The organism is Paenibacillus melissococcoides (assembly GCA_944800085.1).
Lineage (GTDB): Bacteria > Bacillota > Bacilli > Paenibacillales > Paenibacillaceae > Paenibacillus_B > Paenibacillus_B melissococcoides.
Map to the genome: position 1 here is coordinate 278,015 of CALYLO010000009.1, position 57,671 is coordinate 335,685.

Annotated in this window: 50 protein-coding genes and 4 pseudogenes (2 of these 54 running past the window's edge); 37 read left to right on the forward strand and 17 right to left on the reverse strand. The window is 54.8% G+C overall.

Going from position 1 to position 57,671, the window contains the following annotated elements; genetic code table 11:
* The 7 genes from OCY70_RS27605 to OCY70_RS27635 form a co-directional block, all read left to right on the forward strand.
* A protein-coding gene (locus tag OCY70_RS27605; RefSeq protein WP_213429242.1) for a contractile injection system protein, VgrG/Pvc8 family crosses the window boundary here: on the forward strand, positions 1 to 400 show its final stretch. 1,097 nt of this gene lie to the left of the window's left edge; 400 of the gene's 1,497 nt are visible here — the last part of the coding sequence; its start codon lies off the left edge, out of view; its stop codon occupies positions 398 to 400.
* Between the two features lie 40 nt (positions 401 to 440).
* Positions 441 to 1,586 carry a pentapeptide repeat-containing protein gene (locus OCY70_RS27610; protein ID WP_213429241.1) on the forward strand — a complete coding sequence of 382 codons (1,146 nt, stop codon included), beginning with the start codon at positions 441 to 443 and terminating at the stop codon, positions 1,584 to 1,586.
* 66 nt (positions 1,587 to 1,652) lie between these two features.
* Entirely contained in the window at positions 1,653 to 2,231 is a 579-nt protein-coding gene (locus OCY70_RS27615) for an imm11 family protein (RefSeq protein WP_213429240.1), read from the forward strand.
* A gap of 170 nt (positions 2,232 to 2,401) precedes the next feature.
* The gene (locus OCY70_RS27620; protein WP_261945234.1) at positions 2,402 to 2,911 is read left to right on the forward strand and encodes a DUF4280 domain-containing protein; all 510 of its coding nucleotides are present in this window, start codon (positions 2,402 to 2,404) and stop codon (positions 2,909 to 2,911) included.
* Between the two features lie 27 nt (positions 2,912 to 2,938).
* Positions 2,939 to 10,468 carry an RHS repeat-associated core domain-containing protein gene (locus tag OCY70_RS27625; protein WP_261945235.1) on the forward strand — a complete coding sequence of 2,510 codons (7,530 nt, stop codon included), beginning with the start codon at positions 2,939 to 2,941 and terminating at the stop codon, positions 10,466 to 10,468.
* Positions 10,465 to 10,962 carry a YxiF family protein gene (locus OCY70_RS27630; protein ID WP_249725699.1) on the forward strand — a complete coding sequence of 166 codons (498 nt, stop codon included), beginning with the start codon at positions 10,465 to 10,467 and terminating at the stop codon, positions 10,960 to 10,962. The genes OCY70_RS27625 and OCY70_RS27630 overlap by 4 nt, the downstream gene beginning before the upstream one ends.
* 489 nt (positions 10,963 to 11,451) lie before the next feature.
* Positions 11,452 to 12,933, forward strand: coding sequence for an IS5 family transposase (locus OCY70_RS27635; RefSeq protein ID WP_261945236.1), 1,482 nt, complete (start codon positions 11,452 to 11,454; stop codon positions 12,931 to 12,933).
* Positions 12,934 to 13,130: 197 nt separating this feature from the next.
* On the opposite strand, the gene fba is transcribed toward OCY70_RS27635, so the two are convergent.
* Genes fba through iolA form a run of 3 tightly spaced genes read right to left on the reverse strand, consistent with a single transcriptional unit; the run spans position 13,131 to position 16,515 of the window.
* Positions 13,131 to 13,985 carry a class II fructose-1,6-bisphosphate aldolase gene (gene fba / locus OCY70_RS27640; protein WP_213426404.1) on the reverse strand — a complete coding sequence of 285 codons (855 nt, stop codon included), beginning with the start codon at positions 13,983 to 13,985 and terminating at the stop codon, positions 13,131 to 13,133.
* A 49-nt stretch (positions 13,986 to 14,034) separates the two neighbouring features.
* A complete protein-coding gene (iolC, locus tag OCY70_RS27645) occupies positions 14,035 to 15,009 on the reverse strand; it encodes a 5-dehydro-2-deoxygluconokinase (protein ID WP_213426405.1) in 975 nt (324 codons plus the stop codon).
* Positions 15,010 to 15,051: 42 nt separating this feature from the next.
* Complete coding sequence (iolA, locus tag OCY70_RS27650; RefSeq protein WP_213426406.1) at positions 15,052 to 16,515, reverse strand: methylmalonate-semialdehyde dehydrogenase; 1,464 nt, start codon at positions 16,513 to 16,515, stop codon at positions 15,052 to 15,054.
* Positions 16,516 to 16,865: 350 nt separating this feature from the next.
* Between iolA and OCY70_RS27655 the strand changes: the two genes are divergently transcribed.
* Positions 16,866 to 17,645 carry a DeoR/GlpR family DNA-binding transcription regulator gene (locus OCY70_RS27655; protein ID WP_213426407.1) on the forward strand — a complete coding sequence of 260 codons (780 nt, stop codon included), beginning with the start codon at positions 16,866 to 16,868 and terminating at the stop codon, positions 17,643 to 17,645.
* A 3-nt stretch (positions 17,646 to 17,648) separates the two neighbouring features.
* Positions 17,649 to 18,038 carry a tautomerase family protein gene (locus OCY70_RS27660; RefSeq protein WP_213426408.1) on the forward strand — a complete coding sequence of 130 codons (390 nt, stop codon included), beginning with the start codon at positions 17,649 to 17,651 and terminating at the stop codon, positions 18,036 to 18,038.
* A gap of 91 nt (positions 18,039 to 18,129) precedes the next feature.
* Here the strand turns inward: OCY70_RS27660 and OCY70_RS27665 are convergent, their stop codons facing one another.
* Positions 18,130 to 18,354, reverse strand: a complete 225-nt coding sequence (locus tag OCY70_RS27665; protein WP_213426409.1) for a hypothetical protein — start codon at positions 18,352 to 18,354, stop codon at positions 18,130 to 18,132.
* A 160-nt stretch (positions 18,355 to 18,514) separates the two neighbouring features.
* Positions 18,515 to 18,619 carry a DUF6254 family protein gene (locus tag OCY70_RS27670; protein WP_249724493.1) on the reverse strand — a complete coding sequence of 35 codons (105 nt, stop codon included), beginning with the start codon at positions 18,617 to 18,619 and terminating at the stop codon, positions 18,515 to 18,517.
* 221 nt (positions 18,620 to 18,840) lie between these two features.
* Between OCY70_RS27670 and OCY70_RS27675 the strand changes: the two are divergent.
* The 3 genes and pseudogenes from OCY70_RS27675 to OCY70_RS27685 all read left to right on the forward strand — a co-directional run bounded on the left by OCY70_RS27675 (position 18,841) and on the right by OCY70_RS27685 (position 23,009).
* A pseudogene (locus OCY70_RS27675) lies at positions 18,841 to 19,786 on the forward strand (aldo/keto reductase).
* Between the two features lie 157 nt (positions 19,787 to 19,943).
* Entirely contained in the window at positions 19,944 to 21,626 is a 1,683-nt protein-coding gene (locus OCY70_RS27680; protein WP_213426410.1) for an alpha/beta hydrolase family protein, read from the forward strand.
* Positions 21,627 to 22,214: 588 nt separating this feature from the next.
* Entirely contained in the window at positions 22,215 to 23,009 is a 795-nt protein-coding gene (locus tag OCY70_RS27685) for an ABC transporter ATP-binding protein (protein ID WP_249724496.1), read from the forward strand.
* A 376-nt stretch (positions 23,010 to 23,385) separates the two neighbouring features.
* On the opposite strand, the gene OCY70_RS27690 is transcribed toward OCY70_RS27685, so the two are convergent.
* The 7 genes from OCY70_RS27690 to OCY70_RS27720 form a co-directional block, all read right to left on the reverse strand.
* Entirely contained in the window at positions 23,386 to 23,649 is a 264-nt protein-coding gene (locus OCY70_RS27690; RefSeq protein ID WP_213426411.1) for a hypothetical protein, read from the reverse strand.
* Between the two features lie 60 nt (positions 23,650 to 23,709).
* Positions 23,710 to 26,370, reverse strand: coding sequence for an S-layer homology domain-containing protein (locus OCY70_RS27695; RefSeq protein WP_261945237.1), 2,661 nt, complete (start codon positions 26,368 to 26,370; stop codon positions 23,710 to 23,712).
* A gap of 234 nt (positions 26,371 to 26,604) precedes the next feature.
* Positions 26,605 to 26,847 (reverse strand): hypothetical protein, encoded by a 243-nt coding sequence (locus OCY70_RS27700; RefSeq protein ID WP_213426414.1) that lies wholly within the window; start codon positions 26,845 to 26,847, stop codon positions 26,605 to 26,607.
* Positions 26,848 to 27,152: 305 nt separating this feature from the next.
* Positions 27,153 to 27,338 (reverse strand): hypothetical protein, encoded by a 186-nt coding sequence (locus OCY70_RS27705; RefSeq protein WP_213426415.1) that lies wholly within the window; start codon positions 27,336 to 27,338, stop codon positions 27,153 to 27,155.
* 767 nt (positions 27,339 to 28,105) lie between these two features.
* Positions 28,106 to 28,666, reverse strand: a complete 561-nt coding sequence (locus OCY70_RS27710) for a DnaB-like helicase C-terminal domain-containing protein (protein ID WP_213426416.1) — start codon at positions 28,664 to 28,666, stop codon at positions 28,106 to 28,108.
* 572 nt (positions 28,667 to 29,238) lie between these two features.
* Positions 29,239 to 29,394 carry a hypothetical protein gene (locus OCY70_RS27715; RefSeq protein WP_213426417.1) on the reverse strand — a complete coding sequence of 52 codons (156 nt, stop codon included), beginning with the start codon at positions 29,392 to 29,394 and terminating at the stop codon, positions 29,239 to 29,241.
* A 236-nt stretch (positions 29,395 to 29,630) separates the two neighbouring features.
* Entirely contained in the window at positions 29,631 to 29,870 is a 240-nt protein-coding gene (locus tag OCY70_RS27720) for a hypothetical protein (RefSeq protein ID WP_213426418.1), read from the reverse strand.
* 287 nt (positions 29,871 to 30,157) lie between these two features.
* Between OCY70_RS27720 and OCY70_RS27725 the strand changes: the two genes are divergently transcribed.
* Complete coding sequence (locus OCY70_RS27725; protein WP_373871410.1) at positions 30,158 to 31,738, forward strand: FAD-dependent oxidoreductase; 1,581 nt, start codon at positions 30,158 to 30,160, stop codon at positions 31,736 to 31,738.
* Positions 31,739 to 31,864: 126 nt separating this feature from the next.
* On the opposite strand, the gene OCY70_RS27730 is transcribed toward OCY70_RS27725, so the two are convergent.
* A complete protein-coding gene (locus tag OCY70_RS27730) occupies positions 31,865 to 32,248 on the reverse strand; it encodes a hypothetical protein (protein WP_213426420.1) in 384 nt (127 codons plus the stop codon).
* A 382-nt stretch (positions 32,249 to 32,630) separates the two neighbouring features.
* On the opposite strand from OCY70_RS27730, the pseudogene OCY70_RS27735 reads away from it, so the two are divergent.
* From OCY70_RS27735 to OCY70_RS27755, 5 genes and pseudogenes are all read left to right on the forward strand, one after another.
* Positions 32,631 to 33,150: pseudogene (locus tag OCY70_RS27735) on the forward strand (STM4015 family protein); the annotation flags it as partial.
* Positions 33,151 to 33,569: 419 nt separating this feature from the next.
* Positions 33,570 to 34,025, forward strand: a complete 456-nt coding sequence (locus tag OCY70_RS27740) for a hypothetical protein (protein WP_249724499.1) — start codon at positions 33,570 to 33,572, stop codon at positions 34,023 to 34,025.
* Positions 34,022 to 34,703, forward strand: a pseudogene (locus OCY70_RS27745) (hypothetical protein). Before OCY70_RS27740 ends, OCY70_RS27745 begins: the two are co-directional and overlap by 4 nt.
* A complete protein-coding gene (locus OCY70_RS27750; protein WP_261945239.1) occupies positions 34,696 to 34,947 on the forward strand; it encodes an adenylyl-sulfate kinase in 252 nt (83 codons plus the stop codon). The pseudogene OCY70_RS27745 and the gene OCY70_RS27750 overlap by 8 nt, the downstream one beginning before the upstream one ends.
* Positions 34,872 to 35,225 carry an adenylyl-sulfate kinase gene (locus OCY70_RS27755; RefSeq protein ID WP_261945240.1) on the forward strand — a complete coding sequence of 118 codons (354 nt, stop codon included), beginning with the start codon at positions 34,872 to 34,874 and terminating at the stop codon, positions 35,223 to 35,225. Before OCY70_RS27750 ends, OCY70_RS27755 begins: the two co-directional genes overlap by 76 nt.
* Before the next feature lie 105 nt (positions 35,226 to 35,330).
* On the opposite strand, the gene OCY70_RS27760 is transcribed toward OCY70_RS27755, so the two are convergent.
* On the reverse strand, positions 35,331 to 36,401 hold the full coding sequence (locus OCY70_RS27760; RefSeq protein WP_213426421.1) for a S1 family peptidase: 1,071 nt from the start codon (positions 36,399 to 36,401) through the stop codon (positions 35,331 to 35,333).
* Between the two features lie 348 nt (positions 36,402 to 36,749).
* Here OCY70_RS27760 and OCY70_RS27765 point away from each other — a divergent pair, with 348 nt between their 5' ends.
* Positions 36,750 to 36,995 (forward strand): hypothetical protein, encoded by a 246-nt coding sequence (locus OCY70_RS27765; RefSeq protein ID WP_213426422.1) that lies wholly within the window; start codon positions 36,750 to 36,752, stop codon positions 36,993 to 36,995.
* Positions 36,996 to 37,084: 89 nt separating this feature from the next.
* On the opposite strand, the gene OCY70_RS27770 is transcribed toward OCY70_RS27765, so the two are convergent.
* Complete coding sequence (locus OCY70_RS27770) at positions 37,085 to 38,236, reverse strand: serine hydrolase domain-containing protein (RefSeq protein ID WP_213426423.1); 1,152 nt, start codon at positions 38,234 to 38,236, stop codon at positions 37,085 to 37,087.
* A 254-nt stretch (positions 38,237 to 38,490) separates the two neighbouring features.
* Here OCY70_RS27770 and OCY70_RS27775 point away from each other — a divergent pair, with 254 nt between their 5' ends.
* From OCY70_RS27775 to OCY70_RS27815, 9 genes and pseudogenes are all read left to right on the forward strand, one after another.
* Positions 38,491 to 38,820, forward strand: coding sequence for a hypothetical protein (locus OCY70_RS27775; RefSeq protein ID WP_213426424.1), 330 nt, complete (start codon positions 38,491 to 38,493; stop codon positions 38,818 to 38,820).
* A gap of 5 nt (positions 38,821 to 38,825) precedes the next feature.
* Positions 38,826 to 39,161 carry a DNA glycosylase AlkZ-like family protein gene (locus OCY70_RS27780; RefSeq protein WP_213426425.1) on the forward strand — a complete coding sequence of 112 codons (336 nt, stop codon included), beginning with the start codon at positions 38,826 to 38,828 and terminating at the stop codon, positions 39,159 to 39,161.
* A 109-nt stretch (positions 39,162 to 39,270) separates the two neighbouring features.
* Positions 39,271 to 39,447 (forward strand): annotated as a pseudogene (locus OCY70_RS27785) (glycoside hydrolase N-terminal domain-containing protein); the annotation flags it as partial.
* Positions 39,448 to 40,086: 639 nt separating this feature from the next.
* Positions 40,087 to 41,883: a flavocytochrome c gene (locus tag OCY70_RS27790; protein WP_213426426.1), complete on the forward strand. Its 1,797-nt coding sequence runs from the start codon at positions 40,087 to 40,089 to the stop codon at positions 41,881 to 41,883.
* A gap of 487 nt (positions 41,884 to 42,370) precedes the next feature.
* Positions 42,371 to 43,654 (forward strand): isocitrate lyase, encoded by a 1,284-nt coding sequence (gene aceA / locus OCY70_RS27795; RefSeq protein ID WP_213426427.1) that lies wholly within the window; start codon positions 42,371 to 42,373, stop codon positions 43,652 to 43,654.
* 48 nt (positions 43,655 to 43,702) lie between these two features.
* The gene (gene aceB, locus OCY70_RS27800; protein ID WP_213426428.1) at positions 43,703 to 45,301 is read left to right on the forward strand and encodes a malate synthase A; all 1,599 of its coding nucleotides are present in this window, start codon (positions 43,703 to 43,705) and stop codon (positions 45,299 to 45,301) included.
* Positions 45,302 to 45,325: 24 nt separating this feature from the next.
* Positions 45,326 to 45,505, forward strand: coding sequence for a hypothetical protein (locus OCY70_RS27805; RefSeq protein ID WP_213426429.1), 180 nt, complete (start codon positions 45,326 to 45,328; stop codon positions 45,503 to 45,505).
* A gap of 145 nt (positions 45,506 to 45,650) precedes the next feature.
* A complete protein-coding gene (locus tag OCY70_RS27810) occupies positions 45,651 to 46,976 on the forward strand; it encodes a DRTGG domain-containing protein (RefSeq protein WP_213426430.1) in 1,326 nt (441 codons plus the stop codon).
* Between the two features lie 19 nt (positions 46,977 to 46,995).
* Complete coding sequence (locus OCY70_RS27815) at positions 46,996 to 47,238, forward strand: hypothetical protein (protein ID WP_213426431.1); 243 nt, start codon at positions 46,996 to 46,998, stop codon at positions 47,236 to 47,238.
* Between the two features lie 413 nt (positions 47,239 to 47,651).
* Here OCY70_RS27815 and OCY70_RS36350 read toward each other — a convergent pair whose 3' ends face one another.
* Positions 47,652 to 47,762 (reverse strand): hypothetical protein, encoded by a 111-nt coding sequence (locus OCY70_RS36350; protein ID WP_373871409.1) that lies wholly within the window; start codon positions 47,760 to 47,762, stop codon positions 47,652 to 47,654.
* A 211-nt stretch (positions 47,763 to 47,973) separates the two neighbouring features.
* Here OCY70_RS36350 and OCY70_RS27825 point away from each other — a divergent pair, with 211 nt between their 5' ends.
* From OCY70_RS27825 to OCY70_RS27860, 8 genes are all read left to right on the forward strand, one after another.
* Entirely contained in the window at positions 47,974 to 49,002 is a 1,029-nt protein-coding gene (locus OCY70_RS27825; protein WP_213426432.1) for a TIR domain-containing protein, read from the forward strand.
* On the forward strand, positions 48,999 to 49,229 hold the full coding sequence (locus OCY70_RS27830; protein ID WP_006677681.1) for a cupredoxin domain-containing protein: 231 nt from the start codon (positions 48,999 to 49,001) through the stop codon (positions 49,227 to 49,229). The genes OCY70_RS27825 and OCY70_RS27830 overlap by 4 nt, the downstream gene beginning before the upstream one ends.
* Positions 49,230 to 49,402: 173 nt before the next feature.
* Positions 49,403 to 50,404: a substrate-binding domain-containing protein gene (locus OCY70_RS27835; protein WP_213426433.1), complete on the forward strand. Its 1,002-nt coding sequence runs from the start codon at positions 49,403 to 49,405 to the stop codon at positions 50,402 to 50,404.
* Positions 50,401 to 51,870 carry a sensor histidine kinase gene (locus OCY70_RS27840; protein ID WP_261945241.1) on the forward strand — a complete coding sequence of 490 codons (1,470 nt, stop codon included), beginning with the start codon at positions 50,401 to 50,403 and terminating at the stop codon, positions 51,868 to 51,870. Before OCY70_RS27835 ends, OCY70_RS27840 begins: the two co-directional genes overlap by 4 nt.
* On the forward strand, positions 51,845 to 53,218 hold the full coding sequence (locus tag OCY70_RS27845) for a response regulator transcription factor (protein WP_213426435.1): 1,374 nt from the start codon (positions 51,845 to 51,847) through the stop codon (positions 53,216 to 53,218). Before OCY70_RS27840 ends, OCY70_RS27845 begins: the two co-directional genes overlap by 26 nt.
* Before the next feature lie 317 nt (positions 53,219 to 53,535).
* Positions 53,536 to 54,888: an ABC transporter substrate-binding protein gene (locus tag OCY70_RS27850; protein ID WP_213426436.1), complete on the forward strand. Its 1,353-nt coding sequence runs from the start codon at positions 53,536 to 53,538 to the stop codon at positions 54,886 to 54,888.
* 99 nt (positions 54,889 to 54,987) lie between these two features.
* Entirely contained in the window at positions 54,988 to 55,968 is a 981-nt protein-coding gene (locus tag OCY70_RS27855) for a carbohydrate ABC transporter permease (protein WP_213426437.1), read from the forward strand.
* A complete protein-coding gene (locus OCY70_RS27860) occupies positions 55,969 to 56,790 on the forward strand; it encodes a carbohydrate ABC transporter permease (RefSeq protein ID WP_213426438.1) in 822 nt (273 codons plus the stop codon). It abuts the gene before it with no gap.
* 24 nt (positions 56,791 to 56,814) lie between these two features.
* Here the strand turns inward: OCY70_RS27860 and OCY70_RS27865 are convergent, their stop codons facing one another.
* Positions 56,815 to 57,096 carry a hypothetical protein gene (locus tag OCY70_RS27865; protein ID WP_213426439.1) on the reverse strand — a complete coding sequence of 94 codons (282 nt, stop codon included), beginning with the start codon at positions 57,094 to 57,096 and terminating at the stop codon, positions 56,815 to 56,817.
* Positions 57,097 to 57,336: 240 nt separating this feature from the next.
* Between OCY70_RS27865 and OCY70_RS27870 the strand changes: the two genes are divergently transcribed.
* A protein-coding gene (locus OCY70_RS27870; RefSeq protein WP_213426440.1) for a DUF4367 domain-containing protein crosses the window boundary here: on the forward strand, positions 57,337 to 57,671 show its 5' portion. Its footprint extends 784 nt past the window's final position; only the first 335 of its 1,119 coding nucleotides appear in the window; the start codon lies at positions 57,337 to 57,339; the stop codon falls past the right edge of the window.

Genomic DNA, 57,671 nt, shown 5'->3' on the forward strand with positions numbered 1-57,671 from the left:
TGCGGGCGAACCGGGAGGAGCCGGATTGCAGACCGGTCAGGGCGGCATGTCCGGCGGCGGAGGTGCGGGCGGGGGGACGCAGGATCGGATGTCCGATCCGAATGTCCGGTATTTCCGCAACTCTTCGGGCATGGAGGTTACGCTGGCCCCCGGACATGTGCTGATTTCCGCAAATAACGGTCAGGCTACGATTCGGCTCGCCCAGGACGGCTCGATTACGATTGCCGGGCAGAACGAGGTCTCGCTGACCTCGAAGGAGAACGTGACCATCCGGGCGGACAAGACCCTGATGATGACCGCAAGCGAGGAGATCGCGATCGAGAGCCAGAAAGGCGGCAAGATCGTGCTCAATAGCGGGGGAGACGCGGAGCTAAAAGGGAACAAAGTACTTACAAACTAATCGGGCATTAAGGCGCTCCGCGCAGAAAGGGAGATTCGCCGTGACAAGAGATGAGGCGCTTCGGCATTGGATGGATACAGCCGTTGCCGCGAAGCGGTGGGAGCACATGCATGCGCTGCACCACATCGTGATGAGGGACAGAGAGAAGCTGGCGGCGGAATTCATCGCGTCGTTCAAGCACATATGCCGTCGCATTCGGCGCATGCAGGATGAGAAGCGCAAAGGAAAAATCAAATATATACATTACTCGGCGCTGCGGAGCCGCCTCTTGAGCGGCGATTACCGCTGCCGGATCGATGCGTACGACAAGCAATGGTATACGGATCCGCAGGAATGCTCTGCCGAATATGATGCGGGATGGGCGTTCTGCAGCCTGGGCGATTTCACGCTCGCTATTGCGGAACAGGGGAAAAGGTACGTCGGCAAAGTGCTGCCGGCCGATGTGGAGGCAGTCATGCGAAGCGAGACCGTCTGGTATGCGGCCTACCTCGTCAAGCTGGCCCGCGATGCGTTAAGGGAGGCGGTTCGCAGCGACGAATTCGCCGCCATCGACAAGGAAGACGAGCTGTACATTATGGTCGGCGAATACAAGGACCGGAGCGAACTGGTCTATCGCCATGATGCCCGGGCGAAGGATGGCCGCGAGCTGCGGGCGATGCTCTCCGCCGGCGAGCGGACCGAATATGTCTATGAAGTATTCGGCGGAGCGGACCTGAGCGGCATGTATTTTTCCTTGCTTAACTTCAGCTACGCGAATCTGTCCCATTGCACGCTGGCCGGCAATGCCATCTGGGGCTGCGCGTTCATCGGCGCGGACTTCCGCGGGGCCAATCTGGAAGGAGTAGATATGAACCGCAGCATCGTGCATGGGGCGAGCTTCAAGGAGGCGAACCTGCGGAACGCGAGTCTGGAGCATATTCAGGGAGGACTGTCCTTCCCGGTGCCGGAGGAGCTTCATATTCCGCCCTTCATGGAGACGAGTTTCCAGGATGCGAATCTGGAGCAAGCGAGCTTCCGCGGGGCCGATCTGCGGGGGGCGGATTTCCGGGGCGCGGCTTTAAGGGAGGCATGCTTCACCGATGCGGAACTGGAAGGCGCGATATTTGATGACGAGGATGTGAAGCATCTCGGCTTGAGCGAGCGGCAGCTCGCGGATATCGTGATTGCCGAAGGGTGCCGGGCCTGATGCGCCGGGATGCAGCGGGGCATTGCGAGGATCGTGAGTGATCAATGGATAGGGAGCGGAGGCCATATGGACTATTTCATCATTGCGCAGGATGAGCGCGCGGATCAGCAGTTCCGCTTCGCCGGCTTGAAATCGACGAATAAGATCATCGAGGTGACGCCGGATCAGGCGGACGACATCCAGGACATTACCATCGTGTTCGTCGAGGGGCAGGCCGACAGCGTCTACCCCGACTATATCGGCAAGCCGGTCGTGCTGGTGGCGGATGAGGTGAAAAAAGTGCTGGAGTTGCATGATCCGGAGCTGGTATTCAAGTGCGCCATCTTGTCGGACCCGAAGCACAGCATGCAGAAGGTATATTGGCTCCTGCTGCTTCCAAGGGTCGATTGCCTGTCGGAGCGGACGGAGTTCCATAAGACGGGCGCGGTGAAGCGCATCGTCATCGATCAGGAGAAGGCGGCCGGGCATGCTATTTTCCGGGTTCGAGGCTTGCTGGAGAAGCATGTCTTCATCCCTCTGGACGTGGCCGAGAGTCTGCTGCGAAGGGAGCTGCTGGGCATTCGGCTGGAGAAGGTGGATCATGATCGGGGGGATTCGGACGGACTCCGCTTGGACTCGCGCCAAGAAGAAATCATGCGCAAATGATTGCTCGGCGGAGCGTGCACATCGTAGAGCATTCATATGGTGGGCACTCACATATTGGGATGTTCGCATTGGTAGGTATGTTCACACATTGGGTTGTCCATATGGCGAGGTTTTTCGCATAGTGGAAAGTTCACAGTGTCACATAGAAGGACTTGTAGGGAGGAATAGACATGCATGAAATGATGGCGGACGGCGGAGGCGGAGAGGAACAAGCCGAACCGAAATATGTCGTGCACGGCGCCTACTGCGCCTGCACCCAGGGGTCGCGTCCCGCTCGGCTCATTATCCCGGCGAGCCACGGGGATTACATCCATGATCAGCCGCAATTGAATGTGGAGGACCAGGTGCCGATGGTCAATATTCGGCCGTTCGGGGTATGTCAGAGCACGCAGAATCCGGCGGTGCAGGCCGTTATCGACGCGCTTCCGCCGATGCCGAAGCAGGAGGAGGCCGGCTGGTTCGCGAGCTTGTTCATCAAAAAGGAAGCTCCGCCGCCGGAAGAGGTTCCGGCGCCCGTATGCGTAGCGATGTGCGTGCCGAATGTGACGGCGGGGATGCTCTGGCAATCGGGCAAGGAGAATGTATTGGTCGGGGGGGCGCCCGCGCTGCTGAGCAACGGATGGGTGACTTGCGCATACGGGGGCCTCATCACGATCGTGCATGACGGGCAACGGGAATAGCAACCTCGGGAGAAGGGATGGAAGAGGATGAGGATACGATACGGGGGAGTAATCCTCGAGCTCCCGGTTGAGCTTCAACGCCTGACCGGGCTTGTCTTAACGCGAGAGGTCAATGAGCATATCCAGCTTCAGTTCAGCGCCATTATCCCGGAAGAGAAGAAGGACAGTTATATTCATGAGCTGGGGCAAGGATCGCCGATTATCGTCTATCGGGAGCTGGAGGAAGTGGAGGATAGCGGCGAACCGAACAGCAGTGAACCGGGCATCAGCGAACCGGCCGGCGGGAGCCGGCAAGGAGACGTGTTGTTCCAAGGCCTGATTCGCCGATTGGATATCCAGTGCGTGCGCGGTGTGTACACGCTGCAGGTTGAAGCCTGTTCCTATACGTGGGCGATGGACATCGAGCGCAAACGGCGCTCGTTCCAGCGGGTCGATATGACCTATGCCGATGTAATTGAGCAGGTGCTGCAGGACTATCCGCATGCCAATATGCAGGATCATGCGACGAACCATGCCCGGATTGACGGGCTTATCATGCAGTATGACGAGACCGATTGGCAGTTCGTCAAGCGGCTGGCTTCGCATTTCGGGGCCGTCGTGGTGCCGGATGCGGCTTCGGGGAGCGCCCGCTTCTCGCTTGGCGTAACCGAGGATCGGGAACCGGTCGCTGTTAGCGATGCCCAATATGTCATCCGGAACGACTTCCGACGCGGTCTGCTGGCGCGGACGAACGAGAATCCGGAGCTGCAGGAGACCGACTTCATCAGCTTCGAGATCGACACGCCGCTCTGGCTTCCGCTCGGGGGACGCGTCAGCTTCGCCCGGAGGCCGTTCGTCATTCGTGCCGCCAATACAGCCGTGCGGGACGGCCTTCTGTGCCATACGTATACATTTTGCACCGCCGATGGCGTCCGACAAGGCTATCAGTCCAATCCGCGGATTCAAGGCTTGTCGCTGGACGGGACCATCACCGCCATCTCGCGCAACCGCATCCGGGTGCACCTTGCCATCGATTCCGCCAAGGCGGAGGGCAATACTTGCTGGTTCCCTTATTCGACGGGGATCGACAACCAGATCTCGTACCTGATGCCGAAGCCGGGATCGGGCGTCAAGCTGCATTTCCCGACGATCAATGAGAGAGAAGCCATTGCGATCGGCTCGGTGAGACAAGGAGGCGAGGAGGGCAAGTACGGGCATAAACAGTCCGACCCGAAGGTGCGGTCCTTAACAAATGATACGGGCAAGGAAATGAAGCTGACCGGACAGGATGTCGTCTTCAGCGCCAATGACGAGGGCAGTATCAAGGTGCGGTTGTCCGGGGACGGCGCCGTCGAGATCGCTGCGGACACCGATCTGTACCTTCGCGCCGCATCCGCTGTGGCGATCGGGGCAAGCGAGAGCGCTGCGGCGGAAGCGGCTGCGGCCGTGCCGAAGCGAATCTCGATCTCGGCGGGGGAAGATGTGTTCATCAGCCGGAGTCCGGGGGAACACGTCGATCCGGCCCATGCGATCGCGATACAGGATTCGACCTATGTTCAAGGAGCGAAGATTATCTATCTGGGCGAGCCTGGCGAACCGCCTGCCGAGACGTTTGATGACAGCGCGCAGCTGGCCGAGGACGCCAAGCTGATGAAGGAGGTCAACGATCAGGCGCTGGCCTATCGCGAGGCGTGCATCGCCAAGGCGGAGGCGGCGAAGAGCAAGTTCGGGTTCGGCGCCATCGCCTTGGTGGTCGGCGTTGTCGCGGTCGCGGCGGCGACGGTGGCGACCGGAGGGGCCGCCCTGCCGCTTATCGTCGGCGCCGCAGGCGCCGTCTCGGCCGTCGTGGGCGCGAGCGAGATCGCCGAGGGCCGGGAGGACTTCGCCAAGGCGCAGGTGGGCGATCTGAGCAAATCCTACAATTTCATGCGGGACACGGTGCTCGGCGGCGACGAGGAGCTGTACAATATTGTCAAATACGGCTCGGTCTCCATCTCCGTGCTGGGCGGGGGCTTTATACTCGGAGGCACGACCGTCCTGACAGGCGGAGTGACCGGCGGGGCGATGAGTGCGGGGGTGACGGCGTTATTTGATCCGTACCAGCCATTGGACGGCACCTTCAGTTGGAAAGCGATGGCCGGGCATTATATGAAGAGCTTCTATGACGGGGCTTTGGCCGGAACGCTCTCGGCCGGGGTGTTGAAGGGCATTCCGTGCGGGGCCGGTCCGCTTACCCAGTTCACCGGCCGCTACGGGGCCAGCTTCGTGGCTTCAAGCGCGCTCGATATCAGCAATTCCGGCGATGTGAATGTCCTGAACAATGCGGTAAGCAGCGTATTCGGCGCGTCGTTCTCCTTTCTGGGAAGAAGGAGCCGGCTCGGCCGCTACGGCGCGTCCGTCGCCGGGGATGTGGCCGGGGGTTCGGCGATTCAGCTTCTGCAGACCGGGACCATCGATAAGGAGACCTTTTTGGATCAGTTGAAAAGATCCATTGTGAGCAATGTCGGAAATCTGGTGACGAAGGGAGACCCGATTGATGTCGCCAAAGGCCGCTTCTATCTGCAGGCGACCGATCTGGTGGTGCACGATATCGGCGATACGTTGGAGCTGACGCGCAGCTTCAACTCGCATAACCCGTTCGTGGGCATGCTGGGCAAAGGCTGGATCAGTTCCCTGGAGAGCTCGCTGACCCGGGTGGAGGATCGGGCTTTCCTTATCTGCATGGACGGCCACTATGAGAGCTTCGTCCTCCAGGATGGCGAATGGCGCAATGAACGGTCGGGCGCCCTTGATTACCGGTTAGTCGAGGAGCCGAACAGAGGCAGATATGTCGTCAAGCATCAACGATACACGTATGTGTATGACGGGGCGACCGGACGGCTGCTCTCGTTCAGCGACGGCAACGGCAACCGCACGGCGCTGGAATATGACGATCAAGGCCTGCGCTCGTTGACGACGCCAGGCGGCAAGGAGCTTGCTTTTACCTTCAGGAACGGCAAGCTCGCGGCAATCACGGACAACATCGGGCGCACGGTCCAATACCGGTATGCGGGAGATCTGCTGGCCGGGGTAACCTACCCGAACAAGGGCGAGGTCACGTATGCCTATGACAGCGAAGGGCGTCTCACTTCGATTACCGATCAGAATGGCCATACCTATGTGCGCAATGAGTATGACCGCGCCGATCGGGTCATTCGCCAGTATGACGGCGAGGGCCATGTAACCGACATCGTCTACGATGAGCGGGCCCGGATGACGACCTTTACGTTTCATGCCACCGGAGTCGTGGAGACGTACAAATACAACCGCGATTATTTGGTTACGGAAGTGCACTACGATGACGGCACGCAGGAAGCTTACACCTACGATGTCTGGCAGAACAAGGACAGCCACACGGCCTCCAACGGCGCCGTCACGCGCTGGGTGTACGATGCCTATGGCCATATGCTGGAGGAGATTCGGCCTGACGGCACGAAGGTAGAGCACCAGTACGACGAAGACGGGAACCGGATTCGCACGGCGACGACCGGCGGCAGCGAGACCCGTTACGTCTACGATGCCCGGGGCAATCTGCTGGAGGAACGAGTCCGGATCGACGAGACGAACGAGGCCGTCACCGCTTATGAGTATGATGAGCGCGGCCGGCTGATCCGCCGCTTCGATCCGATGGGCCAAGCGACAACGTTCCGGCATGAGGTCAAGCATACGGATGCGCCGACCCTCGTACAGGATGCGGAAGGCCAGCAGTTCCGGTACGGCTATGACGCCGCGGCCCGGATGACGAGCATTACGACCTCGTACGGCACGGTGGAGATCGCCTACAATGTGCTGAACCAGCGGACGCGCATCACCGACGCGGCCGGGAACACGACGGCGCTGTTCTATGATCCGATGGGCAATTTGATCAAAAAAGTGCTGCCGAACGAATATGTGGAACGATTGGGCAACGGCATCGGGACGGAATATCGTTATGACTTTATGGACCGGCTCATTCGGACGACGGATCCGATGCAGAACGAGCAGCGGGTCATGTACGATATCCATGACAATCTGGTGAAGGCCGTCCATCCGAACGAATATAGCCGGGCGGCAGATGACGGGGCCGGGGTCGAATATGAGTACGATCACCGGAACCGATGCATCCGGACCTTGTTCCCGGACGGAGGCATCGCCCGCACGAAGTACGATGCCGTCGGCAATATCATCAAGACGATCGATCCGGAACGGTATGATCCCGGGACCGATGACGGTCCGGGCACCGAATATGCCTACGATGCGATGAACCGTCTCGTTCAGATTACCGATCCGGAGGGCCATGTCATCAAGCGCTTCCTCTATGACAGCGAAGGAAGAGTAGTGAAGATAATCGATGCCCGCGGATGGCTTAGCGCGGAGACCGATGAAGAGCGCTTCGGCACGCTCTATGCCTACAACCGGGCCGGCTGGTTGATCGAGAAGCGGGAGCCTGTTGAAGCCGAAGGCGGGGAGATTCGGTACAGGCTCACCTTGTACCGGTATGACCTGGCGGGCCGCCTCGTGGAGGAGCGGCGGACGGCGGAGCATGTCAGGGCGACCGGATATGCGAGCCGGTACCATCGCATCCGTTACCGGCATGACAAGCTGGGCCGGGTCATTCTAATCGAGGATGATACAGGAGCCGAGATTCGCTACACCTACGACTGCCTGAATCAGGTTACGTCCGAGCGTCGGAAGCTGAGCGAGCGGAAGGAACAGATCACCCGCTATGAGTACAACGAGGTCGGGCTGCTTGAACGCAAGATCGATCTGATCGATGCGGAGGATCTCGCTGATGGCCATACGTTCAACGGAAGCGAGGACAAAATCGCCGCCGCGACCTCCTATCGCTATGACCGGAACGGCAATATGATCAAGCTGGTCACGCCCGAAGGCTATGAGACCGAGATCAGCTACGATCGGGCCGATCGCATCAGTCAGATTAGCCGGCGGGAACGCAAGGACAGCAAGGCGCGGAGCGTCTACTTCAAGTATGACCGGGCGGGCAACGTGCTGGAAGAGACGGATACGAACGGCAACCGCACGGCCTACGGCTATGATCTGATGAACCGCCTCATCCGCACGACAGGCAAACGGGGCGAGACGACGCGCCTGTTCTATGACAAGACGGGACAGCTCATCAAGCGGGTATCGCCGAACCAGTATAATCCGCTTACGGATGACGGCGATGGCACGACCTATCGGTATGATGCGCAGAACCGGCTGATCGAGGTTCGCGATGCCTGCGGTCAGATCGTGGAGCAGAACCGTTATAATCAGGCGGGCGAGTTGATTCGAAAGCTGAGCGAAGGCATTGGCGTGGACTATACGTATACGATCGGCGGCCGGGTGAAGCAGATCCGCACCGCGGAGGCTGCGGCCCGGGGCAAGGTCAGCCAGGAGTACACGTACGACGCGCTCGGCAATATTACCGGCATCGTGGACGGCGAAGGGAACAGGACGCACCACAGCCTGGACGCATGGGGCAACATCCGGGTACTCACCCGTGCGGATGGAACCGAAGAGCGGTACAGCTACGACCGTGCAGGAAATATCATCAGCTCCACGGACGCCAACGGCCATACGACCTTGTACCGCTACAACAGTCTGGGCAAGCTGGCGGAGGTGGAGGATCCGTCCCAACAGCGCATGGTGTACCAGTACGACCGCCAGGGCCGGCTGACGCGGCAGATCGATCGCAACGAGCGCGTTATCGAGTATGCGTACAACTTCGACGACCAACTGGTAAAGCGCAGAGAAGCCGCGGGAGGCGCGGAAGAAATCTATGTGTACAACGAGGACGGCACGCTGCGAACCGCCGTGAATGATCGGATGCGGTATGACTATACGTATACGCCGGACGGCAGGCTGGCGGCGAAGTATACAAGCGAACCGCCGCTTGGAATCCGCCGCAAGGGCGAGTGGGCCGGGGCGCCTCCGTTCGCGGACCCGCTGACCAGTCCCGGAGCGAATGGAGCGGCAGCACCTCAATCTTGGCATCCGATGGATGCGCTTGAGCCGGAGGCCGCGGTTCCGGGTGCGCGCAAAGTGCTCGAATTCCGCTATGACCCGGACGGACAGGTTACCGGATTGACCGATGCCGCAGGCAGACATACGGAATATCGCTATGATAAAATAGGTCGTATCCAGGAAGTGCTGCAGGGCCGGGAACGTCTCGCACAGTACCGCTATGGCGAAGGCAACCGCATCGGTTCCATTCTGTACGGAAGCGGGATCAGCGTCGAATACGGCTATGACCGGGATGGCCAGATGACGAGTCTGCGGGCGGCCGGCCAAGACGGCCGGGAACTGATGCGCCATACGTACAGCTATGACAATAACGGCAACCAGATTGCCAAGATGGAGCATCATCAGCTTACCCTATACAGCTATGATCCCTTGAACCGCTTGCGGGAAGTGGATTATGGCAGCGGCGCCCAGGAGTCGTACAGCTACGACCCGGCCGGGAACCGCATCCGCCGCGTGCTGGACGGACATGCCACAAGCTATGCCTACGACAGCCGCAACCGTCTGCTGTCGCTGGTCGAGGACGACGGCAGCCGTACCGAGTTCGAGTACGACCACCAGGGCAATTTGCTCTCCGAGCACTCTGGCAGCGGCACCACGACCTATGCCTATGACGCGTTCAACCGGACCGCGCAGGTCGAGAAGCCGGACGGCAGCTATGTCCGTCATGAATATGACCCGGAAGGGCTGCGCAGCGTCATATGCGAGAACGGCGTCACCAGCCGCTTCGTGTTCGACGGCTGGAATATGGTGAACGAGCTGGACGAGGAATGGAACGCCAAGGCCTCCTATGTGCGCGGCCATGAATTGCTCGCGCAGGTGGATGGTCGTGGAGATGCCTACTACTACCTGAACAACCAGCACGGCGACGTCGTGCACATCACGAACCGTCTGGGCGGCATCGTCAACAGCTACGAGTACGACGCCTTCGGCCATACCTTGTCCGCCACCGAAGGCATCCCGAACCGCTTCCGCTACGCGGGCGAGCAGTTCGACCCTGTCACGCAGCAATATTACCTGCGCGCGCGGTTCTACAACCCGGTCATTGCCCGGTTCACCCAGGAGGACGAGTACCGCGGCGACGGCCTGAACCTGTACGCGTACGTGGGCAACAACCCCATAAGGTATGTGGACCCGAGCGGGTATAGCAGCCAGAATGTTGGTTGCGGTGGTGGCGGTAAGAAGGAAGGGCCTTATGAGGGGACGGGAGATGTTGATAAGATATTAACCCGAAATGGGGCATTTCGAGATGCAAAAAGAAGAGCGGGCATTCCTAATTCAGCTCAACATAAAAAACCTGTATATGTTCATGATGGAACAAGTGAAAATAGGTGGGTATACGAATTTGAAGTTGATGGCAAGAAAAAATACATTATTGAACATAGGGATGATAAATTTGGTCGAGGCCCTCACTTCCATGGTGCAGATGATTTAAAAGGAAGCCCGTTAGAAAGAGGAAGATACAATCAATATCCTGGACACTCACCAGAGGATTTCGAGGGGTATAAAAAGAAAGGTAAGCCTAAGAAAAGGTGATTATTTTGAAAGACGACAGAATGAAAAAAATGGAGTTCTTAAAAAGGAAGAACCGAAGAAACAACGTAATAAAAGAATTGGATTTTATGAAACTTCCAACAGACCCGCTTCTGGAAATTGAGGAAAATGACTTGTTTTGTAAACAAGTGTTTTTAAAATTGAGCAGTATTAGGAACAAGATAATATTACAAGGGATGAATTATGAGGAAAATATCAATAAATCCGTGCAAACGTTAAGAAATATTCAGTTAACAACTGACACATTAAGCAAGGAGGGTAGGGTTTTCTTTTTCGGTGAACAAGAAATCGAGGCAGTCAAACTTAATGTTAATGAAGTATTTAGAAACTTGGAAGAGATACTTAAATTAACAAAATTTGCTACAGGATATGCAGATTTCATATTGGTTGCTGATGATTTACATTTTGGAATATGTATCGAAAGGACAGAATATCATTATGAACTTAGCATATGGGGGCTACCCAGTGCCGAATAAAACACCTTTTCTCATCACTACCAACATAACCTTTGTTCTATCAGTATAATATTTTCACGAATCAAGATGTACGTACAGAATGTCTGGAAAAAGTATCCCTATTTAACGTAATAGCGTTACACGAAACAGGTCAATTATGGTCAGATACCACCATAAAAGACCTGTTTTTTGTTATCTTCGTTTTCTTGCAGTTTTTTCAAATATGATTGCAACAATGTACGTACATAGAACGATGGATATGGTGAAAGAGATATGACCTCAACTTTTGTGTGGGATAAGACGACCATAAAGAGTGTCGGGAGTCGATTAAGAGTTTTCTAACAACGGGAAGGACATGTGTGAAAGGCTAGCCACCTGCCCTCTAATATAGGGTTTGCTGAACAATCATTTTTCTAAGGTTTTACAAGGATTTCTGGACTCTAACTCGAAATAAAATGCAAGGAAAATGCGAATTTCTTGAAAAAAATCGTGCACGTGGAGTGAGCCGACATGTATCGTAGAACCGAAAGCCAGCTTCAGTTGTTCGAAGATTTCTACTTGCCGTTTGGCGGTAAATTGAATAAGGAGAACCGTTGGGTTCAACTGGCCGCTATCATCCCGTGGTGGCGGGCAGAAGAATTCTACGCGAAGTCGTTCAAGAAATCAATGCGCGGTCAGATCCCTTTGTCTGTTCGTATGGCTTTGGGAGCGCTGTACATTCAGGAACGTATGCAGCTCGATGATCGAGAGACGGTCCAGCAGATCACCGAAAATCCGTACTACCAGTACTTTCTTGGGTTGCCGGCGTTCCAAGACAAGCCTCCGTTCCATCACTCGCTGTTGACCCATTTCCGCAAGCGATTGGGTGCGGATGTCATTGGACAAATCAACGATTGGATTTTGGAAGAGGACGCAGAGCGAAAGAAGCAGGAACAAAACAAGAGCGATCCTCAAGATCCTCCAGGCAGCGGCCATGGTTCTGATGGAACATCCGTTAATGAAGACGGCAAAAGCAAAGAGAAACCATGCAACAAAGGCACCTTGATGCTCGACGCGACCTGCGCACCGGCCGACATCTCCTATCCGACCGATTTGAAATTATTGAACGAGGCGCGGGAAAAACTCGAAGCGATCATCGATGTTCTGCACGAGCCTTTCGTCGGGAAGGCCAAGAAACCGAGAACGTATCGTCAAACTGCCCGCAAACGCTACCTCGAGATCGCCAAGAAACGGCGAACGGGTGCCAAATCCATCCGGAAAGCGGTTGGCAAACAGCTTCGTTATGTTTCGCGTAATCTTCGCATCATCGAAATGCTGGGAGCGAAAAGCAGCTTGAATCAACTGGGTTCGCAGCAGTATCGGCAATTGCTCGTCATTTCCGAGCTGTATCGTCAACAACAAGAGATGTACGACAAACGGACACACTCGGTGGAAGATCGAATCGTCAGTCTTTCCCAACCGCATGTACGGCCGATTGTACGCGGGAAAGTGAATGCTCCCGTCGAGTTTGGGGCAAAGCTGGCGATCAGTCTGGTGGACGGTTACGCTCGAATGGAGAAGCTGTCCTGGGATAACTTCAACGAAAGCATGACACTGAAAGCTTCCGTGGAGTCGTTCGTCCAGCGATATGGGTGTTATCCGGAAGCCATTCTAGCCGACCAAATCTACCGAAATCGGGAGAACCTTCGCTATTGTAAGGAGCACGGCATCCGTTTGAGTGGTCCAAACTTAGGGCGTCCGAAGAAAGAAGCGGAACCCGATCGGAACCAGGCCAGACAGGATGCTTCAATGCGTAACGCAATCGAAGGAAAATTCGGAGAAGGCAAACGCTCCTACGGACTGGGGCGTATTCGAGCACGCCTTCGAGAGACAAGCGAAACGGTCATTGCCCTGCAACTGCTTGTTATGAATCTCGAACGCAAGCTGCGCGTTCTCTTTTTGCCGATTTTCAGACTGCTGCTGAATCTGTGCCGTCAGCCTCTGTGGGCCTAAAAGGCAATATGTTCAGCAAGCCCTAATTATGATGGAGAGATGCCTGTTGAAGTGCGGTAATTCAACGGCCCCTTCAATAGAATCGCAGGCATGCGCAGCACAAAAAAACACCCCAAAAGGGTGTTTTTTTGCTGCCCGATCCGTCCTGCAAGGCCGGCTTCCGAATTTGGTGCGGGGAGAGGGCGAGAGACAGGAAGCTACGCTTTGCCGGCGGAGCCCAGTTCGTTTATCTTTTCTTTCACTTTGGCAACCAGCGCTTCCTTGGCAGGCATCATGATAGCTCTAGGCTCGCACAGAGCCGGGTTCTCTTCCATCACCGTTCTGACTGCTTCGGCCCAAGCCGTCACCAGCTCCGTATTGTAGTTCACTTTGGCATGTCCCAGGTCAATCGCCCGCTTCAATTGCGGAAGGGGAATGCCGGATGCGCCGTGAAGCACGAGCGGAATGCGTACCGCTTCCGCAATGGCTTGCATTTCCTTGAAGCCGAGCACGGGCTCGCCATGATACTTGCCGTGAACGGAGCCGAGCGCGGGGGCGAGGGCATCGACGCCGGCCTCTCTGACCAGGCGCTCGCATTCGGACAGATCGGCATACCGTATCCCGCCGACGAGTCCGTCCTCCATTCCTCCGACCGAGCCGACCTCAGCCTCGACGGATACGCCGTGAGCATGGGCGTAAGCGGTTACCTTTTGGGTATTGGCAATATTGTCTTGAATCGGCAGGTGGGAGCCGTCATACATGACCGAGCTGAACCCGGCATCAATCGCTTGCACGCAGCGGGAGAAGCTGGAGCCATGATCGAGATGAAGCGCGACCGGCACGGTAATCTCCAGTTCTTCCTTCACCGCTTTCACCATGGATGCGATGGCGGCGAATCCGCCCAGATACTCGATCAAGCGATCGGAGGCCGCCAATATGACAGGAGACCGGGCTTCCTCCGCCGCCTGCAAAATGGCTTGAACCCACAGCAGACCGTTGATATTGAACTGCCCTACGGCATAGTTTTCCTTCAGAGCGCGTTGCAGCATCTCTGTCATCGGTACGAATGTCATTCTTGTTCCCCTCTTTGCCTATATATAGTCTCCGAAAGGCTCTTTCTGATTACGCGTTGGCACGGATAAGCGCTTCAATCTCCTCAACCGATGGCATCGCTTCGGAGGAACTGTGCCTGCTGACGACAATCGCTGCCGAAGCGCTGCCGTATTGGAGAGCGGTTTCAATATCTTTGCCGGACAGCAGGGCGTAGAGGAAGGCCGCGGCATAGGAATCCCCTGCGCCGAATGTTTTCAGCACCTTGCTCTTATAGGCTCGTCCGCGGTACACCTCGCCGGATTTCGTATACGCATAGGAGCCTTCCACGCCGTGCTTGATGACGATCAGCTTCGGCTTGTGCCGGAACAGATATTGAACCGTCGCTTCATTCTCGCCCTTGCGGTTCTCCATTACGTCGAACTCGTCCCGCGTTCCGATGACGATATCCGCTTGCTCCGCGACCAGCGTATAGTACACGGATGTCTCGTGGACCGATGTCCACGTATAAGGGCGGTAATCCAATTCGAAGATAATCTCGATCTGATGCTTCTTGGCATAATGAATCGCTTGCAGGACCGCTTCCCGGGACGGGCTTTGCGCAAGCGCCGTGCCGGACACCAGCAGCGTCTTCGCTTGCTGAATATAAGCTTCGCTCACTTCTTCGGGCTTCAAATACAAATCGGCCACGTTGTCGCGGTACATCAGAATGCTGCATTCTTCCGGGCTTTTAATCTCGGTGAATGCCAGTCCGGCTTTGCGGCCTTCCGTATCGACCACCATATGGGAAGTATCGACGCCCGCCCCGGACATGTAATTTCGAATGAACCGCCCGTGCTGGTCGTCGGGAATTTTGCCGATGAAGCCGGCTTTCAAACCCAGCTTGGCGCTTCCGATCGCGATGTTCGCGGGGGAGCCGCCGACATATTTGGAGAATGTCATCGTCTCTTCCATCGGACGGTTATATTCCACTGCATTCAAATCAAGACAGGCGCGACCAATGGCGATAATATCGTACTTCTTGGTGTTATCCATGGCATGAGGCATAGCAAGGACTCCTTTTTTTGATCTTAAAATGCAGAACCGGCATTATTCAAATGCAGGTTTTGGATACCGTGCCGTCACGACTTTCTTTCTCGTATAGAAATCGACGCTGTCTTTGCCGTTCGCGTGCAAGGTGCCGTAGAACGACGATTTCCAGCCCGAGAACGGGAAGAAGGCCATCGGCGCAGGAACGCCCAGATTGATCCCGAGCATTCCGGCATCGATATTCTCGCGGAAATACCGGATGGCGGACGCATTGGTCGTGAACAGGCACGCCCCGTTGGCGAACTCCGATTGATTGGCGATCTCGATCGCTTCCTTTAGATTTTTGACGCGAATGATCGACAGCACCGGAGCAAAAATCTCTTCCTTCCAAATCGTCATCTCGGTCGTGACATGGTCGAAAATGGTCGGCCCGACAAAATAACCGTCCTCCGAAACCGATTCGCGGCCGTCGCACAGAAGATTAGCGCCTTCCTCGATTCCTTTCTCGATATATTGATGGGTCCGCTTCAGATTTTCCTCGCGGATAACGGGACCGAGGAACACGCCGTCTTCGAGGCCGTTGCCGATCTTGATGCCCGCCGCACGTTCGCGCAGCAGCTCGATGAACTCGTCGGCGATATCTTCCTCTACCGTAACGACGGCGCAAGCCATGCATCGTTCGCCGGCCGATCCGAAGGCAGCGGAGATGACATTCGTCACCGTCTCTTCCAGATTCGCATCCTTCAGCACAATGGTATGGTTTTTCGCTCCGGTCAACGCTTGTACGCGCTTCAGGTTCTCGCTTCCTTTTTTATACACATATTCGCCTACCGGCTTGGAGCCGACGAAGGATACGGCTTTGACAGCAGGATGCTCCAGGATGCCGTTCACCACGTCATGCGCGCCATAGACAACGTTGAATACGCCTTTTGGCAGCCCGGCTTCCGTGAACAGCTCGACCAATTTCTCCGTCAGGAGCGGCGTTCGCTCGGAAGGCTTGAGGATGAACGTATTGCCAAGCGCGATCGCCATCGGGAACATCCAGCACGGGACCATCATCGGGAAGTTGAACGGGGCGATGCCGCCAATGACGCCGATCGGATACCGGTAGTTCACCGCTTCTACATCCGTCGCGATGGAGGAGAGAGAATCTCCCATCATCAGCGTGGGCGCTCCGGCGGCGAACTCGACATTTTCAATACCGCGCTGCACCTCGCCGCGCGCTTCCGTAAGGTTTTTGCCGTTTTCGATCGTAATCAGGCGCGCCAGCTCTTCCCGATGTTCAATGAGCAACTGTTGGTAGCGGAAAAGAATTCGGGCCCGGCGGGGAACGGCTACATTTTTCCATTCCTCGAATGCCTTCGCCGCAGCGGCTGCCGCCGCATCCAATTCGGCTCTCGTCGACAGCGGAACCTGCGCTATCACTTCCTTGGTGGCCGGATTAATTACGCTTTCATACTGGGACGTGCTGCTCTCTACCCATTCGCCGTTGATGTAGTTCTTGAATCTTCTGATCTCGTTCATGGTGCTCCTCCTCCGTATTGCAGATCAAAGATTTCCAAGAAACCGACAGCTCCATCAAAAAAGAAGGCGCTTTCGAATTAGGTGCAAAACAAAATGATCTCAAATGCCTTTGTATTGTGGCTTGTAAATGTTGTTATGATTTTGATGAACTCGTATCATTTCTTGGTCATCTTTCGAGTACATATTAGTCCTGATATGAGTAGTTGTCAATCACTTTCTTGGTTATTTTATGGTTAAATTGAACCGCAAAATCAATCTTAATGTGAGTATTCACTATCTGATTTGGTAACTGTTGATTAACTTTTGGTTATGTGTTATATTTTTCGTAAATGAATAAGGGGGAGGAGCCGATGCGGGAGAAACGGCTGCAGGATATCGAAGACTATATCCATTCGGTGGGAACAGCCTCGTTGGACGAGCTGTGCGAGCACTTCAATATTTCGAAAAACACGATTCGCCGCGATATTAACAATATTTTGGATAAGGGGACAATCCAGAAGGTGTATGGCGGCGTCACTTCGATGTCCAGCCATCTGATTCCGTTTGAGAACCGGGATATTACGAATTCATCGGCGAAGACGGCCATTGCAAAATGCGCGGCTCAATTTGTGGAAGGAAATGAATTGATATATATCGACTCCGGCACGACGACGCGCAGTATCGTGGAGCATTTGCCGCGGGTGCCGAAGTTGACCATTTTGACGAACAGTCTTGATATTATCAATGCTGCAGCGAATCTGGAGCCTATCACGCTCTTGACGGTCGGCAATTGCTATAAGCGGGATACGAAATCGTTCGTCGGCAACGACAGTCTGCATATTCTCGACAAATACAATATCAACAAAGCGTTTATGGCGGCTACGGGTGTTTCGATTGAGAGCGGATTGACGAACTCGGATATTTTGGAATACGAGATTAAGAAGAAGATTGTGGATAAGGCACAGCAGGTCTACTTGCTGGCCGATGCCTCCAAATTCGGGCGCTCGACGCTGTTGACCTATGCCCCGTTCAACAAAGTCGACACGCTGATCACTTCGGAGCCGCTGCAGAAGGACTATCAAGAGTATTGCGACGAACATGGAATTGCCGTCATTGCGGCGGATCAGGAATCAGGTGCAAGGGGGATATGACTTATGCCATTGCTGCGTTTGGATGTTATCGAGGGCCGGAACGAACAAGAATTGAGACAACTGCTGGATGCTGCCCATGAAGCGATGGTGGAGGCATTTGATGTGCCGCACAGCGATCGCTATCAGATTGTGCATCAGCATCCTGCCCATGAGATGATTATCGAGGATACGGGCCTGGGCTTCGAGCGCACCAAGAATCTGGTCATTATCAGCATCGTCAGCAAAGCGAGAACGAACGATCAGAAGGAGCGATTGTACTCGCTGCTACCGGAACGGCTGGAGTCAGCCTGTGGAATATCGCCGGATGACGTGATGATCTCCATTACGGAAAACGGACCGGCGGATTGGAGCTTTGGCCGCGGAGAAGCGCAATTTTTAACGGGCAAGCTATAATTTAAAATGAAAATAAGCAAAAAACTCCGGCGACGGAGTTTTTCTGTTTTTCCATATATCACGGTTATTTGGATACAATCCCCTTCATTCTTTACTTCGGAAAAGAGAAATGCAGCACATACCAAATAATAAAAATGAGAGACACGCCCCATACCATGAACATGGTCAACAAATGAAAGACCTGTTTATCGCATTCGAGAATTGAAGCCTCGTCGTCGCATTCCGACTTCGCTTTCAGCTTGAAGAGCGATCTGAATATCGTAATGCCCATAAAGATATAGATCGTAATGAAAGCGACACTCAGTGCTGTATGCATTTTGCTCATCCCCTTGACACATAATTGCTATTATTTTTGCCCAAGAAGGATGCGTTCATTCGCTGGAGGCAGGAAATCTTGCTTCTGATTATCAAAGCGGAGGGGGAGGAAGACATCCCCGTCAAGGCATCCCGCCCGGAGATGTCTGTCCCTTGCCGTGCTACTCCTCGGCCAGCTCGCGGAACGATTTTACTTTGCCGTGGGAGTGCGGAGTTTGTTTGCGGATTTTGTCCGCATTTATACGCCGGTGCTTCGGAGAGGTCATCGGCTCAGCCTCCTTCAGGATAATGGAACATAAGGACAGTAACATACGTCATTCGATGGTTTGCTGCGCAACCTTAGCGGCCGGATCGGCATTCGCCGGACGGGCTCTCTCCATCGAATGTGTCATTAATATGGTTCAGGGCGCCCCGCCTTATCCCCGCCAAAGTCAGGAGGTACAGCAGGGGGAAGAACCGGTATAATAAGGTGTAGGAACAAGGATCCATCCTTGGCGGTTCGGGCTTGAAGCTGCCCGCGATTTCGCTTGGTCCATGGCATCATTTCGGAGGCATCGATTCCATTGAGAAACGGACGGGCCATGTTGCGGCGCGCGTTCGATCTGGGGATTACGCATTTTGATCTGGTGAACAACTATGGTCCGCCGGCCGGCTCCGCCGAGCTCATGTTCGGGCAGATGCGGAAGGAGGATTTCCGTCCGTACCGCGATCAGATCATCATCTCGACCAAAGCGGGCTATTACATGTGGGAAGGCCCGTACGGCGAATGGGGATCGAGAACATATCTCATCGCCAGTCTAGATCAAAGCCTGAAGCGGATGGGACTGGACTATGTCGATATTTTCTATTCGCACCGTCCGGATCCGGATACGCCGCTGGAAGAGACGATGATGGCCCTCGATCAAGTTGTCCGCCAGGGGAAGGCGCTGTGTGTGGGGATTTCCTCGTATGATGCGGAGCAGACCAGCGAAGCGATCCGGATTTTGAAGGAATTGGGGACCCCGCTCCTTATTCATCAGCCCTCTTACTCGATGCTGAACCGCTGGATCGAGGACGGACTTCAAGACGTGCTGGAGGAACAAGGCGTTGGCAGCATCGCGTTCTGTCCACTTCAGCAAGGTCTGTTAACGAATCGTTATCTTCACGGGATACCGGACGATTCCAGAGCCAAAAAAGCTTCCGGATTTTTAAAAGAGGGAGAAGTAGCAGAACAAGTCATTGCCAAGGTTCGCCGACTGCACGAAATCGCGGAACGGCGCGGCCAATCGTTGGCGCAGATGGCGCTTGCCTGGGTACTTCGCGGCGGGAAGGTCACATCCGCCCTGATTGGCGCAAGCCGGGTCAGTCAGATCGAAGAAAATGTGAAGGCGCTGGAGCAGTTGGCATTCACGGCGGAAGAATTGGATGATATCGAACAAGTATTGCAATCATAGGGCAAGCCGGGAGGTTAGAACCACATGTCTCCCTGGTTTGGCGATTTCTTTGACACCCCAAGAAACGCTGTGCTATTGTTTTTTTAGACATTTATTGAACTGGCAATGATTTAGGTCATTGCAGCTACATATGAAAAGATGCAGGGGGGAGAAACTAATGGGGAGATCAAGTTGGAAATGGATGATCGCCGGGTGTCTGTTATTTGGAAGCATGGCGCCGTTCGCGATGGCGCAAGAGGCTGCGGCGGCAACCGAATCGGCGGTGGAACTCGTACCGCTGCGGCAGGCGGTGGAATCGATTGGGGCTCTCGTTGAGTGGAACCAACAGACGAAGACGATCACCGTAACTTTCGGCGATCGGGTGTGGACGATTGATTCCGCGAGCGGCCGTTCCGGGGTGAACGGAACAGCCGTTACGCTAGACCCCGGATCTTTGCAAGGCAAGGAGAAGGGTCTGCATTACATAGCTTGGGGCGCCATGAAGGAAGCGCTGCAGATTCAAGGGAAGTGGGTGAACGGCAAGGTGCTGGCGGATGAGGCGGATTGGAAAACGCGCGCCGCCCAATTTACGGTCCAGTGGGCGGCCCTGGCGGAAGCGCCGGAAGAGGAAGCGCAGCTTGCCTCTCTCTTGACGCCGGAACTGAAGGAAGCGACGAAGGTGGCGCGCTTGTCTCGCTTGGCGCAGCAGATCATCCCTATGGTCGGCAAGCCGACGCAATTCGTTCAAGCAACCTCCGACAATGATGGCGTGCACCAGAACGTGCAGGTGCTGTTCAAGACGGACAAGGAACTGATGCTGTCCCTTACGCTTCGTTACAAGGAGAACGGTTTGGTGAACGATGTATTCTACTCGTATCTCCCATCCGTGAACTATCAGCCGCCGGCCTATGACGACGCCTCCCTCTACAAGGAAGAGACGATTTTTATCGGCGACGGGCAATTCAAGCTGCCGGGCACATTGACCCTGCCAGCAGCAGCGAATGCGGCAGGCACATATCCGGTGCTCGTGCTGGTTCATGGCTCGAAGGCCAACGACCGGGACAAATCAATCGGGGCCGCCAAGACGTTCCGTGATATGGCGATCGGACTGGCGAAGGAAGGGATTGCCACGATCCGCTATGAGAAGCGGACGCTTGAATATCCGGTTCAATCGGCGGCGATTCCGCGCTTCACCGTGAAGGAGGAGACAGTCGATGACGCGCTGCTGGCGGTGAAATGGGCTGGTCAAGACAAGCGGCTGAACAAGGACCGCATCTATGTGTTGGGCCACAGCCAGGGAGGGATGCTTATCCCGAATATCGTCAAGGCTGACACCGGGAATTCGATCCGCGGGGCTGTCATCGCGGCCGGACCTTCCGGGCCAATCGAAGATTTGATGATCGAGCAGATGGAACGCCAGCTTCAATATGCCAAAGACAACGGGCAACCGGCGGAAGTCATCGCGGCGGCCGAAGGACAATTGAAGATGTGGCAGCAGATGGTTGCCATCATCAAGGATGAGCAATATACGCTCGACAATCTTCCGGCGAATTTCCCGCTGCCGAACGCTTCGTGGTGGATAGATTTCCGCAACCACCACGGTGGAGAGATCGCCAAGGATCAGAAGGTGCCGCTCTTCATCATCCAGGGGGATAATGACGCTCAGGTCGGCAAAGAGCACCTGGACGGCTGGAAGAAGGCGCTCCAAAGCCGAACCAACGTCCAATACAAGCTGTATCCGAAGCTCAACCACGTATTCGTGGAGAGCGACAAACCGTCCACAGGCCAAGAGTACGTCATTCCAGGCAATGTGCCGGAACAAGTCATGCAGGATATCGCAGCCTGGATTCGCAATAACTAAATTGACGTATGAAGGACCGTCCGCAGCATAAAGCTGCCGGCGGTTCTTTTTTTTGGTAAACGTTACATGTGCGCTGATCTCTTATCCCCCCCTATCCTCTTCCCGTCGCTATCCCAAGCAGTCAGGTGAACGTAGGAGATGTGTCTTGCCTCGCTATCCCAAGCAGTAAGGTGAGCGTAGCAGGTGTCTCTTACCTCTTATCGTCGCTATCCCAATTAGCCAGGTAAATGTTCATGTGACTGGCCTATTAGTGCCACTATCTCAACTAGTCAGATGAAAGCAGCGGGGTAGGGTCATAGCTGACCGAATGGGATAGCGATCAAAAGGAACAGAGTAGCGCATACCTGCCGGATTGGGATAGCGATCAAAAGGAACCGGAGTAGAGCATATCTGACGGAATGGGATAACGATCAAAAGGAGCATAGTCAAGACTTCCGAAAACGAATATCCGCAATTAGACCGAGGTCTATTCGCGTCAAGTGAATAAGATGACATTTGTCATACGGACATCATGACAGTCCATACTAACCGGCCCAGCTCGCGATCTTTAAGAAAAGGGATAGAAGCAAGAAGTAAGGGGGACACAAGGTGGATGCAGTGATTCAGATGCGCAATGTCACGAAAAGGTTCAAGAATAAAACGGCGGTGAACGGGGTGTCGCTGGACATTATGCGAGGTTCCGTTGTTGCCATCCTGGGGCCGAACGGCGCAGGGAAGACGACGACGATTTCGATGCTTCTTGGCTTGATGGAGCCGACCGAAGGAACGGTCAAGCTGTTCGGCAAGGACCCGAATCATCTGCAAGTAAGGCAGCGGATTGGCGCTATGCTGCAGGACGTCAGTATCATCGACCGGCTGAAGGTGCATGAGGTCATCGAGATGTTCCGCAGCTATTTTCCGAAGCCGCTGGCGACGGAGCGGCTGATCGAGCTGACCGGCTTGAGCAAGCCGGAGCTCGAAATGTATGCGGAGAAGCTGTCCGGCGGGCAGAAGCGCAGAGTGGGCTTCGCGCTGGCGCTGGCCGGTAACCCGGACCTGGTCTTCTTCGACGAGCCGACGGTAGGTATGGACGTGGCAGCGCGGCGCCGCTTCTGGGAACAGGTTCGTGTGCTGGTATTCGAAGGCAAGACGGTGCTGTTCACGACGCATTATTTGCAGGAAGCGGATGATGCGGCCGACCGGATTATTTTATTCCATCAGGGGGAGATTGTGGAGGACGGCAAGCCCGAAGAGATTAAAGCGCGGCTCCTGAAAAAATCCGTCTCTTTCCGGCTCGAAGGAGATACGGCGGCAGCTCCCACGACCAATATTAAAGTGTATGGAGGAAAGAAGGTCAGAGGTACCCTGATCATCTGTTATCGTATCCCAAGACAAAGCATATGAGCTTTTATGGAGCAATCATATACTCCCATTAACAGGCTACTTTGTTCATGGGCAGATAGAGAAGGTTTGGAAGAGTGAACTACAGTTAGCTGAAGTAAATAACACATCATTTAAGGTTGTTGTATTTGAAAAGGATTATTGCCAAGCATTGCGGATGCTAGCTGGAGCCAGATTGTTCAATTCACTCTACGTACAAGGCTGATGTCTGCCTGCAAGTCATATGAAGGGGATATGTTCCCAGATGGCTTTGACGAGAAGAGTATATATGCTGTGAATACGTAGATGATGATTTTCGTAAGCATTTTAGGATGGTAGCTGTACGCCCTCCGCTTGAATAAGCTGAGGCAAAGATTTGATCATCCAGAAGGTTAACCGCTTAATTGGCGGTACGAACGAGGTGATGTGCAGGGATATCTTCTTCCAAATCCATTGGTTCCAAAAGCCATTGAAAAATGACGAGGGGCAGCCCTTCTCTAAAAATGTAAAACAAAAAGAAACTGTTCTTCAGTAAAATGGAAGTGCGACAGTGACCGTCGCCACGGAACCGGTTTAGAGTTGCCGCCGGCTCATCCGACTGCCGTTGCTGGCATGCTCCGAACGCGGTGCGGTCCGCCGCGTTCGGAGCATCTGCTCTGGCCATAGTCGGTGGTCCTAAGAGAAAATAAAGTACTAGACTCAGTAGAGGTGATGTCCTTCGGGTTTAAGGGTACACCTGATTTGGACGTACTTGATCCCAAACTTCGAAACCATCCTCATCTCTGTGATATTCATGATGATTCGTAGCTTCCAGCACGTCCGTGTAGTACCACTTGTCCGGCGTGTTGTCCGGCCACTGCTTCGCATCCTTGTGAATGCCGTCTGTCTTCACCTTCCGGTTTAAAACGTTGTTGATGAAGGACATGGCTTCCACACGGGAAATGTACTGGTTCGGCTTGAACGTTCCGTCTGGATAGCCTTTAATCCAGCCTTTGTTAGCTGCTGATACGATATATTTTTCTGCCCAATGTCGGCTAATGTCGGTAAACATATCGTTCTTCTGCTCATCCAGCTTGTCGAAGCGTGATGCGATGGTGGCAAATTCCGCTCTCGTAATGGAACGTTCCGGCTTGAAGTTTCCGTCTGGATACCCCGTGATAATGCCAGCATTTTCCATCGTGGAGATATGTTTGTTCGACCAGCGCTTGCTGTCGACATCCCCATACGAATTGCTGCCTTTCATGTAGTTGCTGCGGGTCTCATCCTTCATCAGCCGGTAGAAGATAACAGCAACTTCCTCGCGGCTGATAAGGTTCTCCGGCTTAATCGTTCCATCCAGATAACCGTTAATGTAATTGTAGTGATTCTCCATTTCCAGCGGAATTAGTGGTGATTGCGGTCCCCGAAGCGGCGGATTGACTAGTTTGATCGGGTTGGGCGTTACTGTTGTGGTCGAGCCGCCCGAGTTTCCCGTTTCAGGATTTCCCGGCTCAGGATTGGTCGTATTTTTCGTGTAGTAGAAAATACACTCTTGCCCTTCGCCAGTCGTAAAGGTATAGGTGTAACTTGCCTTCACAGGTGTATACCCGGATACCGATATAGCCGAAAGAGCTACCTCTTCGCCAGCTTTTCCGCTCTTCGTCATTGATTCTGCCAGTTGCTTGCCTGTGCCTTGCTCCAAATACTTCACGGTGACACGTTGTTCTACATTAGATGTATCCTTGGTGTAGTGAATCTCCAGTACCTGATTCGGTTCACTCGTGAAGGTATAAGGATATATGGATTGCTCAGGGTGATATACCGCTCCGTTCACGGTAATTGATGTCGGTCTAACATTAAAATGCTCACCCGTTCTGCCCTGAACACTTGTCGACTCCTTCACCGGTTGCTCTGTTTCCTTATCCAGATGCTCAATGGTGAGTTGCTGTATATCATACGGGACACTCTTGATGTAATGGAACGTATATTCCTGATGCGGATTAGTGGTCACCCTATATTCGTGATTAAAATTCTGAGGTATGTACACTGCGTCCGACACAGTAATCTGATGGGAAGTCAGCGTGAGAATGTCACCCGCTTTCCCCTTATGGAAAGTTGGGGCTTGCAGTACTGCATTCGTCTTACGGTCCACGTAGTTCACTTTTACGGTATGTTCCGTTGAAGCATTTTTTGTGTAATAGAAGATATGCTCCTGGTTGCCTGCAGCCGTGAATTTGTAGTTCACTTTGCTCGGCTCCACTTTACTATATCCAGGCACTTCATCTGCAGACAGTTCAACCGTTTCTCCCGCTCTGCCTATCACTACTTTCGACGGCTGCACCTCTTCCGTCGTTCCTGCTTCATAATACTTCACGGTTACATTTCGCTCAGTGTCGACCAGATTAAATTTGTGCAAATAGGTTCCTGAAGATATTGAATAAAATGTATAGTTCTCAGGTTTTTCATAAGTACCGTGTGCATTATCAAAGAAAGCATTATAGTATATATTTTCTATCCCCAGATATTCCGTTGCTCGAATCCCGCTCACAGTGATCCCCTTCTCGTTAATCTTAAGACGATTTTGTGGTATCGGCACGTAATTAAGGGCTAGATAAGTTGTACTAGGGGATGTTGATTGGGTAAACGGAGGCTGATATCCGTCAAAGTTCGTCAATCTGTTTGGCATAATATCAAATGGAATAAACAGAGACTCGTCAGCCGCATTATATCCTAGAAAAGTACGGTCCAGATCGGTGACAGGCTCTAAGCGGCCAATGTTTTGACCAAAAGCAGCCAATTGGTTCAGCTCGGGAAACTGAACAATAGACTGAAAATCAGAAATCCCGCAAAATTGAACATTTAATGCCTTTAAGTTTTGAAGCGAAGACAAAGGTGTGATGTCCGTAATATTTATATTTTCGTCCAAATTAATAAATTTTAGATTAGGCAGTTGATTAAATTTGTAAAGAGCGTTATTATCCAACGACGTATTAGTAAAAGATAAACTCTCCAAGGATGTTAAATTACTAAGATCTGGAATTACTTCAATATTTATACGATCAATAGCTAAATTTAGCAAATTTTTAGCTTGTTCTATTCCCGTCAAATCGTGAATTGGTTCCACTACTGCATTGTTGATTACAATCACGGATGTTACAGTTTCAATTTCTTCTCTAGTAATTACGCTATCGGGGTCTCTCGCCGGATCAATCGAACGATTTAGTACTTTTCTTAAATAGTCATCAGGAATATGGATAATGTCATCTTTGTCTTTACCTGTTGATTTTCCAGATGGTTGTACTTGGAGGTTCAGATTAGGCTTCACATACGCAGCAGCAGGATTAAGGAAATTAATACACAATAGGATAGCCACAATAAGCAATAGTATTCGTGTAGTTGATTTCATCCTAAACATCATCCTTCAACTTAAGTGTAGTCTCCAAAATCCCAATAAAGTGAATGAGCATTCGTGCCCCCTTTCTCGTAGTTTTTCAGAGCATTAGAGCTTTGATGTGAGCCCTAAAGCTGCTGTTCATTAATAACTCCATGCTCCCCAACTTTCTATCTTATGTTACAACACTATTAAGTTACTCATTTAGGAATACTCGATAAATGATAAAAGTCACTTTTTTACCATTGGTCAACATGGCAGCTTGCCTGGGATGTACAACTCACCATCAAGGATGAGTCCCGGGAAGATCGAAAGATGTTCGGACAAGTGAGGAACCCTATCCGTCTTCTCCATAGGTATTCCGACCACATCACTAATTTGTCGCGAAAAAAATCTCCCCAAGATTGACAGGTAGTGAGAACCGTCCCACTTCTCCTCAGCAATATAGTTAAAATCGTTAAGGAAGGCTTCCAGTTTTGCTCCATCCTTCACAGCAGTGCCTCCCATAGGTAATACATGGTTGGTCCAACGGGTAATCTCTCATCAAAATAACCTCCTTGAGTTAAGTTCTTTTCTTAGGGCAAACGTTTAGCACTTTTCGGGATTTATTCCCGTTAAGTTCAAGCCACGAAGCACACTTGCTTTCCAGGTACCATCTGCAGTCGCGGCATATATGCTGAACAACATTCTGACACCTCATTGGAACAATATCCTGATAGCGAGGACTTTCTCCTCGCCGCGAACCCGCATCTTACGGCACTTATCGAAGTAGTCAGCCATTGCAAGCAACATTAATTTTATGGTGCATGTGGTACCTCAATCTTAAGGACGCTAAAAGCTACTAGGTTTAATACCAAGTCTGCGCCGTGTTCTTGCTCGATGAGATCAAATGCATCCTCTGTTGCGCCCACAATCTCTTTATCAGAAGTAAACTCCCTGGTTACTATCTCATCCCGTGTACCAGCAATCAGTACCGCAGCCACCCATGATACCCACCTTGTGGCAATCGCTCGTACTGACTCTGCCATACAGGGCTTCTTCAATCGGATTCACTCCCCATCTCTCTCCTCTTGAGCAATAAGCTCGATATCTCGAACTTCTGATAAATCAATGATGTGTGCAATACCGTCCATGTCTTCCAATGTGATGGCTTTGCCCTCGTTCTTGTGCTTTATAAAAAGCCTACGGTACTCTTGTTTGACCTCATTGACAGTTAGAGGGATTTCACGGACAACCTTCTCAGTCTCGGGTTCTCTTCACCCCAAGTCACGGTCTTCTTCTTGCCATTTCCCTTGAAGTAGAAATGAGCCGTGAGCTGTGCATTCATCAGGTAGTACCTCCTTAAAAAATAAATTAGCTCCCTAATTCCTCTATACGAGGCAGGGAGCCGCCAATTAAGAGCTAGAAAACCATTTCTTCTTTTGTTGTTTCTTCCCAAATGCCAGTGTAGATCAGTACGAATGAATACATCTTCATCCTTTTTGCCGCCACGGTTCTTCTTAAGAGACAGCTTGAAAATGTCGTCAATCTTACGGAGGGTGATTACTTTAAGGTCATACAACTGTCAAGCACAATCAACCCAGGCCGCTCGGATTCAATAATTGCCCGAATATCCATCGGAGTAAACGGTTTACCTTGGTTGGAATCCTGTGAAAGGATAACCAGACGCTGATCTTTCTTCGCGAGCTCCTGAGTGTATTCACGGTAGAGCTCGTGATCGGTCAGTCTCCCTTCGTTCAAGGCACGGTTACTAAAAATGTGCCCTAAAAGTATCCATACGGTACGCGACCTCAAGCTCAGGCATCTCCGTGCTCAGGTAGATTATCGGGTCATTAATATTTGCTTGAACAAAGGATAGCCATGCGACATAAGCGAAGAACTCCCCCACCCATGACTTACCTTCATTAGTCCGACCTGCAACCAGAACAAGGTCATCGTTCTTCCAGCCGCCTGTCAGCTCATCCAAGCCCTTAATACCCGTGGTTGCCCCTGATAGACCAGTTTGACCGTGTTTCTCCATGTACTTCTTGTAGCGATCATCTGCGTGTTTAGTCCATTCGTAATGCCCTAAGCTCCCAGTGAACTTCTTGAGCATTACATCGAGATCGTTCCGTATCTTCCACATGGCTTCAAGAGTCTTACCCTCATTTGTCATGTTCGCGTTCTCTACGAGAACAGGACGGTAATCCATGTGCGCCCGCTGTTCCCTTTGTACGTTTACGCAATAGTCAACAGGGTCTAAATCCTTCGGAACACGGAAGTCCTCAAACTCTACCGCCGCCGTTTCGATAGTCGGCATCAGACCGTTCATATCGTTACGAAAGTCTTCAAACCAAACAACTACATCCTGAAGGGCAATGATGTAGGTATACCATGATTCCGCATGAAGTATGGGTCTTTGCTGATAAACCAGTGGTTAATGTACGTCAGTTCTTCAAGCACGTTTGATGACCTCCTTAACGGATGCCTTCCTTCTGTCGAGCCCCTCGACCTGAATACCAACGCAGTCGGACATTAATCGGGATACGGGTTCGCTTACCTAGCACTTCCTCATGAGAAAGTGCTTTGGAATCAAAGTTTGACGTGAAGATTGTTGCCCGCCCTTCATTAAATCGCTCGTTGACGATTAGGTATGTCTGCTCAGCGTTGTGCCCGCGCCGCCATCATCTAATAGAAGAAACGGAACTTCTTTAATCGCCACAACACGCTTTTGAACTGATTCTTCATCCCTACGGTAACGTAGATCGTCCATCAGATCGGAGTAACTGACAAATAACGCGAGTGGTTCTCAAAGTCGAACTTTGCTGTCATGCACGTCTTGTAGATGTATTGATTAAGGAGCATAGCAGCATTGAACGTCTTTCCCGTTCCCGCTCCACTGTTCTAAAAGAAGAAGTTGGTGCCGTTTTCCTCCTCTTCCTCAATGATGTTTCCAACATAGTCTGTTAGTCCTTCGTAGATGTAGCGATTGTCATCATCCACTTCATAATTGTAGACATTAGCCTTTAAATACTTTGTCGGGATCTCCGACAGCTTCAAGGCTTTATCCAACCTGAACTTTGGATTACACGAATCAAGGTACTCAGGGGTTTCCTGAGTACCTTTTGCAGAAAGGTCTCGCTAAGCACTCTCACATTCCTTGTAAGGGGCCTTCATGCCATCACTCGCGTGCGGGCCCGCTCGCTTAAGTCGCGTACGGAGGCTGCCGCCAGCTTCAGGCGCCGCTCTCTTTGCTCACCGGGTATCGGCTCGAAGCTCGGATGAATGACGACTACCTAAAGATGTCCCACGGGTTCCCGAACGGCAGATGAACCGACCAGATCTCGATGCCGGCCATCCCGGCGGTGCTGGTAACGTGTGAGCATGGCGGGAGTAAGTGCTTCCTCTGGAGGGATAGAGTTATCCAGATTCAGTTCAATACAAGCGATGCCTGCTTCTTTTAACTGCAGAAGCGATCCCGATTCCTTGTCGTACCAATACGTGCCCAGCTTCCATGGAGAGTGGGCTTCGGACATAGGCTGCTCGCCTCCAATACGATGGGGATGGTTGCATCGGAACTTTTCCCTCACTCTATCATTGCAATCGGAAGGTGTAAATAAGGCCGGACTCCCTCTCCAAAACGGTGAGGGTGTCGAATTTCCTCCGGCTTTTATATCGATTTTTTGTAGGATTCGAGAATCCGGCAGCGGGTAAAAAATAGAAGGACTTTATTTTTGCATTGGAAGCAGGAGAGAAATGGGACGGAAGGATGTGTTATAGTATACATGAATTTAACATCAAAGGGAGGGATTAGGAAGTGAAACTGATTAAGGATGACATCCAGGCCGATGTCGTAATCATTGGCGGAGGATTGGGGGGCGTCGCGTCTGCCTTGTCCGCCGCTAGAATGGGACTGCGTGTGGTGATGACGGAAGAGACGGATTGGATCGGCGGTCAATTGACGTCGCAGGGGGTTCCTCCCGATGAGCACAAGGTCATTGAAACGATGGGCTGCACCCGTACATACCGGGAGATCCGCGAGCGGGTGCGGGCTTATTACCGGGCGAACTATCCGCTTACCGAGCAAGCGGCGGACAATCCCCTGCTCAATCCCGGACGGGGATGGGTCAGCCGCCTCTGCCATGAGCCGAAGGTGGCCCTGCGCGTGCTGCATGACATGCTGGCGCCTTATACGAGCAGCGGCCGGATTACGATTCTCTACGAGACGATTCCGGTCGAGGCGGAGACGGAAGGCGATATCGTCCGTTCGGTCACGGTATCGCATGTGCGCACGCAGCAGTTGATCCGCTTGAGAGGTTCATACTTCCTCGACGCGACCGAATGCGGCGACCTGCTGCCGCTCGCCGGGGTGGAGCATGTGATCGGGGCCGAGTCCCGCGCGGAGACGGGCGAGCTGCATGCGTCAGAGGAGGCGAATCCGCTTGATAATCAGTCGTTCACGCATGTATTCGCTGTCGATTATTTTCCGGAAGGGAACTTTACGATCGAGAAGCCGGAGCAATATGATTTCTGGCGGCAGTATGTTCCGGAGCCGTCCATCTATCCTCTGTTAAGCATGTACACGATCAATGTCAATGATCCGACCAAGTACCGCAAATTCAACCTGTTCTCCGACGGCCAGGATCCAATGCCGCTGTGGACGTACCGGCGGGTTATCGACAAGGCCCTGTTCGAGCCGGGCTTCTACGATAGCGACATCACGCTGGTCAACTGGCCGCAGAACGATTACTACCTGGGCCCGATTATCGGCGTAAGCGAGACAGAGAAGCAGAAGCATCTGGAGAATGCGAAGCAGTTGAGCTTCTCGCTCCTCTACTGGCTGCAGACGGAGATACCGCGGCCGGACGGCGGCAAGGGCTACCCGGGCTTTCGCTTGCGCACAGACGTGCTGGGCACGGAGGATGGCATGGCCAAGGCGCCGTACATTCGCGAATCGCGCCGGATCAAAGCGCGCTATACCATTACCGAAGCCGATGTCGGCAAAGAGATGCGGGGAGAGGCAGGAATTCGCCGCTATCCCGACAGCATCGGCGTAGGCAGCTATCATCTGGATCTTCATACGACAACGGTCTCGCACCGCAAGTTCTACCTGCCTAGCTATCCATATGAGATTCCGCTGGGCGCCCTGCTGCCTGTCCGGATGACCAATCTATTGCCGGTATGTAAAAATATCGGTACGACCCAAGTATCCAACGGCAGCTACCGGCTTCATCCGACGGAATGGAATATTGGCGAATCGGCAGGCTATCTGGTCGCCTATTCGCTGCAGCATCAGGTTACGCCGCATCAAGTGCATGAGGAGCCGTCCCATCTCGAATGCTTCCAGTCCCTCATTCAGGAGAAGGGCGTCCAGATCCATTGGCCGGATGGCTTCGAGATGTAGTTCCCGCCGGAACGGAAGAGGGGGGCGTCGGCCTCCCTTTTTCATGTCCCCGCCACTACCCGAATTGCGCCGCGGATGCGCCTCGCCAAGACCGGCCCGGCGAACGGCACAGGAGAGGCAGCCGGATCAATAGGTCTTCATGCCGGTGCCAAGGACGACGACGCGCTTCGTTCCGTGTTCCTCCAGCACTTTGACGCTGATCTGAGCCCCTTCCTGGAATTTCGGAATGTGTAACATATGAACGGCTGTTTTGATTTCGATTGGAAAAGAATCTCCGTTCGGCATCGCCACGTCCAATGCGAGCAGAACAACAGGTTGATCATCGATTCGGGTTGTTGTCGGCGACAGGGACATAATTGTGGCGGAAGCGAGGATGCCTCGCGTCATCACTTCATGCTCTTGTTGTCTGGCGCGCTTTTTCTTGCGCACGATAGACGATACCACGCACAATACAATGATAATATCGATCACCAAAATTCCAATGATGATCCACAGCGTCGTATTCTCCATTCGGATTCTCCTTCGTCTCGGACAGGAAGCCGCCGGAGCCTGCATGGCAGGCAAGCAATTTGAGCGCAAGGCCCGGAGGAGCCTTGGACCGCATTGTTGCTGTTAGCGGTATCCCTATCTGCATCGTGTTGTGCCATCCCATTTGCATAGATTCAGGCACGGGGCGGGGCATGGGCCGCCGCTTCCGCTTCCGAACAATATACAGAAGAGGGGACTTCTATTGTATCAACCATTCATTTCCACCGTCCCGTGACTTTGGATTCATTTTGCGGCATTTCAGGCCCAAAATGTGAAACCGGTACATGACTTTTACCCGGCATGTGGAAAAAGAATAGGTTGCCGTAACTATAGGAATGTCCAATATCGCCACGGAGGGCTACCCATGATTGAAATTCGTTTATCGGTTGGATATGAAGAATATGAAGAGGGAGAGAGGATGTCTGGGCTGATCGAGAAGCTGGCAGCCGGAGAGCATAGTGAGCAGCTCGTCAGCCTAATTATCGGCGATTGGGGACAGGCCTACGAGAATTCCCCTGACAGCTTCCTCGATACCCTGATTGGAATCGGGAATGCATGCGCGGCTTAAGGAGTTGGTCATTATTTGCGGCGGACTGCCCGCAGAGGTGCTGGCCGACATCCGGAACGCGAAGCTGCCGGAGCTGCGGAAGCTGGAGCTGTATCTCGGCGTCGATGAATACGGCTTCTCCGGTTCGCTCGATGACGTGCTGTCCGTAGCGAAGCCCGGTTTATTTCCGAAGCTGACCTATCTCGGATTGAAGGACAGCGAGATTCAGGACGAGATTGCGCAAGCGCTGGCCGATGCGCCGATTCTGGATCAACTGGAGACGCTCGATCTGTCATACGGCACCTTGTCGGACGCAGGCGCGGAAGCGCTGCTCGCCCGGCTTCGGCTGGAGGCGTCATCTGCCGGCATCCCGGTGCGCTGGGTGAACGATCCCGCAGACATCGCGGTTATGTTCGACAAGCGGCGCTGCTGGGAGCATCTCTCCCGGCATGGCGTGCGCATGCCCCCTCTCCCTGCCCTGGCCGGCTCGATTGCCGGCTATGAAGAGCTGCAGGCCGCCATCCGCTCCAGCGGCATGCACCGCCTCTTCCTTAAGCTGGCCTGCGGCTCCGGGGCGGCCGGGGTCATCGCGTATCAGTGCCAGCCCGCGACCGGGGCCGAACTGGCGGTCACGACGCTGGAGATGGAGGAACGGGCGGGAGAGACCGTCTTTTACAATTCCGTCCGCCTGCGGCAATACCGGGACCATGCGGAGATCCGCCGCATGGTCGACTGGCTGTGCGGAGAAGGGGCCATGTGGAGCGCTGGATCGCGAAGGAGCGCCTCGACGGCAAATCATTCGATGTGCGCCTGCTCGCCGTGAACGGGTCGGCTTGCCATGCCGTCCTGCGGCTCAGCTCCAGCCCGATCACGAACCTGCATCTGCGGAATGAGCGCCGTCCGCTGGACGAAGGCATGATCGCTTCCGGGGTGGCGGAAGCGGGTTACACGCAATATTCGATGCGGCACTATCTGCTGAAGGCGATTCTGCATCGCGAAGGGCTGGAGCTGGCCGCCTATGCGGAGCGCTTCGGCAGAGAGGCGATGCGGCAGCATCCCGAACTGGAGCAGCTGCTGCGCCTCGGCCTGGCCGAGTTGGAAGCGGGCGTGCTGCGGCTGACGGCGCTCGGGATGGCGTATTCCGACGCGCTCGGGGACGAGCTGATCACCGCCGACGTGAGAGAGCGGATGGAAGGATATGAGCTGCGATGAGGGCGGTGCTCTATTACCGGGGGAAGCTGTTGTCCTGCAATTACGCCTGCCCGTATTGCCCGTTCAGCAAGACGAAGGACAGCGGGGAGACGCTTGCCCAGGACAAGCGCCAACTGGAGACGTTCATGGGCTGGATTCGGGCCCAGGAGGAAGCCGGGACGGCTTTTTGTCGCAATGCAGGCGGCTGTATGAGCAGGGCATCTCCTTCAGCGTCGGCACCGTCGGGGTCCGAAGCGCCTTCGCGCGATCGAGGAGATCCGGCGCCTGCTACCGGAAGACGTATACGTCTGGGTCAACGCCTATAAGGATCGGCCGGATTACTATGCGGCAGAAGAAGTAAAGCGGCTGCAAGGCGTCGATCCTTATTTTGCGATCAATCTGAGGGATTACGACAGCCTCGGCCGGCCCTGCGCAGCAGGGGAGTCTGTCTTCTACGTTCAGGGCTCCGGCATCGTGAAGCGATGCTACCAGGATCGGCGCGTCATCGGCCATCTGTATCGGGACGGGCTGTAAGGGCTGGCGGCTGAGCGTGCCTGCGGAATGAAGAACTGCGGCTGCTATATCGGGTATATTCATATGCCGGAGCTGGAGCTGGGCGAAGTGTACGCGGAGGGACTGCTGGAGCGCAATCCTATGCGGCATGATTCACTACGAAAGGAGGGAACGAAGATTGTCTGAACACGCATTCACATTATGGCTGACGGGATACTCCGGGGCGGGCAAGACGACGATGGCGCAGGCGATCGCGGCCTCGCTCCGCTCGCATGGCCGCCGGGTCGAATGTCTCGACGGCGATGAGCTTCGCGCCGCCATCGGCAAGGTCTCGGCTTCAGCCGGCAAGACCGGATGGAGAATATCCGCCGGATCGTATATATTAGCGGGCTGCTGGCCCGCAACGGAATTATTCCGGCCGTCTCGGTGATCAGCCCGTACCGGGACATGCGCGCTTACGCGAGCGAGCGGTTGGCGCCCTTCGTCGAAGTGTTCGTCGATTGTCCGCTGGACGAGTGCGAACGGCGCGATCCGAAGGGCTTGTACGCCCGGGCGAGGGAAGGAGATATCCCGATGTACACCGGCGTCTCGGATGGGTACGAGCCTCCGGAGGCGCCCGAGATTGTCCTCCCGCCGGATCGCTGCTCCGTGGAGGAAGGGGTGCAGCTCGCGCTGAACCGGCTGAAGGAGCTGTCCTTGCTTACCTAGTAGTCATGGTCATGGCTCTCCGCCAGGCGGCTTGCGTCCGACTTCTTGAGGCGGAGGCGGAGAGGGGCGGATAGTGGTGCGGCAAGGAAACAGCCGGCCGTGATGCTACTCCTGACCGGCTTCGTTCAGATAAGGCCGAACATCTTCGATCGGGATGGCAAGTCCGACATCGATCGATTCCTCGCCCTGCTTCACGGTCGAGGTGGCGAAGACGACGGCGATGACGCGGCCTTGCTCGTTCAGGACCGGGCTCCCGCTGTTGCCTGAGTGGATCGGAGCCTGAATCATCAGCACGGGCCGCTCGCGCTGCTGCAGCGGGGTCAGACCGAGAATCTTGCCTTCGATAGCGATATGATAGAAGGAGAGCGGGTTGCCGATGATATGAACTTGGGAGCCTTCCCGCCATCCGGAGTTCGTCTCCAGCGGCAGAGCAGGCAAAGCATCCGGACTGTCCCGCAGCTTCAATACGGCTACATCCAAGGCGGCGTCGCTTGCGATCACGTCGGCGAGATACGTTTTATTATTTTGAAACGTGACCGATCCGGTCTTATCCTCCGCCATCACGTGGCGGTTCGTAATGATGATGCCTTCCGCGGACACATTGAAGCCGGTGCCCTTCCGATCCCGCGCATTGACGACGACGACCGCCTGCTTGAATTGCTGGATCTGTTCACTCTGCGATAATTCCTTGTCCGCATGGAGGAAGCGGAGGGCAGGCAGATTGTAGATCTGCGGCCAGAACGCGATCACATTGCCGAACAGGAGCAGGGCAAGCAATATCGTTATCGATTTAGCCATCCATTTTCTTCGCGGACCAGGCTCCAGATCCTCCTCTTCGTACTCGTCCTCCCGAATCCACTGCTCGAATTCTGCTTCGGTTAACGGTTCCGAATGGCCGTGCTGCGGCCATTCGCCGGGCCGCTGCGCCATGGCGGAGGGCTGCCGTTCGCTGGAGGCTTCCGCCGATCCGGCTTGGGCCTGTTCATCGCACGGCTCTTCTTCCCGGAGGTTCATGCCTTCGCTCGCATCCCGATCATCCATCGTCTCCTTGCCGGCGGCGGAGACATCCCGGGCATCCCCGCTCTCGCTTACGGAGCTCCCGGGAACGGACCGCTGTGCCGATTCCTCGGCCGGATCGGACGCTCGCCTCGCCTCGTTCGGCTTGCTTGGATTCATCGCTTTATCCTCCTCGCATCAGATTCGTGCAGAGAACCTGGAAAGTGTCATGCCCTTGCTGCGGGGCTCATACGGATATTATAGCAAATCGCCTTCCGGTCAACGAACCAATCGGCCTGTCTGGAAGGCTGGACGGGATGCAAAGTACGATGTGAAGTAGTAGAATGAGGAAAAAACTCGTTGCTGCCGGCCGATCCTGATTGAAGCTGGAGCTTAGCGGGTACTTATTGTGGAGAGGACGGTTCGATTTTTGCAGAGCCAGAGACCAGGCCAACGTTATTCGCTTCTTCGCCATTCGCCAGGCAAAGGCTGTATCCCCAAGCTGATCATGAAGAGGAGGAATCCCCGATGTTATGGGATGTTCGAATCAATGTGCACCGCTACGATCCTTATCATTCTTGGTATGCGCACCTTGGCGCGAGACCGGCGAACCGCAGAGGCCTCTCCCGCACCAAGCCCAGCTTCCATGACATTCTGCATGAGAAGCGGAAGCGGGCCGGTCACCGGGAGCGACAAGCAGACCGGCAGGCCAAGCCGGGGAAGGAGCATGCCATCGTTGCCCGGCCAGCACGGCTGCAGCCTCCGCTCGGGTAGCGAGCGCTGCAGCCCGGAACGCACCGCCCGCGCGGTAGCCCGCGTCCCGTGTTCCGCCGCAGGCGGGTGCCGCTCATTTACGTTACACGTTATCCGAGATGTTCGAGAATGGTCCGGTATGCCGTGACCGCCTCGCAATCGTGAACATTGAACACGGTTGGATCGATGCCGGACTTGACGATGACGGCATGATGCCGCCGATTGATATAGATGTGCTGCCCGTAAATGCCGCGGGCCATCATTTCCGAGCCGTCGCTGCCGCGCGGCGTCCACCACTGATACTGATAGCCGAAGCACTCCTCGGCTTGCCCTGCCTGCAGGTCGGCCCGATCGGGAATGACCGATTCCTTCATCCACTTCTCCGAAATAATCTGCCGGCCGTTACAGGCCCCCTGATGCAGGACAAGGCGGCCGAATTTCGCGTAGTCCCGCAAAGCCGCATTCAAGAAAGCGTAGGCAATCTCATTGCCGTGCAGGTCGGTGTTCCAATAAGCGTCGTATTCCATGCCAAGCGGCTGCCACAGCTTTTCCTCCAAATAAACCGATGTCTTCTTCCCGGTCGTCCGCTCCAGCAGCATGGACAGCACTTGGGTATCCACGCTCTTGTATTGGTAATGCCCCGGCGGCTGCAGGCGCGTCAGGTTGCGCACGAACTGCGGGATCGGCATTGCCGTCTCCCCGAAGACATCATTGAAAATGGTATAAATCTCCGCATCGGGATCGGCGTAATCTTCGTTGAAGCGAACGCCGGAGGACATTTGCAGCACATCCTTGATGGTTGCTCCGTCATAGCCGCTTCCGGACAGCTCCGGCAAGTACCGCGTTACCGGATCATGGACATCCCGCATCGCGCCTTCGTCGAAGGCGATGCCCATCAGGGCCGAGACGAACGATTTGGCGACCGACATCGACATGGCGGTCGATTCCCGCGTATATCCGTTAAAATAGCGCTCCGCCACGACGGCATCATCCTTGATGACCAGCCAACCGGTGGCTTTCACCTTGTCCATATATTGCCCGACGGTGGATGTTTGGCCGTTGTAGCTGTAGCGGACATCGCCCAGATTTTGCAAGTTCTCGGAGAACCGGAACTTGTCTGCCGGCGCGTGAATATCGCGCTTCGGCAAAATATGGTCCATATTGCGGAAATTCCAGGCAATATGATCCTCCTTCAGCAGCGTACTCAGCTTGGCGAGATCGTATTGGGGCTGGCCTGCCCCGGTTTGCGCGGCTGTCTTCATCGTTTTTCAAGCCTCCCATACTTTTATCTGTGCGTCTGCGCGGCACTTCCTTCATTGTACTGTACCCTGCAAGGAAGGACAAATTTTACCATGAAATCCAGGGACTGGGACAGGAACTGCCCGCTGCGTGTTGAACTGTTGGTGGCAGGTATTTCCAATACAATTTCTCAAAGTCCAGGCTCCGATGCCAAGCGGGCAGACTTGGGAATCTGGAATAGCGGCTGCCGAAGCTGGTCCTGTATCTGAATCAGCATGTGACGGAATATGAGAAGCAGCTTGTCTCCGAGGCGGTGCTCTCCTCCTTATCCGATGGACCGAAAACGCGAGAGCAGTTAAAAGCCGAACTGAAGCACTCATTGACCCTCGAGCCTTCTCTCATAGACTATTTACTGTCTCCGTGGGGCGGCATACTTAAGGACTTGTCTTATAAGCGAATGGTGATTCACGGGAACCCGTTCGAGCCGGAAATCGCATTCCATCTTACAAGCTCGTGGCTGCAGGACCGGCCCGACGTCCATCATGCGTATGATCAGGAAGTGCCGATCTCATTTCGATTGGCGATCTGCACGATAATAAAAACATAGATAGAATGAGCGCTGCGGCGGCCGCTCCGACAGTAAAGCTGCTGCCGAAGTTCGATCCGCTCTTATTGGGACATAAAGAGAAGTTTTATATGGAAAGCGAGCATTACAAAAAAATTTATGGCGCGGCGGGCCATGTCCATGCGGCTGTCGTGATCAACGGCATGGTAGCGGGAACATGGAAAATGAAAGGAAAAAAAGTAGACATGCGCCTGTTTGAAAATGCAGATGGATATGCAGGTTTGCGGTCCGAACTCAGCCGCGAAGCAGAGATAACAGCCTCTTTTTACAACCAAAGCTCTCGGCTGCATCGTGCTGGCGCGGCTAACCCTTATTCCGGGTGATCCGAACCTCTATGAAAATGCCGCAGCAGTCCGTAGACGCAGCTTCCCGGGAAACGAATCACAACGTGACATGACAGTGAACCTGAGCATGCAAGGAGCGTGAGGAGCGATGGCAACGAGCAAGACAGCACGGGACGAAGACTTGACGCTGTGGTACGCGCGGCCCGCGGGCAAGTGGACGGAAGCGCTGCCGCTTGGCAACGGGCGCTTCGGGGCGATGGTGTTCGGCGGGGTGCGGCGCGAGCGAATCCAGCTCAACGAGGATACGCTGTGGGCAGGGCATCCGGTCAGCGAATATTGTGGAAGCGGCCGCGGCGGTTCACGCCGGAGGCGCGCTGCGAATCGCCGCTGGCGAGTGATGCGCGACGAATAAAAGCGTTCCCGGCGCATCTCGGTGTGCTTGAAGGCGCGCTGCAGGCCGCGCGTGAACGGCTCAATCCTGCAAATATGCAGGAATTATTCCCGAGGAAGGCGCATTCTTGCAAGGATTCCTGCGAAAATACAGCTTTTCATCCCATTTCTCTTCCATGCGAGCCGAAAAGGAGGGAATTGCTGTATATTTGCAGTTTTCCCTTTTCCAACAAGCGATGCAGGCGAGAATCCTGTACATTTGCAGGAATGAGGAGCAGGCTCCATACCGAACCGGGAAAAGGTGCCGAATAAGGTACCACCGGTACGTACAGGAGAGGAACGATAGGCAGCCCCAACTCCCGGTCCCGGAAAGAGCGAAGGACGTATTTCTTACATCGGAGCAACATCCTGCGCAAGATGAAGTGATTTGTACCAATTTATTTACGATTTCACATAGTGAAAGTGATTACTTTCACTAATAAGCGTTAATTCCTGTGCTATCATGATGATGTAGTGCACAGTACTGTTACGCTGCAGACAAATACAACAAGAGAAGACAAGGGGTTTAAGCGACATGAAGAGGATGAAGAAAGCGGGAATCATGGTGCTTGTCCTGTGTATGTTCGTGATGCTGGCGGCATGCGGGAGCGGGAACAAAGACGGCAAGGAGGCCAATAATGGAGGGGATCAGGATCGGATCGTAACATCCATCGGGGAAGGCGATGGGAAGCACGGTACGATTAAGGTAGAGGTCACGTTTGAGAACGATGAGATTAAAGATATAAAAGTGCTCGAACAGAAGGAAAACGAGGTGTTGGCCGAGCCTGTATATAAAGAGCTCAAAGAGATGATGATCGCCACGAACAGCGCGGAGGCGGATGCGATCAGCGGCTCGACGGTCACAAGCCAAGGCTACATCGACGCGGTGAAGGATGCGGTAGCGAAGGCGGGCTTGACGCTTGTCGCGAAGCAGGCGGCTGGAAAAACCCAGACAGACGAGCCGGCCGACCAGACGTATGATGTGGTCATTATCGGGGCTGGCGGCGCCGGCTTCAGTGCGGCTTTGGAAGCGAAGCAGGCGGGCGCTTCGGTTGTCCTGCTGGAGAAAATGCCTAGCGTAGGCGGCAACACGCTGATTTCCGGCGGTGAAATGAATGCGGCCAACACGTGGGTGCAGAAAAACCTGGGCATTGAAGACAGCACCGAGCTGTTCATTGAAGATACGCTCAAAGGCGGAGATAATATCGGCGATCCGGAAATGGTCCGCGTGCTGGCCGAGAACGCGACCGCTGCGGCAGAATGGCTGAAGGATGAAGTGAAGGTGAACTTCCTGGAGGATCACCTATTCCAATTCGGCGGCCACTCCGTCAAGCGCGCGCTCATTCCGGAAGGGCATACGGGCGCCGAACTGATTACGAAGCTGAAAAAGCAGTTGGACGAGATGGGCATCGATCTGAAGACGAATACGAAGGCCGAGAAACTGCTCACGGATGACAGCGGTAAAGTGATCGGCGTCGAAGCAGCCGGAGCGAACGGCGGCACCATCACCTTCCATGCCAACAAAGGCGTCATTATTGCATCGGGCGGCTTCGGATCCAATGTCGAAATGAGAAAACAGTACAATCCGGAATACGATGAAAAATATATGACTACGGATGCGCCGGGCACGACGGGAGACGGGATTGTGATGGCGCAGGCAGTCGGCGCCGCCCTGACCAATATGGAGAGCATTCAGACTTATCCGGTGTGCAATCCGAAGACCGGCGTTATCTCGCTCGTTGCGGACAGCCGTTTTGACGGGGCGATTCTCGTGAATCAGAGCGGCCAGCGCTTCGTCGAAGAGCTGGAACGCCGTGATGTCATCTCCAAAGCGATTTTGGCTCAGGAAGGCGGCTATGCCTACCAGTTGTGGAATCAGGAAATTGGGGATATCGGCAAGACTGTCGACACGCATAAAGACGAATACGAAATGCTCGTCAAAGACGGCCTGTTGTACAAAGCGGATACGCTGAAGGAAGCAGCCGAATTTTTCAAGATCGATCCGGAAGCGCTGCAGGCGACAATCGACCGCGTCAACAAATTCGCCAAGTCCGGAAAGGACGAGGACTTCAACCACCGCGCGGGATTGAAGGATATGAGCAAGGGGCCTTATTATATTCAAAAAGCGGTGCCTTCCGTTCACCATACGATGGGCGGACTGGTTATTAATAAGACGACACAGGTGCTGAACGAGCAAGGCCAGCCGATTGCGGGCCTGTTCGCCGCAGGCGAGGTCACGGGCGTCATTCACGGCAAGAATCGGCTTGGCGGGAATGCGATTGCCGATGCGATCACCTTCGGGCGCATCGCCGGCCAGCAAGCGGCCAAATAAATAGCAAAAGAAAAGAAACCGTAGCCGCAGCATCAAGCTGCGGCTTTTTGCATGGGGCGGCGGTCGTTGAAGCAAGCCTTCGGCCTGGAGGAGCCAGCATCTTGTGACCGAGGTCCAGGCTTTTTTGCATTTTTGGCTCCGGGGTTCGATCTGAGGAATACTGCCCATTTTGTTATATAACAATAAAAAAATTAAAAAAACAGTATTGAACAGTTCTTTCCAGTGTTATATAATGACGTCAACAAAACAGTTTTGTTATATAACAGAAAAGAGGGGGGACGCGGAATGGATTGTCCTGTATGTGGCGGTAATGGCGATTTGGACTGCTTTAAATGCATGAGCCCGATGGCTGAAGGCCAGGAACACCATGATTGCCCGTTATGCGAGGGCAGGCGGTTTCTTCCTTGCAGCCGGTGCTCCGGCAACGGTTACCTGGAGCAGGAAGCATGAAGGGAATGAAATTTAAATCGATGGAGGAGGATGGACGATGAGCGGTACAGGCAGAACGGAACTCGAGCAGATGAAGGAACAATGGTCTGGGGCCCGTTATCAAGGCATCCGGCGTCCGTATTCGCCGGAAGACGTGTTGAGATTGCGGGGGTCTTTGAAAATCGAATACACATTGGCCCAGCGGGGATCCGCGAAATTGTGGGATCTGCTTCATTCGGAAGATTATATCCATGCGCTGGGAGCCTTGACCGGCAACCAGGCGGTTCAGCAGGTCAAAGCGGGACTGAAGGCCATCTATCTCAGCGGATGGCAGGTGGCGGCGGACGCGAACTTGTCCGGACAGATGTATCCCGATCAGAGTCTCTATCCGGCGAACAGCGTTCCTCATGTCGTGAAGCGAATCAATCAGGCCTTGCAGCGCGCCGATCATATCCAGCATTCCGAGGGCAAGAATGACATCGATTTCTTCGCGCCCATCATCGCGGATGCCGAGGCCGGCTTCGGCGGGCCGTTGAATGTCTTCGAGCTCGTGAAGTCCATGATCGAAGCGGGAGCCGCGGCCGTCCATCTGGAGGATCAGCTTGCCTCGGAGAAGAAATGCGGCCATATGGGCGGCAAGGTGCTGCTGCCGACGGGGCAGGCGATTCGCCATCTGATCGCGGCGAGGCTGGCGGCGGACGTAATGGGGGTGGATACGGTCCTCATTGCCCGGACGGATGCGAATGCGGCGCAGCTTCTCACCAGCGACATCGACGACAATGATCGGCCTTTCCTGACCGGAAAACGCTCGACGGAAGGCTTCCATTATGTAAGGGCGGGATTGGAGCAAGCGATAGCGCGGGGCTTGGCTTATGCCCCTTACGCCGACATGGTCTGGTGCGAGACCTCCGAACCGAATCTGGAGGAGGCGGAACGGTTCGCGCAAGCCATTCACGCCCGCTATCCCGGCAAATTGCTGGCGTATAACTGCTCCCCATCCTTCAACTGGAAACGGAAGCTGAGCGACAAGGAGATCGCCACCTTCCAGCAGAAGCTCGGCGCGATGGGCTATAAGTTCCAGTTCGTCACCTTGGCCGGCTTCCACGCCTTGAACCACAGCATGTTCCAACTGGCGAAAGGGTACAAGGAGCGGGGGATGCAAGCCTACTCCGAGCTCCAGCAGGCGGAATTCGCCAGCGAGGCGGAAGGATATGAAGCGGTCCGCCACCAACGGGAAGTGGGAGCCAGTTATTTTGACGAAGTGACTCAGATTATTGCCGGAGGCCTGGCCAGCACCACGGCGTTGGCAGGTTCGACCGAGCAGGAGCAGTTCACCCGTTAATGAACCATATTTCAGTATTACAGCCATTGAAAAAAGGGGGTTCGACCTATGAACCGTGTGAGCCAGTCACACCGTGAATTGAAAGGGGAATGCAGCTCCGAAGCACATTGCATCATCTTGACGCCTGAAGCGCTGGACTTCGTGGCCGCGTTGGAAAGGCGGTTCGGGAAGCGGCGCAAGGAGCTGCTTCAAATGAGAGACGATCGCCAGCAAAGACTCGATGCAGGCGAGTGGCCGGACTTCTTGGCGGAGACGGCGCATGTCCGGAACGGGGATTGGACGGTTGCTTCCATTCCGGCCGATTTGCAGGATCGGAGGGTGGAAATTACAGGTCCATCCGGGGATCGCAAAATGGTGATCAATGCGTTAAACTCGGGCGCCAAAGTGTTCATGGCGGATTTCGAGGACGCCAATTCCCCAACCTGGGCCAACACGCTGGAAGGCCAGGTCAATCTGCGGGATGCGGTCAACCGGACGATACGGTTCGTGAACGAGGCGGGCAAAATCTATGAACTGAACGACAAACCGGCCGTGCTCAAGGTGCGCCCTAGGGGCTGGCATATGGAAGAGAAGCATCTGTTGATCGACGGAGAGCCGGTATCGGCGTCGCTATTCGATTTCGGCCTTTACTTTTTTCATAATGCGGAGGCGTTGATTCGGCAGGGAAGCGGCCCCTATTTCTATCTTCCGAAAATGGAAAGCCATCTGGAAGCGAGGCTGTGGAATGATGTGTTCGAATTTGCGCAGCAGGAGCTGGGCATTCCGCGCGGCACCATTAAGGCTACCGTCTTAATCGAGACGATCCTGGCCGCCTTCGAGATGGATGAGATTCTGTACGAGCTCCGCGATCACGCGGCCGGCTTGAATTGCGGGCGCTGGGACTACATTTTCAGCTATATCAAGAAGCTCCGGAGCAAGCCGGACGTCATTTTGCCCGACCGGGCCATCGTGACGATGGAATCGCCATTTATGACGGCCTATTCGCTGCTGGCCATCCAGACGTGCCATCGGCGCCAGGCCTACTGCATCGGGGGCATGGCGGCCCAGATTCCGATCAAAAACAATCCGGCGGCCAACGAAGCGGCGCTGGAGAAGGTGCGGAAGGATAAGCTGCGGGAAGCGCGGAACGGCCATGACGGCACATGGGTGGCGCATCCCGGTCTCGTGCCGATCGCCATGGAGGTGTTCGATGCCCATATGCCGGGACCGAACCAGCTCGGGAAGCTGCCGGAGCGCGAGATTACCGCGGCGGATTTGCTGGAGGTTCCTCAAGGGCCGATTACCGAGGCCGGCGTCAGAATGAACGTGTCGGTCGGCATTCAATATTTGGAGGCATGGCTGCGAGGAATGGGCGCGGTGCCGATCAACCATCTGATGGAGGATGCCGCGACCGCCGAGATTTCGAGAGCCCAGCTCTGGCAGTGGATTCATCATCCGCGGGGCGTGCTTGACGATGGGCGCAAAGTGACGATCGAGCTCTTCGATCGAATCTTTCAGGAAGAGCTGGAGAATCTCCGCCTTCGCATCGGCGAAGAGCAAGTTCCCGGCTCCCGGCTGACGCTGGCCGCCTCTTTGTTCCGCGATATGACGGTTGCCGATACGTTTGAGCCGTTTTTGACCCAACCGGGTTATATGCACTTATCCTAATTTCGTAAAAGGAGGTTCACGCAAATGGCGATGAACAAGGTCGAACACGATACAGACGAGACGATGGAGCACACGGCGTTTTATCCGCTGTCTCCTGTATTTTTGGACTTGTACTATCATTCGAGCAGCGAGGAAGTCCAGCAGTCCTCCTTGCCGCTGTCGCACTATTTCATTACCAATTATTATTGCTACCGCAATGATTAAGCAATAGCTCGCAAGCTGATCTCCAACAGAGCCTGTTCGAGGAAAGAACGGGCCTGTTGGATATTTTCTTTTTCCGCTTCCGTTTCAATATATTCCCCATGCTATATAATAGAAGTATTCCGCTATATAACAGAGGGGATAGCTTATGAATTCTCACGAAATGATGACAAAGCACGGGCAGATTATTCAATATATTGAGGAGCTTGAAATCGGGACGCGGATTTCGGTGCGCAAAATCGCGCAGGCCTTGAACGTGAGCGAGGGGACGGCTTACCGCGCCATCAAGGAAGCGGAGGGCCGGGGCATCGTCAGCACGAGAGAGCGCACGGGCACCGTCCGGATCGAGAAGAAAGAGCCGCAGCATATCGACAAACTGACCTTCGAAGAAATACGAAGCCTGGTGGACGGAGAGGTGCTGGGCGGCAAAGCGGGCCTCGACAAGACGCTGAACAAGTTCGTGATCGGGGCCATGCAGCTCGAAGCGATGATCCGGTACATTGAACCGGGGAATCTGCTCATTGTCGGGAACCGGAACAAGGCTCATCACACCGCGCTGACCTTGGGGGCAGGGGTGCTGATTACGGGCGGCTTCGATACCCCGGCGGAGGTTCGCGAGCTGGCGGACGAGCTGGAGCTTCCGGTCATCAGCTGCAAATACGACACCTTTACGGTGGCTGCGCTCCTGAACCGCGCCTTATCCGAACGGATGATCAAGAAGCAGATCATTTTGGTCGGCGATATCATTCGAAAAGACATTCCGCTCACCTCGATTCACCAGTCCAGCACAGTCGGGCATTTGAAAAAGCTGATAGAGGAAACCGATCACAACCGCTTTCCCGTGGTGGATGATACGAACAAGCCAGTGGGCATGATTATCGCCAAGGACATTATCGGCGCTTCCGACAATGAACCGATCGAGCATTTCATGAGCCCCAATCCGATTACGGTCATGCCTCACACCTCGATTGCGACGGCGGGCCATATGATGGTATGGGAAGGCATTGAGCTGATTCCGGTCGTGGACGAGGAGAAGAAGCTGATCGGCGTGATTAGCCGCAAGGATATATTGAAAGCGATGCAATCGGTCCATTCCCAGCCCCAAAAGGGAGAGACGCTGGAGGATCAGATCTGGTCGGCGTTCGAGGAGATTCGGGACGACGATGGCGGGCTCTATTTCCGCGGTCCCGTTCATACCTCGATGATCAACCAGATGGGCTACATCTCCGAGGGCATCCTGGGCAGCATGATCACGCTTGCCGTCACCCGTACGATTAAGCAGCATAAGAAGAAGGATCTGCTTATCGACCACACCTCCGTTTATTATTTGGCGCCGATCGAAATCGAGAACATCGTGGAAATGATTCCGACCGTGATTGAATTAAGCCGCCGGTTCTGCAAGATCGAAGTGGAAATGTTCGTCCAAGGGCAGCGCGTGATCAAGGCGATGGTGACGGCCCGAATTTTGGATTAGCGCGCTTCGCGAAAAAAGCTTGTCCGATTTCCTGGATAGCGGAGATTATTCGCCGCTGTGCCAGGTGGGCGGTTATGACTGGATACGCCATGATCAGATTCAATGGTATATCCGGCAGTCGCGGGCGTTGACCGCGCGGAACGCCGGGCAGCCGCTGCCGGCGCTCGCGTTCTTCCACATTCCGCTGCCGGAGTATCACGAGGTGTGGAATACCCGGACGTGCGTGGGCTCATCAGATGGAGCCGATTTGCTCGCCCGGTGAACTCGGGCCTGTTCGCGGCGATGGTCGAAATGGGAGATGTGATGGGACCTTCGTCTGGCATGATCATGCGAATGACTTCTGCGGGACGCTGCATGGCATCCGTCTCTGCTACGGCCGGTCCGGCAATATGTCAGCTTCGTGGATGGAGAGCGGAGAGATCATTTCCCGACGGGCGCGCGCGTCATTCAATTGAAAGCCGGGGAACGCGGCTACGAGACATGGATTCGCGAGAGCGACGGCTAGACCGTCGGCGCACAGCCGGAGCATCGCCCCGAGGTTCGCGCGTAATCCTATTTCACCAAGTATAGAAGCAGGCAGCCATCCCGCGGGACGGCTGCCTGTTCATATAACTAAGTATTTTTTTTCTTCCACGAACAAAGGAACTTCAACGAAGCCTTGCTCCGTTGTCTTGATCAGGCCGATATCGGACAGGCGCAGCTCCTGCCGATCACCATCAGGCTATGGCAGTCATGGGCGACGGTCGTCGCGATGGCGGCCGGAACCTGGAAGCCGACGTCCGACACGAGGCCGAGCGCCTGGTTGCCGTAGAGGCGTCTCCTTTTGTGAGCTAAAAATTATGGCAGCAGCATAAGTATAGTTCAAGGAAAGATTTTCTACACGTTGACCGATTGAAGCGATTCCTATGAAAATAGCGATTTCATAGCTTTGCCCTCACACAGAACTGGAAAATCATAGTATAATTAGGGCAATCAAGTTCAAAAAAGAGCTGCGCTTGTGTCCATTTCTGCGAAACCGAACATATTTATCGGCTCATCGAGGGAAGCGATTGACATCGCGAATGCCGTGCATTCGCAACTCAACTATTACGGCCAAGTTTCCCCTTGGTATGCCGGGGCATTTGGCGGAAATGAATATACGATGGAGACACTGGAGAGAGAACTTGAGCAGCATGATTTTGGTATTTTCGTTTTCGCGCCGGATGATGTGGCATTGCATCGCGGGAAATATCTCTTTGTTCCACGGGATAATACGTTGTTCGAGATGGGGCTGTTTTGGGGAAAGCTGGGGCGGGGCAGAGTGTTTGCCATCATTCCCGGCGAGGTCCGGGAACGCAGCGATCTGATCGAAGGGAAGACGATACATGAATTTCACGTGCTCTCCGATCTGCAGGGGCTTACGCTGCTGAGCTATGAGCTGCGGACGGATAACAAGCATGAGGCGGCCGTGTCGGTGGCCTGCCAGCAGCTGATCCGCAAAATCAAGGAAGAGGGCTTTTTTCAAAACCCGCGCAGCTTGCTGGCTGCCAAAGAGACCGAGCTGCTGCAGAAGCAAAGCTTGCTTCACTTTTTTTGGGAATACACTCGCAATCTGCCGACTACCAATGCGCAGGAGAAGTATCAAGCGCTGTATGAGGCGGTCCGCAACTCCATCATGCCTCCGCAAGGCTTTCGCGTCACCGGGGCGGCGCTATGGCGCAAGCAAGGCCATGATGGCATCGAGCAGGTGGCGGGTAACGTAGGGAGAGGGCAGTTTTTCTCGTTCAGCGCGGCGGAGCGCCGGCAGGACAAGGATCATCAAATTTACGTGATAGATGTCTTCCTTAACGGAAAATGGTCTTTTTTCAAGCGCGAGGAGCTTGCGCTGGTTTATGTGCTATGCTATCCTCTTGGTAGAGAGCACGTGCTGTCCGTGTATTTTGCCGGGCAGAAGCTGCTCGATGAATCCGAATTGGCCGCGATTGTACATCTGAACAATGATTTGCTGCGAACCATTGACCACTTAATTGGAGGTGATTCCGCATGACGGGCGATCATCCGATTCACTTGCATAAGGGAAGCGCCGGAATCAACAAGCTTAACCGCCAGGCAAGAGGTCCGTTTGGCCGTTCCAGGAAGAAAGGCATTCGTGGAAGCGGTCAGCATAACGCGGCAGATATTGTCTACATTGGCCCTTCCGTCGAAGGCTCGGACGAAGAATATGTGAAGGTGCTCAGCGGCGAAGTCGATCGAACAAAGCCTTCATTCGCATAAACCGATAAATGAATTCATCCCGATCATCGGGCGCAAGATGACTTCTTTCAGCGAGGAGTCATCTTTTTTCGATCCTTACCGGGCATGGAGCGGGTTGCGGGATGGTCAACGGCATCCATATCTCCATTTTCAATGTTGTAAGCGTATTCAACTTTTGTTGGGAGGGATGAGTCTTGTCGGATAAAAGATGGGCGGCTGTCCTCGGCTTGCTGCTCCTGTCCTTTCTTTATCTGCTTTTTCAGTTCATGTCATCCACCTACCGCAACCAGGCGTTGATTCGCCAATGGAGCGAGGCGGAGACCGGGGCGTCCGGCAAGCCCCACGTCATGCTTATCTCGCAGGAGCTGGACAATCCGTACTGGCGGATGATCGAGCAGGGGGCGAGAGATGCGGGGAACCGGCTGGGCATGGCGTTGGAATATGTCGGGCCGCTCCGCGTCAATCCGGAGGAGCAGACGATGCTGCTGGAGAAAGCCATCGCCGCGAAGGTGGATGCGATTCTGCTGCAGGGCATTCACAGCATCACCTATACCCGGCTGATTGACCAAGCGGTGGCGCAGGGAATCCCGGTCCTTACCGTCGATGCCGATTCGCCGGACAGCAAGCGGCTCAGCTATGTCGGGACGGACAATTATGAGTCGGGACGGAGACTGGGCGAGATTGTAGCCGAAGCCGGCCGCGCCTTCTCCGGGCGCCTGGTGACCAAAATCGGCGTTCTCATCGGCAGCAATCTGGCCGAGAATCAGACGCTGCGGCTGGACGGATTCCGCTCGGTCATTAGCTGGCACCGCTCGCTGCAGATCGTCGATGTCCGGGTGTCGAATATTTCACGGATTGAAGCGGCGCAGAAAGCGTCGGAGATGCTGTATTTGCATCCGGATATTGCGATTATCGTCGGGATGAGCGCGCTGGACGGGGCGGGCATCTTGCAGGCCGCCAAGAGCTCGGGCCGGGACGATGTGCTTATCTTCGGCTTCGATGATATCGAGGAGACGAAGCAGGCGATTGTTCGCGGCGAGATTGCGGCCAGCGTCATTCAGAAGCCGTACCGGATGGGCTATGACAGCGTCTCGATCATTCATGATGTGCTGCAGGGAAGAAGCGCGCCGCCCCATCATCTGATGGATACGGAGATACTGACGAAGGATGGCATCCGCTTGGGTGACGAGCGATGAATATCCGCACGAAGCTATTCGTATTTATTCCTCTTCTTGTCGTCCTGGTCAGCTCCGTCACTTATTTTATTTATTTCAGCAGCCGGACGATGCAGGAGAGCTACAACCTGATGATGGAGCGCATTCTGCTGTACAAGCAGATTGCCCAGCAGACGGAGCAGCATCTTCGCACGCTAAGCCGTTACTTAATTGACCAGAAGGACACGACATACCACGAGCTGGCGATCCAGCAGGAAGAGCTGCTCGCTTTGAAGCGGAATCTGGCGAGGCAGGCGGAGACGGACAGCAACGAGATCTCCGTCCGGAATTATGACCATATGCTGGACTCTTTCCTCGAAAAAGTGGAGGAGGTGCTGGGAGCGACCGATGTGCGCGGCTTGCGGTCGTTTGTCGTCTTGTATGAGGATACGGAAAAAATCGCGGGATTCATTCGCGATCAGGGCCAGTCGCTCGTCGATCTGGAGCTGAGCAGCTATCAGCCGTATTACCGGCAAATCCTGCAAAATACGAAGCAGATGAACAAGATCGGCCTCGCCCTGTTCGGGGTCAGCCTGCTGCTCAGCATCGTCTTCGTCATCTGGCTGTCGCGGAGCATCAGCCGCCCGATACATATGCTGGTCCGCACCGCCAAGCAGATCGCGAAGGGCAATCTGCAGATCGCGCCTCCCGTGTTCCGGCAGGACGATGAATTCCGGATTTTGTCGGAGGCGTTCCAGCATATGCTGGCCAATATCCGCAAGCTGATTGCCAAGGATATGGAGCATCTGGAGCGGGAGCGCCTCGTGAAGGAGCTGGAGCTGCGGGCGCTGCAGAGCCAGATTAACCCGCACTTTCTGTTCAATACGCTCAATGTGCTGTCGAAGCTGGCGCTGATTGAGGGAGCCGACCGGACGAGCGACTTGACCGTGTCCGTCTCGAATCTGCTCCGCTATAATTTGCGCAAGCTGGATACCCCGGTGACGCTGCGCGAGGAAGTGGACAATACCGCGGAATATTTCTCGATTCAGCAGGCGCGCTTCCGCGAGCGCATCCGCTGCGAGATGAGCATCGATGAGCGGGCGTTGGCACAGTATATCCCGTGCCTGTCGCTGCAGCCCATCGTCGAAAATGCGTTCATCCACGGCGTCGAGGGCATGGAAGAAGGCGCGGCCGTGCGCTTGTCGATTGCCCGCTCGGATACGGAAGTGACCGTGACGATAGCGGATAACGGAGCGGGGATGGATGAGGCGACCCGGGCCTCGCTGTTGGGCGAGGGTGCGCCGCAAGCGGACGCCCGCTCCCGCGGCGAAGCGCAGCGCTCGACCGGGCTCGGCTTGCAAAATGTATTCAAGCGGCTGCAGCTCTTCTACGGCCGGCAGGATATCGTGGAGCTGGAGAGCGAGATCGGGAGAGGCACTACAATCAGGCTCCGGCTGCCCATTTATGAGGAGGTGGAAGCGGATGTACCGTCTGTTAATTGCGGATGACGAAGCGTTGGAGCGGGAAGGCCTGGAGTTGATTATTACCCGGGCCATGCCGGACAGCTTCGAGGTGATTCATGCGCCCAACGGGCGCCGGGCGATAGAGCTGGCGGAACGGCATCGTCCGGATATTGTGATGATGGATGTGAAGATGCCGGGCATTCAGGGGCTGGAAGCGCTGCAGGACATCCAGGCGCTCCACAGCCGGGTGAAGATGGTGCTGGTGACGGCTTATGATCATTTCGCCTATGCGAAGCAGGCCATTGCCTTGGGAGTGAAGGATTACATCGTGAAGCCCGCGAAGAAGGAACAGATCATCGGCGTATTGCAGCGGCTGATCCACGAGCTGGAGCAGGAGCGAAGCAAGCGCGCCAGCGAGCTGGCCTTGCGGGAGACCGTCTCGCGCCTGATGCCGCTGGCGGAGAACGAACTGGCCATGATGCTGATGAACGACCGGATCCAGGACTGGAATGTGCAGGAGTTGGCGGCACTGGCGCAGTTCCCGCTGCAGATGGGGTATGCCCTGGTCATAGCCGTGGCCGCTCCCGGAACGGACGAGGCTTCCGGGGCCGGGAACCGGCGCTGGCGGCTGGAGAACGTATACACCGCCGTCAGGCAGGAACTCGCCGGCCGTCTGTCCTGTATCGCCAGCCCGATTATCGGCGAACAGATGACGGTCTTCGTCCGCTTAAAGGACGGCGCGGAATATGCGAAGGAGGATGTGCTCGCGATGGGACAGGAGCTTGTTCCTGTGCTGCGGCAAGCGGCGGAGGGGGCCGTCCATATCGGAATCGGGCGCTTGAAGCTCGGCATCGACAAGCTGCGCGAATCATATGTGGAGGCGGCTTGCGCGGCGGCATACGCCCGGAATGCAGCTTCTGCCGCGGTCGTTCATTTCGATCAGGTTCCGGTTCGAGCCGGAACCTATTCCCGCCCGGCACAGCTTCAAGCGATCCGAAGCGGAACCGATACGGAAGAGGCGCTTCAGGCGGCCATCGATCAAGTGCAGGCGAGCCGTGATCGGGAAGCGCATGCCGTTATCGAGCAGGCGCGGGCGATTATCCACGAGCGGTTCAACCTGCCGCTGGCCATGGAGGAAGTGGCCGGGATGGTTCATCTGAGCCCGCATTATTTCAGCAAATTGTTCAAGCAGCAGGCCGGAGCGACGTTCACCGACTACATTATGCAGCTCCGCATCGCCCGGGCATGCCAGTATATTGAGCAAAATAAGCTCTCATTGAAGGAGATTTGTTACCAGGTGGGGTATCGGGATCCGAATTATTTCAGCCGCGTGTTCAAAAAGGTGACAGGCATAGCCCCGACCGAATACCGCAGCCGTCATAGCGGCGATTGATTAGGCGGCGTGCTCCTGAATGGGCCGGCGAAGGATAGGCCACACCGATTCGTACGGAGAGGCCGGCCCGCCCCCGCATCGCAGCGGCCTCTTCCGTTCCTTGCCTGGACGGAATTGTCTTTTGTCAGCGGAACAGGGCAAATAAGTGCTAGTTCTTCAGATCACGCCTCCGTTTTTTTTTCCGTCCTTAAATCCATCCAGATGAATGACAAACGAGTGCAGGTCTTCGCGCCCCGGCAGGGATAGAGTTGTGTTACTTTAGATGTAAGCGGTTTCATTGTATCCGCAATGGAAATCCACGCGTGGGGGGATATGACATGAGGAAACACATGCTGTTGATGCTGTCTGTTATCTGTATCATGAGCCTGCTCCTGGCGGCTTGCGGCTCCGGTTCGGATGCGAAGCCTCCGGAGGCGGCCAAGCCGGCAGCGGCCGGGCAGGAAGAAGGAGCACAGAATGACGCTGACAGGCCGTCTTCCGGAGAGAAGAAGTCGGTTGAGATTTTTAGCTGGTGGACGGGAGCGGGAGAAGAGGCAGGGTTATTAGGCCTGATCAAGCTGTTCAATGAGAAGCATCCCGATATCGAAGTCATCAATGCCGCCGTGGCCGGAGGCGCGGGCACGAACGCCAAGGCGGTGTTAGCCAGCCGCATGCAGGGCGGGGATCCGCCGGGAACGTTCCAGGTGCATGGCGGGGCCGAGCTGAACACGGGCTGGGTCGCGGCCGGCAAGATGGAGGGCTTGAATGATCTGTTCGAGAGCGAAGGCTGGATGGATAAATTCCCGAAGGATTTAATCGAGATGGTGAGCGAAGGCGGAACGATCTACTCCGTCCCCGTCAATATCCATCGCGGCAATGTCATTTTCTACAATAAGAAAGTGTTTGACGATCATGGATTGACTCCTCCGGCCACCTTCGAGGACTTCTTCCAAGCGGCCGATGCGCTGAAGGAGAAAGGCATCACCCCGCTGGCGCTTGGCGACAAGGAGCCTTGGACCGCCACCATGGTATTCGAAGCGGCGCTCCTTGGCGTGCTCGGCCCGGAAGACTTCAAGAAGCTGTATACGGGCGAGATCGCGTTCGACGATGCGAGAGTGAAGGACACGCTGGAGAAGACGAAGAACATGTTCAGCTATATCAACGACGATCATGCGGCTCGCAACTGGCAGGATGCTGCGCAGCTCGTCGCTAACGGTCAGGCGGCAATGAACATTATGGGCGATTGGGCCAAAGGCTATTTTACGACCGATTTGAAAATGCAGGCGAATGTCGACTTCGGCTGGATTGCGACCCCGAATTCAGGGAACAGCTTCATGGTCATTACGGACACGTTCGGCCTGCCGCAGAATGTCAAGGACGCCGACTCGGTGAAGAAATGGCTGAAGGTGCTCGGCTCCGTCGAAGGACAGGATGTGTTCAATCCGCTCAAAGGGTCGATTCCGGCGCGCATCGATGCGGATGCGAGCAAATACGACGCCTACGGCCAAGCGACAATCGAAGACTTCAAGAAAAGCAGCCTCGTGCCGAGTCTGGCGCACGGCTCCGCCGCTCCCGAAGGCTTCGTGACCCAGGTCAATCAGGTCATGACGATCTTCGTTACGAACGGGGACGTAGAGCAGGCGGCCCGCTCGCTTCGCGACGCCCAGCTAGCCAGCGGCATCGCGAAGTAGGGGGCTGCCGGGGCCATCCTCGGCCGGCTCTGACGGACATTGCAAGCGGGGCCGGCGGCAGGATTCCGCTGCCGGCTGCCGCGGTCAGGAGGGATGACTATGAATGCCGCAGGCATAGGCGGAGAGACGCTGCGCCCATCCGTGCCGCCGGAGCGGAAGGCGCGGCGGCGAAAGAGGGTCAACATCGTGCCCATATTGATGGTGCTGCCCTCTCTTGTCGCGATTGCGATATTTGTATATGGCTTTATCGGATGGAGCGGATATGTGTCCTTCTCCGACTGGAACACGTTAGCCCGCAATTTGGACTTTGCCGGCTGGAAGAATTATCTGTTTCTCTTTCAAGATTTCCGGTTCCAATCGGATTTGCGCAATACCTTCGTATTCACGGTGCTCTTTATTGCCGTGACGATTACCTTCGGCCTGCTGTTGGCCGTGCTCGTCGATCGGAAGATTCGCGCCGAGTCGTTCTTCCGCAACATTTTCATTTTCCCGATGGCGCTGTCCTTCATCGTTACCGGCGTCGTCTGGCAGTGGATCCTGAACCCGTCGACAGGAGTGAACTTGATTCTGAAGGCCATCGGGATGACGGATGTGCCCAAATGGTATGTCAGCACCGACATTATCCCGGGCTTCCGCTTCGGGCAGATTGAGCTCGGGCTGCCCGTCGCCCTGATCGCGGTGGTCATCGCCACCGTCTGGCAGCTCTCGGGCTTCGCGATGGCCATGTATCTGGCCGGTCTGCGCGGCATCCCCGAGGAATGGAAGGAAGCGGCCCGGGTGGACGGAGCCGGCGAATGGACGATCTTCCGGCGCATTCTGCTGCCGCAGCTCCGTCCGATTACGGTCAGTCTCATCATCATGCTGACTCATATTTCATTGAAAATCTTCGATCTTATCTATGCCATGACCGGTCCGGGAGCGATGTTCGTGACGGATATGCCCGGGGTCTACATGTTCGAGACGACGTTCCGGGGCAATCATTACGCGCAGGGGGCCGCAATCTCGATGGTCATGCTGGTGCTTATCTCGCTGTTAATCGTCCCGTATCTTCTGACAAGCATGAGGAAGGAGGAGGCATAGATGACGAAAAAGCGGGCGCAACGAATAGCGCTGTACGCCGGTTTGACGTGCTTGGCCTTGCTCTTTCTCGTGCCGGTATATGTGCTTCTTGTCACGAGCTTCAAAGGGTTGGACGAGATTACGCTGGAGCGGATGTGGGCGTTGCCGAAGAGCCTTGATTGGTCCGGGTACCGCGAAGCTGTGTCCAAGCTCTATCCGCATTTGAGCAACAGCTTCCTGCTCGCGGTTCCCGCCACCTTATTATCGGCTCTGTTCGGCTCGATGAACGGCTACGTCTTGTCCAAATGGCAGTTCAAAGGCTCGAACGCGCTGTTCGCGCTGATGCTGTTCGGCATGTTCATCCCGTATCAGAGCATTTTGATTCCATTGATTCAGTTCATGCAGCGCATCCATCTGTACAATTCGATTCCGGGGCTCATCCTCATTCATGTTGTCTATGGCTTGCCGGTCTGCACGCTCATGTTCCGGAATTTCTACGTGGCGATACCGAATGAAATGCTGGAAGCGGCCAAAATCGACGGCTGCGGCTTCTTCGGCATCTACAAAAACATGATGGTGCCGCTCTCCGTGACGGGCTTCGTCGTCGTCGGCATCTGGCAGTTCACGAACATCTGGAATGAATTTCTGTTCGCGGTGACGATGACAACGCAGAAGCAGCAGCCGATTATGGTCGCGCTGCAAAATTTGTCCGGCAGCCAGATTGTGCAGTGGAACGTCCAGATGGCCGGGGCGCTGCTCGCGGCCCTGCCGACGCTGCTCGTCTATATTTTCCTGGGGAGGTATTTCATTCGCGGCTTGCTGGCCGGATCGATTAAAGGATAAAGCGGTCTCGTTGACCCGGCGGGTCTATTCGTCTTCAATCCGTTCCTGTTGCGAGTCCTCTATCATCAGGTCTTCGTCGGGATAGTTCCGTTTCCATCCTTGATGCAATTGCAGATTTTCATTGCCATATGGGCGCGGACCATGCTGTCCCTTGCGCCACGGCGTGCTTTTGCCAAGCGATTCCGATTCGATGCTCGCGCCGTACGGCCCTTCCGGGAACTCCTCGGCCGTCAGATCATTGCGCTGCGATTGCACCGTCGACACATCGGTATGGTTATGTTCGGTCTCGCGATCCGTTGGATCCATCAATGAGAGCACCTGCCTTCCTTTTTCGAGTAGTGTATCCGTGAAATCCGGCCGTCATTCGCTCAAGCCCCCTTGCCGCCGCTGTGCAGGAAGCTGTTCTATCAGCCATGCGGCCGCTTCGAGACCGCGGGAGGCTCGTCAAACTAGTCCGCATAATCGGCCAAGTTGCCTCATAGACATGTTATCAGTGATGCGGAGTACACCGAATCGAAGAATACTCATGTCAGAGGGGATGATTACATGCGTCGACTCACGTGGATGTTGGCCATCGTGATGAGTGTGGCGATCCTGGTCGCCGGATGCGGGAAGAAGGACGCAGCCGATGTGGTTCATGACCTGGATCAAGTAATGAGCAAATTGGAAAGCTATGCCGGCATCGGCACGATGACGCTGCATTCCGGTACTCAGCCGCTGCAGTATCGCGTGGAGGTGTGGTATCAGGATCCGACCTATTATCGGATTGAGCTGACGAACGAGAAGAAGGACATCAAGCAGATCGTGCTTCGCAATGAAGAGGGCGTGTTCGTGCTGACGCCGAGCCTGAAGAAGATATTCCGCTTCCAGAGCGAGTGGCC

Coding starts and splice junctions, on each gene's coding strand:
- aceB (WP_213426428.1), top strand. CDS start 43,703: ATGAACCGTGTGAGCCAGTCACACCGTGAATTGAAAGGGGAATGCAGC.
- OCY70_RS27670 (WP_249724493.1), bottom strand. CDS start 18,619: ATGACCTCTCCGAAGCACCGGCGTATAAATGCGGACAAAATCCGCAAA.
- OCY70_RS27680 (WP_213426410.1), top strand. CDS start 19,944: ATGGGGAGATCAAGTTGGAAATGGATGATCGCCGGGTGTCTGTTATTT.
- OCY70_RS27860 (WP_213426438.1), top strand. CDS start 55,969: ATGACGAAAAAGCGGGCGCAACGAATAGCGCTGTACGCCGGTTTGACG.
- OCY70_RS27635 (WP_261945236.1), top strand. CDS start 11,452: ATGTATCGTAGAACCGAAAGCCAGCTTCAGTTGTTCGAAGATTTCTAC.
- OCY70_RS27805 (WP_213426429.1), top strand. CDS start 45,326: ATGGCGATGAACAAGGTCGAACACGATACAGACGAGACGATGGAGCAC.
- OCY70_RS27690 (WP_213426411.1), bottom strand. CDS start 23,649: ATGGCCAGAGCAGATGCTCCGAACGCGGCGGACCGCACCGCGTTCGGA.
- OCY70_RS27655 (WP_213426407.1), top strand. CDS start 16,866: ATGCGGGAGAAACGGCTGCAGGATATCGAAGACTATATCCATTCGGTG.
- OCY70_RS27710 (WP_213426416.1), bottom strand. CDS start 28,666: ATGAACGGTCTGATGCCGACTATCGAAACGGCGGCGGTAGAGTTTGAG.
- OCY70_RS27660 (WP_213426408.1), top strand. CDS start 17,649: ATGCCATTGCTGCGTTTGGATGTTATCGAGGGCCGGAACGAACAAGAA.
- aceA (WP_213426427.1), top strand. CDS start 42,371: ATGAGCGGTACAGGCAGAACGGAACTCGAGCAGATGAAGGAACAATGG.
- fba (WP_213426404.1), bottom strand. CDS start 13,985: ATGACATTCGTACCGATGACAGAGATGCTGCAACGCGCTCTGAAGGAA.
- OCY70_RS27845 (WP_213426435.1), top strand. CDS start 51,845: ATGTACCGTCTGTTAATTGCGGATGACGAAGCGTTGGAGCGGGAAGGC.
- OCY70_RS27730 (WP_213426420.1), bottom strand. CDS start 32,248: ATGGAGAATACGACGCTGTGGATCATCATTGGAATTTTGGTGATCGAT.
- iolA (WP_213426406.1), bottom strand. CDS start 16,515: ATGAACGAGATCAGAAGATTCAAGAACTACATCAACGGCGAATGGGTA.
- OCY70_RS27830 (WP_006677681.1), top strand. CDS start 48,999: ATGACGGGCGATCATCCGATTCACTTGCATAAGGGAAGCGCCGGAATC.
- OCY70_RS27665 (WP_213426409.1), bottom strand. CDS start 18,354: ATGCATACAGCACTGAGTGTCGCTTTCATTACGATCTATATCTTTATG.
- OCY70_RS27865 (WP_213426439.1), bottom strand. CDS start 57,096: ATGGATCCAACGGATCGCGAGACCGAACATAACCATACCGATGTGTCG.
- OCY70_RS27620 (WP_261945234.1), top strand. CDS start 2,402: ATGCATGAAATGATGGCGGACGGCGGAGGCGGAGAGGAACAAGCCGAA.
- OCY70_RS27840 (WP_261945241.1), top strand. CDS start 50,401: ATGAATATCCGCACGAAGCTATTCGTATTTATTCCTCTTCTTGTCGTC.
- OCY70_RS27780 (WP_213426425.1), top strand. CDS start 38,826: ATGAGCGCTGCGGCGGCCGCTCCGACAGTAAAGCTGCTGCCGAAGTTC.
- OCY70_RS27810 (WP_213426430.1), top strand. CDS start 45,651: ATGAATTCTCACGAAATGATGACAAAGCACGGGCAGATTATTCAATAT.
- OCY70_RS27850 (WP_213426436.1), top strand. CDS start 53,536: ATGAGGAAACACATGCTGTTGATGCTGTCTGTTATCTGTATCATGAGC.
- OCY70_RS27790 (WP_213426426.1), top strand. CDS start 40,087: ATGAAGAGGATGAAGAAAGCGGGAATCATGGTGCTTGTCCTGTGTATG.
- OCY70_RS27755 (WP_261945240.1), top strand. CDS start 34,872: ATGGAGAATATCCGCCGGATCGTATATATTAGCGGGCTGCTGGCCCGC.
- OCY70_RS27855 (WP_213426437.1), top strand. CDS start 54,988: ATGAATGCCGCAGGCATAGGCGGAGAGACGCTGCGCCCATCCGTGCCG.
- OCY70_RS27615 (WP_213429240.1), top strand. CDS start 1,653: ATGGACTATTTCATCATTGCGCAGGATGAGCGCGCGGATCAGCAGTTC.
- iolC (WP_213426405.1), bottom strand. CDS start 15,009: ATGCCTCATGCCATGGATAACACCAAGAAGTACGATATTATCGCCATT.
- OCY70_RS27760 (WP_213426421.1), bottom strand. CDS start 36,401: ATGAATCCAAGCAAGCCGAACGAGGCGAGGCGAGCGTCCGATCCGGCC.
- OCY70_RS27695 (WP_261945237.1), bottom strand. CDS start 26,370: ATGAAATCAACTACACGAATACTATTGCTTATTGTGGCTATCCTATTG.
- OCY70_RS27720 (WP_213426418.1), bottom strand. CDS start 29,870: ATGTCCGAAGCCCACTCTCCATGGAAGCTGGGCACGTATTGGTACGAC.
- OCY70_RS27770 (WP_213426423.1), bottom strand. CDS start 38,236: ATGAAGACAGCCGCGCAAACCGGGGCAGGCCAGCCCCAATACGATCTC.
- OCY70_RS27625 (WP_261945235.1), top strand. CDS start 2,939: ATGAGGATACGATACGGGGGAGTAATCCTCGAGCTCCCGGTTGAGCTT.
- OCY70_RS27765 (WP_213426422.1), top strand. CDS start 36,750: ATGTTATGGGATGTTCGAATCAATGTGCACCGCTACGATCCTTATCAT.